Source organism: Shewanella aquimarina (genome assembly GCF_023349185.1).
GTDB classification, from domain to species: domain Bacteria; phylum Pseudomonadota; class Gammaproteobacteria; order Enterobacterales; family Shewanellaceae; genus Shewanella; species Shewanella aquimarina.
This window is the reverse complement of the sequence record NZ_JAKIKY010000003.1, coordinates 1-57,671: the sequence shown is the minus strand read 5'-3', so window position 1 is coordinate 57,671 and position 57,671 is coordinate 1. Positions and strand designations below refer to the sequence as shown.

The 57,671-nt window shown below is 52.7% G+C and carries 44 protein-coding genes (1 of these 44 running past the window's edge); 21 read left to right on the top strand and 23 right to left on the bottom strand.

The features are described 5' to 3' along the window. On the bottom strand, positions 1-249 hold the 5' end (the start) of the coding sequence (gene ushA, locus L2731_RS04485; protein WP_041511093.1) for a bifunctional UDP-sugar hydrolase/5'-nucleotidase UshA. It extends 1,458 nt beyond the left edge of the window; only the first 249 of its 1,707 coding nucleotides appear in the window; its start codon is at positions 247-249; its stop codon lies beyond the left edge, outside the window. A gap of 595 nt (positions 250-844) precedes the next feature. Beyond that, on the bottom strand, positions 845-1,519 hold the full coding sequence (locus tag L2731_RS04480) for an alpha/beta hydrolase (RefSeq protein WP_239850703.1): 675 nt from the start codon (positions 1,517-1,519) through the stop codon (positions 845-847). 249 nt (positions 1,520-1,768) lie between these two features. Here L2731_RS04480 and L2731_RS04475 point away from each other — a divergent pair, with 249 nt between their 5' ends. After that, positions 1,769-2,773: a glutathione S-transferase family protein gene (locus tag L2731_RS04475; protein ID WP_249252029.1), complete on the top strand. Its 1,005-nt coding sequence runs from the start codon at positions 1,769-1,771 to the stop codon at positions 2,771-2,773. 45 nt (positions 2,774-2,818) lie between these two features. Here the strand turns inward: L2731_RS04475 and L2731_RS04470 are convergent, their stop codons facing one another. The 4 genes from L2731_RS04470 to L2731_RS04455 all read right to left on the bottom strand — a co-directional run bounded on the left by L2731_RS04470 (position 2,819) and on the right by L2731_RS04455 (position 5,861). Next, the gene (locus tag L2731_RS04470) at positions 2,819-3,043 is read right to left on the bottom strand and encodes a DUF3389 family protein (protein WP_239850707.1); all 225 of its coding nucleotides are present in this window, start codon (positions 3,041-3,043) and stop codon (positions 2,819-2,821) included. 97 nt (positions 3,044-3,140) lie between these two features. Further along, positions 3,141-3,623, bottom strand: a complete 483-nt coding sequence (locus L2731_RS04465) for an FKBP-type peptidyl-prolyl cis-trans isomerase (RefSeq protein WP_041511089.1) — start codon at positions 3,621-3,623, stop codon at positions 3,141-3,143. 74 nt (positions 3,624-3,697) lie between these two features. Continuing rightward, positions 3,698-4,570 carry a WYL domain-containing protein gene (locus L2731_RS04460; protein WP_249252027.1) on the bottom strand — a complete coding sequence of 291 codons (873 nt, stop codon included), beginning with the start codon at positions 4,568-4,570 and terminating at the stop codon, positions 3,698-3,700. Between the two features lie 103 nt (positions 4,571-4,673). Continuing rightward, on the bottom strand, positions 4,674-5,861 hold the full coding sequence (locus L2731_RS04455; RefSeq protein WP_415837054.1) for a lytic murein transglycosylase: 1,188 nt from the start codon (positions 5,859-5,861) through the stop codon (positions 4,674-4,676). 254 nt (positions 5,862-6,115) lie between these two features. On the opposite strand from L2731_RS04455, the gene L2731_RS04450 reads away from it, so the two are divergent. Both L2731_RS04450 and L2731_RS04445 read left to right on the top strand, forming a co-directional pair. After that, a complete protein-coding gene (locus L2731_RS04450; RefSeq protein ID WP_415837055.1) occupies positions 6,116-6,490 on the top strand; it encodes a DUF2750 domain-containing protein in 375 nt (124 codons plus the stop codon). Positions 6,491-6,547: 57 nt separating this feature from the next. Further along, on the top strand, positions 6,548-7,201 hold the full coding sequence (locus tag L2731_RS04445; protein WP_239850711.1) for a hypothetical protein: 654 nt from the start codon (positions 6,548-6,550) through the stop codon (positions 7,199-7,201). Positions 7,202-7,404: 203 nt separating this feature from the next. On the opposite strand, the gene L2731_RS04440 is transcribed toward L2731_RS04445, so the two are convergent. The 3 genes from L2731_RS04440 to L2731_RS04430 form a co-directional block, all read right to left on the bottom strand. Further along, positions 7,405-8,358: a chemotaxis protein CheV gene (locus tag L2731_RS04440; protein ID WP_249252025.1), complete on the bottom strand. Its 954-nt coding sequence runs from the start codon at positions 8,356-8,358 to the stop codon at positions 7,405-7,407. Positions 8,359-8,468: 110 nt separating this feature from the next. Next, a complete protein-coding gene (locus tag L2731_RS04435; RefSeq protein WP_249252023.1) occupies positions 8,469-10,082 on the bottom strand; it encodes a mechanosensitive ion channel family protein in 1,614 nt (537 codons plus the stop codon). A gap of 1,252 nt (positions 10,083-11,334) precedes the next feature. Beyond that, positions 11,335-12,273, bottom strand: a complete 939-nt coding sequence (locus L2731_RS04430; RefSeq protein WP_249252022.1) for a 1-aminocyclopropane-1-carboxylate deaminase/D-cysteine desulfhydrase — start codon at positions 12,271-12,273, stop codon at positions 11,335-11,337. A 229-nt stretch (positions 12,274-12,502) separates the two neighbouring features. On the opposite strand from L2731_RS04430, the gene L2731_RS04425 reads away from it, so the two are divergent. After that, positions 12,503-12,910, top strand: coding sequence for a YccF domain-containing protein (locus tag L2731_RS04425; RefSeq protein WP_239850719.1), 408 nt, complete (start codon positions 12,503-12,505; stop codon positions 12,908-12,910). A 91-nt stretch (positions 12,911-13,001) separates the two neighbouring features. Here the strand turns inward: L2731_RS04425 and L2731_RS04420 are convergent, their stop codons facing one another. Then, positions 13,002-13,775 (bottom strand): substrate-binding periplasmic protein, encoded by a 774-nt coding sequence (locus tag L2731_RS04420; RefSeq protein ID WP_249252021.1) that lies wholly within the window; start codon positions 13,773-13,775, stop codon positions 13,002-13,004. Between the two features lie 140 nt (positions 13,776-13,915). Between L2731_RS04420 and L2731_RS04415 the strand changes: the two genes are divergently transcribed. After that, positions 13,916-14,143: a PGPGW domain-containing protein gene (locus tag L2731_RS04415; protein WP_249252020.1), complete on the top strand. Its 228-nt coding sequence runs from the start codon at positions 13,916-13,918 to the stop codon at positions 14,141-14,143. A gap of 21 nt (positions 14,144-14,164) precedes the next feature. Here L2731_RS04415 and L2731_RS04410 read toward each other — a convergent pair whose 3' ends face one another. Next, complete coding sequence (locus tag L2731_RS04410; RefSeq protein ID WP_249252019.1) at positions 14,165-14,545, bottom strand: DUF6508 domain-containing protein; 381 nt, start codon at positions 14,543-14,545, stop codon at positions 14,165-14,167. 253 nt (positions 14,546-14,798) lie between these two features. Here L2731_RS04410 and L2731_RS04405 point away from each other — a divergent pair, with 253 nt between their 5' ends. Continuing rightward, a complete protein-coding gene (locus tag L2731_RS04405; protein WP_249252018.1) occupies positions 14,799-15,158 on the top strand; it encodes a hypothetical protein in 360 nt (119 codons plus the stop codon). Between the two features lie 36 nt (positions 15,159-15,194). Here the strand turns inward: L2731_RS04405 and L2731_RS04400 are convergent, their stop codons facing one another. Continuing rightward, positions 15,195-16,100: a LysR family transcriptional regulator gene (locus L2731_RS04400; protein ID WP_249252017.1), complete on the bottom strand. Its 906-nt coding sequence runs from the start codon at positions 16,098-16,100 to the stop codon at positions 15,195-15,197. 154 nt (positions 16,101-16,254) lie between these two features. Here L2731_RS04400 and L2731_RS04395 point away from each other — a divergent pair, with 154 nt between their 5' ends. The 3 genes from L2731_RS04395 (at position 16,255) to L2731_RS04385 (ending at position 19,299) form a co-directional block, all read left to right on the top strand. Beyond that, the gene (locus L2731_RS04395; RefSeq protein ID WP_249252015.1) at positions 16,255-17,415 is read left to right on the top strand and encodes a homogentisate 1,2-dioxygenase; all 1,161 of its coding nucleotides are present in this window, start codon (positions 16,255-16,257) and stop codon (positions 17,413-17,415) included. Positions 17,416-17,506: 91 nt separating this feature from the next. Further along, complete coding sequence (gene hppD, locus L2731_RS04390) at positions 17,507-18,547, top strand: 4-hydroxyphenylpyruvate dioxygenase (protein ID WP_249252012.1); 1,041 nt, start codon at positions 17,507-17,509, stop codon at positions 18,545-18,547. Positions 18,548-18,681: 134 nt separating this feature from the next. Continuing rightward, positions 18,682-19,299, top strand: a complete 618-nt coding sequence (locus tag L2731_RS04385; RefSeq protein ID WP_249252011.1) for a LysE family translocator — start codon at positions 18,682-18,684, stop codon at positions 19,297-19,299. Between the two features lie 47 nt (positions 19,300-19,346). Here the strand turns inward: L2731_RS04385 and L2731_RS04380 are convergent, their stop codons facing one another. Beyond that, positions 19,347-20,651 carry a GNAT family N-acetyltransferase gene (locus tag L2731_RS04380; RefSeq protein ID WP_249252010.1) on the bottom strand — a complete coding sequence of 435 codons (1,305 nt, stop codon included), beginning with the start codon at positions 20,649-20,651 and terminating at the stop codon, positions 19,347-19,349. A 170-nt stretch (positions 20,652-20,821) separates the two neighbouring features. On the opposite strand from L2731_RS04380, the gene ggt reads away from it, so the two are divergent. Next, the gene (gene ggt / locus L2731_RS04375; protein ID WP_249252009.1) at positions 20,822-22,552 is read left to right on the top strand and encodes a gamma-glutamyltransferase; all 1,731 of its coding nucleotides are present in this window, start codon (positions 20,822-20,824) and stop codon (positions 22,550-22,552) included. A 259-nt stretch (positions 22,553-22,811) separates the two neighbouring features. On the opposite strand, the gene L2731_RS04370 is transcribed toward ggt, so the two are convergent. Both L2731_RS04370 and L2731_RS04365 read right to left on the bottom strand, forming a co-directional pair. Next, complete coding sequence (locus tag L2731_RS04370; protein WP_249252008.1) at positions 22,812-24,383, bottom strand: methyl-accepting chemotaxis protein; 1,572 nt, start codon at positions 24,381-24,383, stop codon at positions 22,812-22,814. Between the two features lie 346 nt (positions 24,384-24,729). Next, complete coding sequence (locus L2731_RS04365) at positions 24,730-26,421, bottom strand: dipeptidase (RefSeq protein WP_249252007.1); 1,692 nt, start codon at positions 26,419-26,421, stop codon at positions 24,730-24,732. A gap of 261 nt (positions 26,422-26,682) precedes the next feature. Between L2731_RS04365 and L2731_RS04360 the strand changes: the two genes are divergently transcribed. The 3 genes from L2731_RS04360 (at position 26,683) to L2731_RS04350 (ending at position 31,994) form a co-directional block, all read left to right on the top strand. Next, positions 26,683-28,863 (top strand): M3 family metallopeptidase, encoded by a 2,181-nt coding sequence (locus L2731_RS04360; protein ID WP_249252006.1) that lies wholly within the window; start codon positions 26,683-26,685, stop codon positions 28,861-28,863. A 333-nt stretch (positions 28,864-29,196) separates the two neighbouring features. Next, complete coding sequence (locus tag L2731_RS04355; RefSeq protein WP_249252005.1) at positions 29,197-31,275, top strand: bifunctional 2',3'-cyclic-nucleotide 2'-phosphodiesterase/3'-nucleotidase; 2,079 nt, start codon at positions 29,197-29,199, stop codon at positions 31,273-31,275. Positions 31,276-31,391: 116 nt separating this feature from the next. Beyond that, positions 31,392-31,994, top strand: coding sequence for a DUF938 domain-containing protein (locus L2731_RS04350; protein ID WP_249252004.1), 603 nt, complete (start codon positions 31,392-31,394; stop codon positions 31,992-31,994). Between the two features lie 152 nt (positions 31,995-32,146). On the opposite strand, the gene L2731_RS04345 is transcribed toward L2731_RS04350, so the two are convergent. Then, the gene (locus tag L2731_RS04345; RefSeq protein WP_249252003.1) at positions 32,147-33,937 is read right to left on the bottom strand and encodes an acyl-CoA dehydrogenase C-terminal domain-containing protein; all 1,791 of its coding nucleotides are present in this window, start codon (positions 33,935-33,937) and stop codon (positions 32,147-32,149) included. A 251-nt stretch (positions 33,938-34,188) separates the two neighbouring features. On the opposite strand from L2731_RS04345, the gene L2731_RS04340 reads away from it, so the two are divergent. The 4 genes from L2731_RS04340 (at position 34,189) to L2731_RS04325 (ending at position 39,951) form a co-directional block, all read left to right on the top strand. Continuing rightward, complete coding sequence (locus L2731_RS04340) at positions 34,189-35,049, top strand: D-hexose-6-phosphate mutarotase (RefSeq protein ID WP_249252001.1); 861 nt, start codon at positions 34,189-34,191, stop codon at positions 35,047-35,049. 249 nt (positions 35,050-35,298) lie between these two features. Further along, entirely contained in the window at positions 35,299-39,318 is a 4,020-nt protein-coding gene (locus tag L2731_RS04335) for an intermembrane phospholipid transport YdbH family protein (RefSeq protein WP_249252000.1), read from the top strand. A 147-nt stretch (positions 39,319-39,465) separates the two neighbouring features. Further along, on the top strand, positions 39,466-39,609 hold the full coding sequence (locus L2731_RS04330) for a YnbE family lipoprotein (protein WP_160290154.1): 144 nt from the start codon (positions 39,466-39,468) through the stop codon (positions 39,607-39,609). A 21-nt stretch (positions 39,610-39,630) separates the two neighbouring features. After that, positions 39,631-39,951: a YdbL family probable chaperone protein gene (locus tag L2731_RS04325; RefSeq protein ID WP_249251999.1), complete on the top strand. Its 321-nt coding sequence runs from the start codon at positions 39,631-39,633 to the stop codon at positions 39,949-39,951. 227 nt (positions 39,952-40,178) lie between these two features. Here the strand turns inward: L2731_RS04325 and L2731_RS04320 are convergent, their stop codons facing one another. From L2731_RS04320 to L2731_RS04310, 3 genes are all read right to left on the bottom strand, one after another. Then, positions 40,179-41,108 (bottom strand): universal stress protein, encoded by a 930-nt coding sequence (locus tag L2731_RS04320; RefSeq protein ID WP_249251998.1) that lies wholly within the window; start codon positions 41,106-41,108, stop codon positions 40,179-40,181. Between the two features lie 289 nt (positions 41,109-41,397). Beyond that, on the bottom strand, positions 41,398-44,235 hold the full coding sequence (locus L2731_RS04315) for an ExeM/NucH family extracellular endonuclease (RefSeq protein ID WP_249251997.1): 2,838 nt from the start codon (positions 44,233-44,235) through the stop codon (positions 41,398-41,400). Positions 44,236-44,600: 365 nt separating this feature from the next. Next, positions 44,601-45,596: an isoaspartyl peptidase/L-asparaginase family protein gene (locus L2731_RS04310; protein WP_249252272.1), complete on the bottom strand. Its 996-nt coding sequence runs from the start codon at positions 45,594-45,596 to the stop codon at positions 44,601-44,603. A 241-nt stretch (positions 45,597-45,837) separates the two neighbouring features. Between L2731_RS04310 and L2731_RS04305 the strand changes: the two genes are divergently transcribed. Both L2731_RS04305 and tamB read left to right on the top strand, forming a co-directional pair. Beyond that, on the top strand, positions 45,838-47,628 hold the full coding sequence (locus L2731_RS04305) for an autotransporter assembly complex protein TamA (protein ID WP_249252270.1): 1,791 nt from the start codon (positions 45,838-45,840) through the stop codon (positions 47,626-47,628). Beyond that, positions 47,625-51,590 (top strand): autotransporter assembly complex protein TamB, encoded by a 3,966-nt coding sequence (gene tamB / locus L2731_RS04300; protein WP_249251996.1) that lies wholly within the window; start codon positions 47,625-47,627, stop codon positions 51,588-51,590. The genes L2731_RS04305 and tamB overlap by 4 nt, the downstream gene beginning before the upstream one ends. A gap of 109 nt (positions 51,591-51,699) precedes the next feature. Here tamB and fadR read toward each other — a convergent pair whose 3' ends face one another. Beyond that, the gene (gene fadR, locus L2731_RS04295) at positions 51,700-52,461 is read right to left on the bottom strand and encodes a fatty acid metabolism transcriptional regulator FadR (protein ID WP_052813810.1); all 762 of its coding nucleotides are present in this window, start codon (positions 52,459-52,461) and stop codon (positions 51,700-51,702) included. A 298-nt stretch (positions 52,462-52,759) separates the two neighbouring features. On the opposite strand from fadR, the gene nhaB reads away from it, so the two are divergent. Next, a complete protein-coding gene (gene nhaB, locus L2731_RS04290) occupies positions 52,760-54,355 on the top strand; it encodes a sodium/proton antiporter NhaB (RefSeq protein ID WP_249251995.1) in 1,596 nt (531 codons plus the stop codon). A gap of 147 nt (positions 54,356-54,502) precedes the next feature. Beyond that, positions 54,503-55,018 carry a disulfide bond formation protein DsbB gene (dsbB, locus tag L2731_RS04285; protein WP_249251994.1) on the top strand — a complete coding sequence of 172 codons (516 nt, stop codon included), beginning with the start codon at positions 54,503-54,505 and terminating at the stop codon, positions 55,016-55,018. Positions 55,019-55,460: 442 nt separating this feature from the next. Here dsbB and L2731_RS04280 read toward each other — a convergent pair whose 3' ends face one another. From L2731_RS04280 to L2731_RS04270, 3 genes are all read right to left on the bottom strand, one after another. Continuing rightward, on the bottom strand, positions 55,461-55,706 hold the full coding sequence (locus tag L2731_RS04280; protein ID WP_249251993.1) for a hypothetical protein: 246 nt from the start codon (positions 55,704-55,706) through the stop codon (positions 55,461-55,463). 186 nt (positions 55,707-55,892) lie between these two features. Continuing rightward, on the bottom strand, positions 55,893-56,405 hold the full coding sequence (locus L2731_RS04275) for a CbrC family protein (protein ID WP_249251992.1): 513 nt from the start codon (positions 56,403-56,405) through the stop codon (positions 55,893-55,895). Between the two features lie 116 nt (positions 56,406-56,521). Continuing rightward, the gene (locus tag L2731_RS04270) at positions 56,522-57,550 is read right to left on the bottom strand and encodes a GTP pyrophosphokinase (RefSeq protein ID WP_249251990.1); all 1,029 of its coding nucleotides are present in this window, start codon (positions 57,548-57,550) and stop codon (positions 56,522-56,524) included. Positions 57,551-57,671: the final 121 nt, after the last annotated feature.

Here is a 57,671-nt window from a genome sequence, read left to right as displayed (position 1 = left end):
GGCTTCAACTTCGGCGCGGATCTGATCGATCAGCGTCTTACGAGCCGCCATGCCATACTCACCATACTTGTTTTCGAAGAAACGACCATGGTTATCGTTAGTATGAAGTACGGTAAATACAGTACATGCATCGCCAGCTTCGGCACATGTTGTTGGTACCTTAGTGGTATCGTCGTCACTGCCATTACAGCCAGCAAGTGCAGCCACAACAGCCGTAGCGACTAATCCTTTTAATAGCTTATTTGTCATTACATCAACCCCTGGATTATATTTTTTTATTAACCATCATAATTTTTGATAGCGAACGTCATAATCTCGCCGCGAAATATAATAGCAAACAATATCTAGAAAATGTGGCATTTTTATGAACAAACATAGGGCAAATGTTTATTTTAAAAGCGTTTTACGCCTTTTATTGTTCACCTTTCAGAACAAGCTAAATATAGATCGTTGAGAAATGTGATTAATTAAAACAAATACCAAAGGCCATTTTGTTTCAATTTTATTAACTTAACGAATCAATCTAAAAAATAGAGATACTCCCTTTAAACAAACAAGCCTTAGCGTACCTAGATCACAAAACCGGTAAAAATTTCACACTAGATCAACCTAAGCTAAAGCAGTAAAACTTAATACAGTCAAAATCGATGCTTTTTTAACCTCAAAGGTGGCTATTTACACCTATTTGTTAGTGACATGTTATCGAAAGACTAGCGTTAACCGCTCGCCAATTGTTTGACGTGATCTCGCCCACACTCTACAAGCCATAAAAAAAGGCGCCAACCGGCGCCCCCTCTGCTTTTATTTCTAACACTTGTTTATGTGCGTTCGAAGATAAGGCGCCCTACTCGCTCAAGCACGCCCTAAGCCATTGACCTATATGCTGAAGCTGATTTGGCAGTACGCTATGGCCCATGGGATAGGTATGCCACTCGCAGGCATAGCCCGCCGCTGAAATCAGCTCAAATGCCGCACGGCCTAACGCCAGCGGAACCACCTCATCTTGCTCACCGTGTTGTTGCAACAATGGCGTGTGGCGATTCGCCTCGCTGAGGTTATCCGGCATGGCATGACCCGTCGGCAGATAACAGGATAACGCCATGATGCCAGCCAGAGGCTTAGGGAAGCGCAAACCGGTGAACAGGCTCATCACACCACCTTGGCTAAAACCGGCCAGGACTATCTTGTCGCTCGGCACACCTGTGGCGATCTGCTCCTCAATAAGCGCTGCGATCGCCTGCTCCGAGGCCTGCACACCCGCGATGTCGGCGCGATTGTCCACATCCATCCCCTTGATGTCATACCAGGCCGGCATCACATAGCCCTGGTTGATGGTAACGGGTATGCTTGGCGCATGGGGGAAGATAAAACGTACGCCGAGCTCATCGGGCAAACCTAAAAGTGGCACCACAGGTGCAAATCCAGCACCCGAATCGCCCAGGCCATGCAGCCAGATCACACAGGCACGGCACTGGGTTTGAGGTTCTATGGTGATCCGCTCTAACGGCTGTCGAGACATAGGGTTTCCTTTATTGGTCAATTTTTTTTGCGTTCATTGGCGGGCGATCATATCAGCAAGCTTTGCCAAGCCCAAGAAACAGGCTCGATGAGAACAAAATTTATTCTCATAAGGTCAACAGACCCTAGCCAAGAAGCCCACAAAACATTCGATAAAGTCGAATGTAAAACGCCATTTTTAGCACTTTTTCATTGGATTGTTCGACTGTTACACTGAACTCAAGCATTAAAATCAGCGAGGCAGACACAGATGGGACTACTCCAGAATGGCCAATGGGTCGACAAATGGTATGACACAGACAAGAGCAAGGGGGCGTTTGTCAGGGAAGATGCCGCCTTTCGCCACTGGATAAAGGCGCCAACGCAGCAGAAACCTGAGCCAGAATTTAAAGCGCAGTCGGGCCGTTACCATCTCTACGTATCCCTCGCCTGTCCTTGGGCTCACAGGACGCTTATCTTTCGCGAGTTAAAGTCATTACAGGCCCATATCGGCGTCACCGTGGTCGAGCCACATATGCTCAGCAACGGCTGGGAATTTAGCGGTCCCAAGCAAAGCGAGCAGGCCCTGCATATCGAGGGCAGCGAAATCGACCGGCTCAATGGCAAAGATTACCTCTATCAGATCTACCAGTTGGCCGAGCCAGACTATAGCGGCCGCGTGACTGTGCCCGTACTCTGGGACAAAGAACGCCGCACCATAGTCAGCAACGAGTCGGCCGAAATCATCCGCATGTTCAACAGCGCCTTTAATGATCTCACCGACAATCGGCTCGACTTTTACCCCGTCCCGCTCAGAGAGGAGATCGATGAGATCAACCACTGGGTCTATCACAAGATCAACAACGGGGTGTACAAGGCGGGTTTTGCCACCACTCAGGCAGCCTATGAACAGGCCTTCGACGAATTGTTTGACGCCTTAGATACCCTAGAGAAGCGGCTTAGCCGACAGCGCTATCTGGTGGGTGACCAAATTACCGAAGCCGACTGGCGCCTGTTTACCACGCTAGTGCGTTTCGATGCCGTCTATGTGGGACACTTCAAGACCAATCGTAATCGCATCGCTGACATGCCGGCGATTCAGGCATACCTGAAGGAGTTATACCAATATCCGGGTGTCGCCAAGACGGTCAACTTGGAGCATATCAAACAGCACTACTACTTCAGCCACGGCCAGATAAACCCAACCCGCGTGGTGCCCAAAGGGCCCGAATTAGATCTCGACTCGCCACATGGCCGGGATGAACTTAAGCGGTAATAGGCCGCATCGCCAACTTATAGGCGAGTGACAAACCAAGCCAGCTTAACCGATATCGATACCGAGACACTCGGCGATATCGGCGAGCTGGGTCTCATCGTCTAAGGTGAGATGCCAGCGCACCGCGCCCGCATCGGCCACCATGATGTTGCCGGCGCTGATTAGACGCAGATCATCGACCATGGCATAGAGGCTAACGCCAGTAGCAAGTTTTACCAATACCTCTTGAGGCGAGACGATCACCCGCCCGCCTGAAAATTCGATTACCACAGCTTACTCCCCCGTTAGATATACAAAGACCCAGGATAACCCGGGCCTCTATGGTTTTCGCCATCTATATAGCTACGCTTATTCGCGCCGGCTCACCTTAGTGGTGATGACCGCCTACCCCGTGGGCATGTCCGTGGGCGATCTCTTCGGCACTCGCTTCGCGAGCGTCGACAATCTCGAGATCGAAGGTCAGTTCGCGGCCCGCCAACGGATGGTTGATATCCACGGTCGCCATGAACTTACCCACCTTAAGCACGGTCACCTGGCGCTGACCCTGATCGGTACTGATAATGGCGCGCATACCTGGCTTCCAGACTTTCGCGCCTTGCAGATGCTTGATCGACACGCGCTGCTCGCCATTCTCGTTACGTACGCCATAGGTTTCTTCCGGTGGCAAAGTGACAGAAAACTTCTCGCCAATGGCCTTGCCTTCAATTGCCTTCTCGACGCCTGGCATCATGTTGTCATGCCCGTGTAGGTAGGCAATAGGATCTAATCCTTCGTTGGTTTCGAGCACTTCACCTGCTTCATCGCGTAAGGTGTAGTTAAACTGCACGACCATATCGTCTTTAATGCTCATCAAGCGTCCTTAGTTAGTCTCTTTTCATCAAGTGGGCGAAGCTTAGCAAAACTTCCCTTGAGGCGCTACGCCTGTTATGCCTTACCCCCCGGCACTATGGCCAGATGCTCTATCTCGCTTAAGATGGCATGGTTCTTTAGCGCCAGCTGACACACGCCGCTGCGGATCTGATGCTGCGGCGAGCAGTCCACGCTCCATTGGCGCAGCAGATAACCGGCTAAGGCGGCGCGGCAACTGAGCACCAATTCCCCCTCGCTCATCTGATAGTCCAGCGCAATCGCCTCGGGATGCTTCAGGCTGGGATGGGGGATCAACACCAGAGAGACCAACTTCTGCCAGTAGCTATCTTTGTCTTGCAGCTCATGGTCGAAAGGCTCGATGGCACTCTGGCTTACCGCCTTAAAACGGGTCACCACAAAGTCGGTAAACACCTGGTGGGTGCGATCGAAACAGCGTACATGCCAGCGCTGTCCGTTATTCACCAGGGTGTGCGGCACCAGCTCTCTTTGAGTTTCCCCCGATGACACGGACACATAGATCACGGCTATCGCCTGCTTATGGGCTATAGCCCGCATCACGGCGGCAATAATATTGGTATCGGGATGAATAAGCTGCACCGCATCCAGACAGACGCTACTTGGTGTCACCGGATGGGATAGCCCGTCGCCGAAACCATTGGCCAATCCGTGGAGGATCGCCTCGGGATCATGGTCAAACAGGGGGGTAAACTCGGCGCGTCTGTGATAGCGCTTGGTCTGATGCACAAGCTCCATGTTGTGGGGCGCCAACTCGCGGTAGCTGGAGAAATCCCTTGTCGCCGCCGCTAGGCCTGTGGCAAACTTGGCGATCAAGTCCTGGCGCGATACCTGGCCAAAATACTGCAAACTAAAGTCGATAAACGCCAGACGTTGCCGCTGGGCAAATGACAAACTCTCCACCGCATCCATATTGCTACCTTATGTGGGGTATTACAATTTGGCCGAGCAAATTGCCCGGCCAAAATCTTAAGCTAATGTAATTCTTAGCGAGATGCAATCATAATGGTTAGCACTATTTTATACCCAGCGCCGCAAAGGTCTCATCGCTTGGGAAACCGTCGGCCACCAGGCCGGCGCTACGCTGAAAGGCCTGCAGGCCGGTACGGGAGTTCACCCCTAGCACGCCATCAGGCTTACCCACGTCATAACCCTTCTCGTTGAGTTTGGCCTGTAGCAACTTGAGCTTCGCGCGGCTGATGTTATCATGTTTCGGCGGCGCCACATGCAGGCGCGCACCACCATTGATGCGATCGGCCAGATGCCCTACCGCGATGGCGTAGAATTCTGAGCGGTTCCAGCGCATGATCACATCGAAGTTGCCATAGCCTAAGAAGGCCGGACCTGTATGCCCCGCCGGCAAGTAGAGTGCCGCCCGCATGTCGGGGGTTGACAGGGCGCGGCCGTTGGCCTGAGTGATCCCTAAACCAGCCCAGGTGGTTAAACTTTGTTTATCGTTACGCCCAAGGTGACGATAATCATAATCCTTAGGCAAGCTTACCTCGCGGCCCCAGCGCTCGTTGCGCATCCAACCGAGATTATTCAAGAAGTTAGCCGCCGAGGATAAAGCGTCCTCAGTGCTGTTAAACAGATCGGCCTTGCCGTCACCATCAGCATCTACCGCATATTTGGCGTAGGCAGAAGGCATGAATTGAGTGTGGCCCATGGCACCGGCCCAAGAGCCCTGCATCTGATTATTATCAAATTGGTAGGCCTCTTTGAGCTTCAACGCCTGAATCAATTCACCGGTGAAATAGGTGCTACGTCTGGGATCGCAAGCCAGGGTTGTCAGCGAGTCGATCACCGGCATCTTGCCTTTATAGGAGCCGAAATTGGTCTCAAGCCCCCAGAAGGCCACCAGATACTGGGGCGGAATGCCATATTCTTGCTGCAGCTTATGCAGCAACGGGCCATGCTGCTTAAGCAGACGCCTGCCCTCCTGAACCCGCCAATCGGTAACCCGCTTGGAGAAATAGTTGTCGAAGGTCTGACTAAATTCCGGCTGCTTCTTGTCGAGCTCTATCACCCTGGCCACATATTTCACCTGACCCAGCCCCTCTTCTACCGTCTTGCTCGACACCCCGGCGGCGAGCGCCTTCTGTTTGAGTGCACTGACGCAGGTATCGAAATCTTGGGCGAGCACACTAAGGCTTGGCAAGCAGGTTGCCAGGATCAGGGATGCAAAGGTGAGCAATTTTTTCAAAATAGAGACTCCAAGAGAAAACGGCTAAAAAATAAGAAACTTAATGATCTGCAGCCGGCAAGAAACCAGACCTTCCCCAGACATGATAACGACTCGAGGCACTTATACTAAATGATTTATGATTAATTATTCGAACTAAGACCAGTTTGCCCCGTGAGCGGATAAATAGTGGACTGATCGGGTCACCTAGCGCTTGGCTCGTTAGCCACATCGCGTATAATGGGCTCGATTTTACCCACTCTAAGAGAACTCACATGACAGACACTAAGATGACAGACAACAGTCCCGTTTTAGCAAGCTTTATCGACAACGTAAAAGAGCAGCAAGCCGTTTGGGGCCTGCAAGATGAAACTGGCGAAGGTTGGGTCGTGTGTGACTCGTCAGAATATGAAGAGACGGATGTTATGCCGCTGTGGTCTAGCGAAGCACAGGCCAAGGTACACTGCACTGAAGAATGGCAGGATTATCAGCCGGCTCCCATTCCACTGGAAGAGCTGCTGGAATACTGGATTCAAGATCTGCACGATGACGGCGTATTAGTGGGTATCGACTGGGTCGCCGAGCAGGAATGCCTGGAGCTCGACCCTATCACTCTGGCTAAGAGCCTGGTCGACATAGAGCAAGAGTAAGCCCAAAGCTTGCACTTTAATATGCGCTTATACCAAGTAGCAGACAGGGGATAGCCCTTGTCTGCAGACCTACCCTTAGTCGACATCCCCTTCGACAGGCGTCACACCTGCTGGTTTTGCGCCGAGCCCTGTGCTCATCAGTTTGACTATCACGCCTTGGGCCATTGCCCTCACCCCTCGTTAGCGGTTCCCGCCTGCAAAGAGTGTCTGCAGATCGCCGAAAAGGCGCCGCTCAGCTCCATCTGGGACTGTCACAGCGCAGTTAAAGATGAGTTAATGCGCCGCTATGCCAAACATCTGGCCATAGGCGAAAACTGGACGCAGGAGGAGCTCGAAGAGGCGGACTTTAGCTGTAAGGTGTTCGAAGGCTTTAAGAAGAGTGCCTGGTTCATGTATCAGGTGGCAAAAGCCAGGGTAAGCGTTGCCCCCTGGCCACTTAGCCTCAAGGGGATCCCGCTTGAAACCGCAGGCTACGGCAGCGGTTTCGAGTTTGATGGAATGCAATTTTCCTCTGTGGCCAAGGCGGTAGAGCATTACGCCAAGATGCTGGGGCTAGATAAGGCCTTCTTGCATCAACTGATCGCCGCCGTCGGCCGCGACCGTTTCGGCTACGCCGTGCGTATCGCCAGGATCAATATCGTCTCTACCGCAGCGGTAAAACGCCAGGTGCTAAGGGATATCCTTGCCGAGCAGTTGCTCGATGACGCATAGCTTTTAATCAAGTGCTTTTAATCAAGTGCTTTGATAGAGATCTTTTGACGTATTGCTTGTCGCATATCGTTGTTGAGCCATAGCTTTTAACCTAATGCCTTTTTAACAGTCAGCACCTGTCGATAGCGATAGCCCATCAAAACGGCAGCAAAGATAATTAAAAGCCAGGCCAAGGGCTTTAGGCTTATAAAGGATAATTGGGGTTAAGTTTCCCGCTCGGGTAATTGGGTGCGCAGACGCTCTTGTACCACATCTACCAGCAGATCCGGCTGAAACTTAGAGATAAACCTGTCACATCCTACCTTCTCCACCATGGCATTGTTGAAACTGCCACTCAGTGAGGTGTTGAGAGTAATGAAGAGGTTGGCCATCCGCTTGTCTTTGCGTACCTCATAGGTGAGTCGATAACCGTCCATCTCCGGCATCTCGGCGTCGGTGATCAGCATGAGTATCTCTTGATTGATATCACGTCCCTCGTCACACCAACGCTTCAATAAGTTAAGCGCCTGCAGGCCATCCGAGGTCTCTATCACCTCGATACCCAGCGGGGCGAGCGTGTCTTTCACCTGACGGCGGGCCGTGGCAGAGTCATCGGCAATCAAGATCTTGCGCCCCATCATCTTGTCAACCAGCGCATGGTCTAAGACACCCTCAGAGATAGCGATATCATAGTGGACTATCTCTGCCAGCACCTTCTCGACATCGATAATGGAGACCAGACGGGTCGCGCCATCCACCTCCACCTTAGTGATGGCGGTGAGGTAGTTATGGCTGCCGGTACTCTTGGGAGGCGGCATGATGTCGCTCCAGGTCATATTGATGATATGGTCGACCTTGCCCACCATGAAGCCCTGCACGCTGCGGTTATATTCGGTGATGATAAGGTTCGCTTCCTGATCGCTGTTCATGGGCTGAAAACCGATGGCGGCGCGAAGATCGATGACGGGGATCGAGGTGCCACGAATGTTGGCGACCCCCTTGATGCTAGGATGGCTACCAGGTAAGGCGCTCAGCTTTGGCAGCTTAACCACCTCTTTGACCTTAAACACATTGATCGCAAAAAGCTGCGTCGCATTGATACGAAACAGCAGAAGCTCGAGACGGTTTTCGCCAACCAACTGAGTACGCTGATCGACACTCTCTAGCACTTTAGCCATACAATTCTCACTACGTCCTGATGTGATTGACGCGATTCGCCATTAATTATAGCCATGATCCCCGGATTTCTAGCCAACATCAAGACCCAGAGATCACAGCTTTAACAAGTTTATCCATTATTCAATGCAACCGGTGCCACCGGCACGATGCGAGAGCCATTTTTCACCACTATATCCATGATTTTTAAATGTAACTCCTCCGATGCCAACTGAAAGGTGGGAAAACTCTTGGTGCCGATATAGGCCAGCACATTGACCTGAAGACCATGGAGACCGAAGCCCTTAAAGGTGACCCTGAGGGGCTCTTTGAGCACCAGTTCATGCTCTTCGAGCATGGCTTTAATCTCGGCGACAATCGCCTTGAGCTGCTCTGAGGTAGTCACCGCATAATCGAGACGAATATCCGCCTTGAAACGGATCTTCTCACGCTGGGAGATGTTCTCGATCTCCATCTCCACCAACTTAGCGTTAGGCACATGGATAAGCGTCCTGTCCAGGGTGCGGATCTGAGTGCAGCGCAGGCCTATCTCCTCGACCGTGCCGCTGATGCTACCAAACTTACACAGGTTGCCCACCTTAATCGGCGCCGCCGAATAGAGGGTGATGGTGCCGATAAAGTTTTCTATCGATTGCTTGGAGGCGAGCGCGATGGCGATGCCCCCTATGCCCATACCGGCGATGATGGCGCTGGCGTTAAAGCCCAGGTGTTCCAGCCATAACAGCACCGCCATGATCACAAAGATCACCCGCAGGAAATTGGTCAAAGGCCTGAGCAAGGATGCCGCCTGATCTTTGCCCTGCTCTTTCCAGCGTTTCTTTAGGCCTTGATGGAAGATCCCCATGGCACTCCAGCCGAACCAGATGATAGCCGACACCAGCAAAAAACCTGTATCTATCATCTCGATAGCGGCGGGTGAGATGCTGCTATGGGACACCCAGGCTCTGACCAGTAACACGGCCGCCAAAAACCTTAGCGGCCCGGCCACTATGTAGGCCAGCTCTTCTTTAAGCTCATGCTTAGTCAGCAGGATCACCCGCTTAACTATCCAGGTCACAGGCACCATCACCATAAAGGCGGTGATAAGGTAAGCCAAAACCAGGCTCCACTCCCACAGGTTGACGTTAAACCAGCGCCCCTCGGGGACATGATTAACAAACCATTCTGCCACAGGACCATAGCCCAGGTTTTCATAGAGTTTAGGCACCTTAGCCACTGTAGCGTTAGAGACCTTCCAGATGGTGCCTCCTTCACTGGGCACACGTTGCAGATAGAGGGCTATCTGATCGCTTTGCAACGCCACCCGGCCAAAGAGATCCCGGTAGGCAGGCAGCTGATCGTTATCCTGACCCAGTGGCGTATCGTTAAGCTGGCCTAAGTCGAGCCAGAGATTTCGCTCTATGATCAGCTGCAGCTGCTTGGCATATTCGGCACCACGTTTGGCCGACATCCCCTCGGGCAGGTAACGCAGATCCAGATACTCTGCCGCCTTTTCATAATCTTGCTCATAAACGGCCGCCATAAAGCCTTCGACTGTGCCCCTTGGCGTGTCACGTTGCAGGCTATCCTTATATTCATAATGTTCAACCGAGCGAACAAATTGACTCCGACCTGTGTCGGCAGCAGCATCGGTTAACGCACCCACCAGACTATTTGGCGCCGCGCACCAGGCACTACCGACAAACAAGCTCACCCCCCAGATTAACGACCAAACAACAAAGCGCATCCCAGCCCCCTCAATTGTTAACAAGCGCCTAGAAATATTAGCATTATTCCTAGGGCCTGTTGATCTTTGCCGTTTGTTTTTGCAGCAGTTTGAAAGTAATTTATACAAGGTAGAGCCTGTGTCGTGTAGTATCCTACACAAACTGGTGATAACGCCGTAGAAATGGCCTACGAACACTGCCCAACGTGTTCACCTAAACGCGCGCTGCACTTTATGAAAGGCTTCCTGCCTTTCACCGCAGGCGGTCAGCGACGCTGTGAGAAATCGTTCCAGACGATTTCTTTGTTGCTCGCCATTCACATAGAGTAACTATGCTTCATGACTCTCGCCTCGCGCAAAACGCGTTTAGATTGAACAAAAATTAAACTTTAAAGTTCAACAGGCCCTAATGACTGTTTATCTTTTCTGTTTGTTTTTGAAATAGTTTACAGATGGTTTCTTTTAATCCTGTATCGTCCTGCCAGACTGAGCTGACTGGCGATAACCTAGTAGAAATAAGCTAGGTAGGTTGCAAGAAACAAAAGCAGCGCAAACAAGTCTAAATGCCCAAAGGTCGGAATTGATTAAATATTGACAAGTACGCGGCCAGGATTATAATGCTCGACTTCTGCAGTACCCTGGTTTTAGTTTTCTGCCTTTAGTTTTGCATCGCTAGACTCTAAGTCATTGCATCGTCATCGCATCCAACAACTCGCAGCTATTTCGTCACACTATTGTCATTTATTGATGATTTACTGTGTCCAATCCGGTGATAAGCCCCCATTTCGGGCGCAAACAACGGCTTTAGCGAGGCAGATCACTTGATTATTTACATAAGGCTGGGTAGTCTCAGAAAGGTTTTAATTCATCTTTCGCAACAGCTAAGGATCTATTATTTGTAAATTTTTACTGCCAAGAGGCAGTCACAGCAATAAGGAGTATGGCCTATGTCGTACAAAATTAACGGTCATGAGATCACGGTAAATTTTCCGGTGGACTCAATTTCAGTCAACAAATCCTCTATCGCTTTCACCGATAGTCTAGGAAAAAATAAACAAACTTTTGCTAAGCGCACCGACGCCCTGCAATTTATGAAATGGTTGCTCTCAAGCAACAAGTAAACCCCACGCTATTCGATACACCTCCTCTCACACGTATCGAAGGTTGCTAAGGCAACAAGTAGGATTGACCCCATTCGTCAACGACTCAGCAGGTAACATTTGGCTCAGGTTGTACCCCTTTCACAGGTACCGACCTGGCCAAATGACATTAATCATTCCCCTAACTCACCAAATATCTCACCATATTTACGCTGGTATCTTGGCAGCATAGATTGATTACCCAACAGCCCCCCTTGGTGCAGATAGAGCACTGGCTTACTTAACCCCTGTTGCCAGCAGCTTTTCAGACACAACCAGCCCAGGGGATCATAAAGTAACTCAAACTCTATCCCCGTCGACTTGAGTTCATGCCACATCTGGTAAAACTCAGGGTACAAATTGCCAAAGTGGTAGCGCTTGGCGGCCGGAACAATCTGAGGATGCAGCGCTTCATCTTCTTCAAGCTCAAAAAATTGCTTACGAAGATAATCATCCCCGCCCACCACGGCGCAGGTCAGTACGCTGATGCTGGGATCTAGGTTTAGAAACTGTTTCTGCAGATAGAGCGCCGTGGTGCCGGTGCCCGAAGGCAGAAACACCACCAGCTCGTTAAGTGGCTGTACGTTTTTCCAGCTGACTATCTCGCGGGCAAGCTGGGCCACGCCCGGCTCGGCAAAGGCGCAGCGCCCGCCTTCCGGCACAAACAGCTGTTCATCGCCGCCCGTCAACACCCTTTGCCTGATATAGGCTTCGCTATCCAATCCATCTCGATCCGACTTTCTTGAGAGATCTATGATGTTGGCGCCATTATTTAACGCGGCGAGGTAATTGCCGCAGGGGTGCTCTGTCAGATAATTGGGTAAATGGTCCACATAGAAATCCAGCTGCCACCCCTTTAGTTTTGCCAGCGCCGACAAGGAATAGAGCGAATTGGCCTGCGGAGAACCGTAACCAATCAGCTGCTTAACCAAGGGGAAGTCGTTATCGAGGAAGTAGGCGAACTTGCGCGCCTTGTTGCCGGAAAATTCTGGATGGAGCAGATCGTCACGCTTCACGTAGATCTTGTGCTGCCCGAGGTAAACCGTATCTACCTGAGTGTGGCTAAGCTTCATGATGAGGAGTCAGAGTTAAACTAAGGGCCAGAGTTTACACCTTTTAACGTCAAATGCGTAATTTGACCGACTTTTGGCATAATATGTCATTAACCTAAAAAACCCCACCATCAAATACATATAAAAACATACACTTAATATATGGCACGGATTTCGCTTAGGACTAGATAAATCTAAACAAAGGCGAACGCCTTTGCGGCTCTATAAGCTCAGAAACAAGGAGTATTCGATGGCACTACTGCGCTTAATCTTTAATATTGCATGGTTTATTTTAGGCGGCTTCGTAATGGGGCTGGCCTGGTGGCTGGCGGGGCTACTCTGCTTTATCAGCATCATAGGCATCCCCTTCGGCCGCGCCTGTTTCGTCATCGGTGAGATGGCCTTCTGGCCCTTCGGTCAACAAAATATCAGCCGCCGTGCGCTGCAAGGGGTAGATGACATTGGCACAGGTCCCCTGGGCATGGTCGGCAATATCGTCTGGTTCCTGCTGTTTGGGATCTGGCTGGCCATCGGCCATATCACTCACGCGCTGGCCTGTTTCGTCACCATCATAGGGATCCCATTTGGTATCCAGCACCTCAAATTGGCCCTGCTGAGTCTGACGCCAATAGGACAGACAATAACCGCTAAGGCGTAATTATCATCGTTAGCCTAAGGCGCCGAGACCTACCTGGGGTTGAGGCGCCTGCTGGGCTTTGAACCAAAGGCTGTCAACTAAAGACTTTCTTCTACAGGCTTTGCAAATAGACTTCTAAGATCTGCTCGACTTGGATTCGTGCAAGGCCGGCGTTATAGATCTCCCGCCACCGTCTCCCCTCGGGGGTATTTCTAAAGGCAATATAGAGACGTTTCGATTCCAGCAATTGCTTGTTGAATTGCAGCCTCGTCTTAAGCTCGCTCAGATGAGGCTGCTCTACCAGGTATAGATAGACATAGAGATCCATCACCGCCCCCTGAACTCGCCCCGTAGCCACCTTTCTGATGTTGTGTTCATCCGAGCTCACCAATTCTACCGGCTGAGTCCCTAAGGCGATCATCTCATCCAGGGCCTGGGTATTTACATAGTCCCTGACCACCCCCAAGGTATAGGCATTGAGATCCTGCAGCCGCGACCAGGTAATGGGATGTCTACTCTGCTCTAAGATCCCCAGGGGGCTCTCGCCCATAGAATCGGAAAAGACAAACTTATCCGTGGGATGATGGTATTCGGGGAAATAGCCCTGATAGCCTGAGTCATCTCGGCTCACCACCCTTACGGTTCGGCTCCATGGAAAGTAATCCACCTGAAGCTCATGGCCCATGGCATTAAGCGCCGCACGAGCGACCACGACACAGGCACCACCGTCCTTAAGGGTCGGTCCCGAATAGGGTGGCCAGTTTAACGAAGAGAGCTTTAGGGTATCGGCCCGCAACGGAAAGAATACCAAGGTACAACTGATCAACAGCAGGACAAACAGCCCATTTCGACCCCAACTTAGGTTAAGAAGTGTCTCTCTCACCATCCCTCTTCCCCCTTAAAACTGCCGCCTGATGGCATTCCTTGCCCAGTGAGAAATCCTTTTGTTACACATTTTCACTGGCATAGCTGCGCAACATCATGCAAAACAAGTATAGGAGAGAAGGTAGGATATTTGAGGTGTCTATGCTGAGAAAAACCTTGATCACCGTCATTGGCGGTACACTTTGTCTGGTTGGATTGCTGCTTTTGGTGTTACCCGGGCCGGCCTGGCTACTGCTACCAATCGGCCTGGCCGTGTTGAGCTTAGAATATCCCTGGGCGAGATCCTGGCTAAAGAAGAGCCAAAAACAGATGAGGCGCAGCGCAGCCTGGCTCGATGGCAAGGTGCGCGACTGGCGTTATAGCCGATAGACAGCTTATGACTTGTCGCCGCTAGGCGGTGGCATTGCCAAACCCCAGGTTGCCCTCAGGGTGACTGAGCACATTGAGCCGCTCAAGAATCGCGAGCAACACCCCTTGCCTGCGCATATTTTCCAGTACACCTCGACTGAAACGCTCCAGGCGGCTCATGGCGGTTAGCAGCAGACGGCACTGATAAAGGCTCGCCTCACGGATATAGTCAGGCTTATCGACTAGGTGGGCATTTTGATACCACTCCTGCCAATTGAGGGTGTCGAGTAACACACCTTGCTTGGCAAGTTGCTCGACAAAAGCTTGCATCGTCATCTGATTGCTAGCGCGCTCACCACATGCGAACTGCGCAGCGTACTGAGCATAGAGATTGGCTATCTGCAAAGATATTGCGCTTTTCATATCCTACTCCTTAACCCTCAGGCCAGCTTTGGCCTTATAGATCCTGTGCTCCGGCGCTTAACGAACGATTAGCATGCTCCATTGTTAAGATTTGCGAGCCGGTATAGTTAAGATTTACGAGCCGGTATAGCTTCACCCTAGCCAAGCCGTGCTGAATATAAGCTGAACACCTGGAAGGTTCTGACTGGCTAGACATTATGAGGGGGAATCCCTATGCTACGAGCAAACGCATTGATTGCGCAGGAGAGACTAGATGAAGAAATACACCACTGGCCTTGGCCTGGTTTTACTTGGCCTATCTATCGGCTTTTCGCCGCTGACCCTGGCCAAGAACGACAAGCATGATCATGGCGCTAAGGGCCATGTCAATAAGAGCCATGGCGAGAAGAGCCTACCACCTGGGCTACAGAAGAAAGTCGCCCGCGGTGAGCCACTGCCTCCGGGCTGGCAGAAGAAGCTGCACAAGGGCGATTACCTGTCCGATGACTATTATGATCGCGGTAAGATCCATGTGCCTATCGATCGTGACGGCAACATCACCATAGATGTCGATGGCACCTTCATTAAGCTACACGACAAGACTCGTCGTATCCTAGATATTATTAACGACTAGACAATATCTACGACTAGACAGTATCAAGGGATAAGCTTACCCTTTAGCAGCCTCCTGGTAGAGGTTAAACTCCTCCAGGATCAGGCTGGTAAAGAGGCGACCGGCGCGCCCCAGAGGGCGCTCCATGGTCGATACCAACTGAGGCGTAAAGCTGTAACGACTGCCCCCGAGAAAATCCAGCTCCTGTAACTCACCACTGGCCAGCTCCTCTTTAATAAGAAAATCAGGCATCCAGCCGAATCCCAGCCCCATCAACAGGGCATTCTTCTTCATGATAAAGCCTGATAGGTAAAACACCTTATCACCACCAAATTGCAGCTCGTCGCTGTGGATCTTGCCGGGGGAGGAATCTTCTATGGTGAGCTCCACATGTTGCAGCAACTCAAACAGGCTCAGCTCCTTGGCACTCGCCAGGGGATGATCCCGACTCACCACTAAGATGCTGTTGATGTCCGGCAGCGGCTGCGGCCGATAGTTGGGCCCGGTACGATAGTCTTTCACCAACATGAGATCGGCATTATCCCGCTCGAACCTGTGTTGTACCCCGCCGAGAAACTCCATGTTGAGCTGGATCTTGGTAGGGATCTTATGCTCAGACACCCGCTTCAGTGCCCGCATGATAGGCTCCATGGGTAGGGAGCCATCTACCACCAGCTCGAGCTTAGGTTCCCAGCCTTCGCTGAAACGGCTGGCCAAATGTTCAATATTGCCAAGGTATTGCAGCAATCTTTTACCCTCGGCAAGGATCACCTTGCCCTCAGGCGTTAATTCGGCGCGATACTGATCCCGACAAAAAAGCTTTACACCCAGATGTTGTTCCAGCTTCTTGACCTGGTAGCTCACCGCCGACTGGGCCTTGTGCAATCGCTCTGCCGCCTTGGAAAAGCTGCCCTCTTCCACCAGAATCGACAATACCCTGAAGGCTTCCACATCGATCTTCATCTCACATCCTCGGCGTAAACAAAAGACAACCATCTAAAAATTAGATTGAGTTAAGCTATTTATTATTCTTTTTTTTGTTCATGCCAGCAACTAAATTGTTACTTAGATCACATAAACATAAGTGTGCCCGCTAAAGCACCCAAGGAAAGAAGCCATGCCATTTTATGTAAGACAGGGGGAGATCCCCCATAAACGCCACATCACCTTCAAGAAAGACAATGGTGAACTCTACCGGGAAGAACTCTTCTCCACCCATGGCTTCTCCAATATCTACTCCAACAAGTATCACCACAACATGCCAACCAAGGCATTAGAGGTGAGCCCGTTCGAGGTCAATCACGGCCATACCTGGCAAGACACCTTGATCCAGAACTACAAGTTGGACGCTAAGCTGGCCGACCGCGAGGGTAACTTCTACTCGGCGCGCAACAAGATCTTCTTTAATAACGACGTAGCCATGTACAGTGCCAAGGTCACCGAGGCTACCGAAGAGTTTTACCGCAACGCCTACGCCGACGAGGTTATCTTCGTCCATGAAGGCCAGGGCAAGCTCTACAGCGAATATGGTGTGCTCGAGGTGAAAAAATGGGACTACCTGGTTATCCCGCGCGGCACCACCTATCAGCTTAAGTTTGACGATTACAGCCAGGTTCGCCTGTTTGTTATCGAAGCCTTCTCCATGGTGGAGGTGCCTAAGCACTTCAGAAACGAGTACGGACAGCTTTTGGAGTCCGCTCCCTATTGTGAGCGCGACATCCGCGTGCCCACTCTGCAGGACGCAGTGGTCGAGAAAGGCGCCTTCCCCTTAGTGTGCAAGTTTGGCGACAAGTATCAGCTGACACAACTCGAGTGGCATCCCTTCGATCTCGTGGGCTGGGACGGCTGTGTCTACCCCTGGGCCTTCAACATTCAGGATTACGCCCCTAAGGTGGGTCAGATTCACCTGCCGCCGTCGGATCACCTGGTATTTACCGCCCACAACTTCGTTATCTGTAACTTTGTGCCGCGCCCGTACGACTTCCATCCCCAGTCGATCCCGGCGCCTTACTACCACAACAATATCGACAGCGACGAAGTGCTCTACTATGTCGACGGCGACTTCATGAGCCGTACGGGTATTGAGGCCGGTTACATGACGCTACATCAGAAAGGCGTTCCACACGGACCACAACCTGGCCGTACCGAGGCCTCTGTCGGTAAGAAAGAAACCTATGAATACGCAGTGATGGTCGACACCTTCGCCCCACTGCAGCTAACCCAACATGTACAAGGTTGCATGAGTAAGGACTACAACCGCTCCTGGTTAGAAGACTAATACCGTTCGGCACACGCCGAATCACAACGAATAACCTAACAAGTCACCCCAGAGTGACTGTGGTTGTAACAAATTGAACGAGGATACTCACATGGCAAGCGAACAAAATCCACTGGGATTACTGGGCATCGAATTTACCGAGTTTTGCACCCCAGATCTCGACTTTATGCACAAGGTCTTCATCGACTTTGGCTTCTCTAAACTGAAGAAGCATAAGCAAAAAGATATCGTCTACTACAAGCAAAACGATATCAACTTCCTGCTGAACAATGAAAAAAGCGGCTTCTCTGCCGAATTTGCCAAGAAGCACGGACCAGCCATCAGCTCAATGGGCTGGCGCGTAGAAGATGCTAAGTTCGCCTTCGAAGGTGCGGTCGCCCGTGGCGCCAAGCCAGCCGGCGATGAGGTAAAAGATCTGCCCTATCCGGCCATCTACGGCATCGGCGACAGCCTGATCTACTTTATCGATACTTTCGGCGCGGACAACAACATCTACGCCACTGACTTTGTCGACCTGGAAAACCCAGAGATAGTGCAGGAGAAAGGCTTTATCGAAGTCGATCACCTGACCAACAACGTCTACAAGGGCACCATGGAGCATTGGTCGAACTTCTATAAAGATATCTTCGGCTTTACCGAGGTGCGCTACTTCGACATCAAGGGTTCGCAGACGGCGCTTATTTCCTATGCCCTGCGCTCTCCCGATGGCAGCTTCTGTATCCCAATTAACGAAGGTAAAGGCGATGACAGAAACCAGATCGACGAGTACCTAAGAGAATACGACGGCCCAGGCGTACAGCATCTGGCGTTCCGCAGCCGCGACATCGTAGCCTCACTGGATGCGATGGAAGGCAGCTCGATTCAGACCCTGGACATCATCCCAGAATACTACGACACCATCTTCGACAAGCTACCACAGGTGACCGAAGACAGAGAGCGTATCAAGCATCACCAGATCTTGGTGGACGGTGACGAGGACGGCTATCTGCTGCAGATCTTCACCAAGAACCTGTTTGGTCCTATCTTCATCGAGATCATCCAGCGCAAGAACAACCTGGGCTTCGGCGAGGGTAACTTCAAGGCGCTATTCGAATCAATTGAGCGTGACCAGGTGCGTCGCGGCGTACTCTAAACCCACGCCGATTTGACATAGCGCGACATAAAGAAAACCAGCCATCTAGGCTGGTTTTTTTCTTTGCAGCGAAGCGATAAATCACTACACTAGCCTGCCGAGTCATTTACCAAAGTCGCGACTTTCACAATCAGATGTCAGAACATATTCTCATTGCCGTTTTTCTGCCAACCTTCTTCTTTGTCTCCATTACCCCAGGCATGTGCATGACCCTGGCGATGACACTAGGCATGAGCATAGGGGTGCGCCGCACCCTGTGGATGATGATAGGTGAACTGGCCGGGGTTGCCCTGGTGGCCGTTGCGGCCGTGATGGGCGTTGCCGCCATGATGCTCAACTACCCACAGATCTTCGAGATCCTCAAATGGGTAGGCGGTGCGTATCTTGGCTATATCGGCATTCAGATGTGGCGCGCCAAGGGCAAGATGGCGAGTCTCGATGATCAAAACACACAGATCAGCAACCAGGCGTTGATCTCACAGGGTTTTGTTACCGCCATCGCCAATCCCAAGGGCTGGGCCTTTATGATCTCCCTGCTGCCTCCCTTTATCGATGTCGAGCGCGCCGTGGCACCGCAGCTGAGCCTGTTATTAGCGATCATCATGATGACCGAATTTGTCAGCATGCTGGCCTACGCCAGCGGCGGCAAGTCGCTCAAGCTGTTTCTGGCCAAGGGTGACAACATCAAATGGCTTAATCGCATCGCGGGCTCCTTGATGATAGGAGTTGGTTTCTGGCTGGCCCTGGGCTAATTGGTAATTGCGCTCACTAGCAAACACCATCTTTTTTCTCTTTTCCGTTAGCGGCGCTTAAAAGGCAGTATGGTCTCGAGCTCACTCATATAGGTGGTTACTGCCTGTCGTTCCTGCAGGACAAAATCGGCGATGGCGCGGCGAAAGTCACTATGTAAGATCTCATGCACCGAATAGGTGGTCACCGGCTCAAACCCTCTGAGCACCTTATGCTCGCCCTGGGCACCGGCATCAAATTTGTTAAACCCCTTGGCGATGGCATACTCTATCCCCTGATAGTAGCAGGCCTCGAAATGCAGCCCGGCTATCTCCTCCAGGGTGCCCCAGTAACGGCCATAGAGGCACTCTTGGCCGACAAGATAGAGCGCCGCCGCAACCTTAACGACTGCCCCCTCCAATTGGCTATCGGCCTGTTGGCAGTTATCCTGATGCTGTCCATCAAGAGATTTATTATGAGCCACACGCTCCACCATCAAGAGGCGTACACATCCCGGCATCTGTTCAACCAGGGCCTTAAAGAAGGCGGCATTTAGATAGCCCTGATGACCGGATCGCTTGTAATAGGTACACTGGTAGCAATGCACAAAATGATTAAGCTCTGCCGCTGTGATATCAGGCCCTTCGATGAAACGAAACCTAAGCCCAGCGTTTGCAAGGATCCGGCGCTCCTTGAGGATCGACTTGCGCCTGCGACTGGTCAGCCGCGAGAGAAAATCATCGAAGCTTTGATAGCCTTTATTAAACCAATGAAACTGAGTACCGAGGCGCTCAAGATGCCCCTGCTTGGTTAGGGTGATTCGCTCGTTTTCGGCTAAAAACAGGCTGTGCCAGCCCGATGCCGAGCAGGTTTTAGCGAGCTGGCCTAGATACTCACCCAGTGCGCCGATCAATCTGGCCTTTAGCGCATCGGATAGGCCTTCTCTCAGGCCGATGCGCGGCCCCGTCACTGGGGTAAAGGGGATGGCGTTGACCAGCTTAGGGTAGTAGTCGAGCCCGTGGCGCTCATAGGCCTGGGCCCAGGCCCAATCGAACACATACTCGCCATAGGAGTGCCCCTTGAGATAGAGCGGCATCACGGCGAGCACCTTACCGGGATCAAGTTGACACTCATCGCCCTGATTATTATCCCCTATTTGCCCGGCCTCACTGACCACAAGATGCATGGGTCGCCAACCCGTCTGTTCTCCCACACATCCGCTTAGCTCGAGAGCATGTAGATACTCATAACGACAAAAGGGGTTAGCCGATCCGTTCTGCTCCTGCATGTTCGCGCTCGCCATCAGAGCATTCCACAGAGGCGCCCCCAGGGTGGCGATTTGACTAACACACTGAATCGAATATGATGCCGCCAAGACCTACTCCTTAAAAAGATGGCTTGATTTCAGCAGTAATAATCGGCACATTGAAACCAAGAGAACTGACTCAGTAGCTTAACACGCTTAATATTCTTATCACTCTTCTTACTCTATAACGCGCGTATTCATTGCAATACTCTTATTACTTTAATCATTAAGGAACCCGTGTGCGTCCAATAAAAACCTTACTCTTTGCCATCAGCCTCAGCCTGCCGCTCGTCGCAGGTCAGTTTGCCCAGGCCACAGAATCCTCCATCTATAGCCACAGCGCCACAGTTCAACCTGTTTGGGCCAAGCACGGCATGGTGGCCAGCCAGGAGGCCGTAGCCACTCAAGTCGGGGTCGATATTCTCAAGCAAGGCGGTAACGCAGTCGATGCGGCGGTCGGCGTCGGGTTTGCCCTGGCGGTCACCCTGCCAAGGGCCGGCAACATAGGCGGTGGCGGCTTCATGCTGGTGCATCTGGCCGAGGGGAATAAGACGGTCGCCATAGATTATCGTGAGGTTGCCCCCAAACGCGCCCACAAGGATATCTTCCTTAACGAGCAAGGTGATGCGGTCGCCAAGCTCAGCCGCGAACATGGCCTGGCTGTAGGCGTACCCGGCACCGTCATGGGAATGGAGTTAGCCCTTAAGAAATATGGCACCATGACCATGGCCCAGGTGATCGAGCCCGCCATTAAACTTGCCGAACAAGGCATCAGCGTCACCGCAGATCTGGCCACCTCGCTTGCCGGACTGAAACGCCGAATCTCCCAGTGGCCGAGCTCGAAGGCGATATTCTACCGCCCCGATGGCAGCAACTTCGACATAGGCGACACCCTGACGCAGAAGGAGCTGGCCCACTCACTCAAGCTGATCAAACAACAGGGTAGCAAGGGCTTCTACGAGGGGGAAACCGCCGAGAAGATAGTTGCCAGCGTCACCCAGGCAGGCGGCATCATGACGATGGACGATCTCAAACAGTATCGCGTCATCGAGCGTCAGCCCGTCCAGGGCGAATACCGCGGCTACCAGGTGATCTCCATGCCGCCGCCCTCCTCCGGTGGTATACACATTATCGAGATGCTCAACATGCTCGAGCCTTACCCCATCGCCAAGCTCGGCCATAACACCGCCGATACCCTGCATCTGATGGCCGAGGTAATGAAACGCGCCTACGCCGATCGCAGCGAATACTTAGGCGACCCCGACTTTGTCGAGGTACCGGTTAACACGCTGATCAGTAAAGATTATGCCAAATCACGCGCCAAGGGGATCGCTATCAACCGCGTCACCCCAAGCAGCGAGATCGCCCCTGGCAAGCTAAGCGGCTACGAGAGCCCGCAAACCACCCACTACTCAGTGGTTGACAAGTGGGGCAACGCCGTCGCCAACACCTATACCCTGAATTTCAGCTATGGCTCCGGCTTAGTGGCACAAGGCACGGGGATTTTGCTTAACAACGAGATGGATGACTTCTCGGCCAAACCCGGCGTGCCTAACGGCTACGGCCTGATCGGCGGCGATGCCAATGCGGTAGAAGGCGGCAAACGTCCGCTCAGCTCCATGAGCCCCACCATAGTGATGAAAGATGGCAAGCCCTTTATCGTCACCGGCAGTCCGGGTGGCGCACGCATCATCAACACTACCATGCAGATCATCATGAATGTGATCGATCATGGACTCAACATCGCCGAGGCCAGCTACGCCAGCCGCGTACATCACCAATGGCTACCGGACGAACTGCGAGTGGAGAAGAGCCTCAATCGTGACACCATCTCGCTGCTAGAGGCGAGAGGCCATAAGGTGAGTGTGAAAGATGCCATGGGCTCGACCCAGTCCATCATGATCACCGACGAGGGGCTGTTTGGCGCCTCAGATCCCCGCCGCGCAGGCAGTGCTGCCGCAGGCTATTAATATCAATCGTAATAAATAATTGATCATTCTAGCTTGTTAAAACGCTCGATAACTGTATTAGTATTTTTAATTGTAGAATAACTACTTATCTAAAAATCCTGCTTTGTTCTCAAGCGTTTTTCCTACGCTATTTCTGATCACATGTTTACTGTGATTGGTATAACGCGATAAACGATTAATGCTAAACAACAAAAAAGGGAAGCTTAGCTTCCCTTTTTCATCTTCATTTCTTAACACTCATTTCTTAAAGCTCATTTTTTCATTTCATTCGCAGACTCTGACGCCAGAACTGCTGAGACAGATGATGGGTCTTAGCCGACAGGCGCGCTATCTGCTCTCCCCGCTCCTCGGCATCCTGTGTTTGACGCAGACTGGCCAGGGCCAGCTCGTTGATCAACTGAATCGACTGGCTGATCTCGCTGGCCACCGCCGTCTGCTGGCTCATGGCCGCGGCGTTGGCATCACTCATCTGATTGAGCCTGTCGATAGAGGCGCGCAGCTCCTCGAAGGAGGCATCGACCTGTTGAGCCAGGCCAACCGAGTGCTGCGCCTGACGCTGACCCGCCTGCATGGTCTGGCTGGCCTTGAGGGTACTGTCTCTAAACTTACTGACAATCGCCTCGATATGGCTGGTTGACTCACTGGTACGGCTCGACAACTGGCGCACCTCATCGGCCACCACGGCGAAGCCTCTGCCCGACTCGCCGGCGCGGGCCGCCTCGATGGCAGCATTTAACGCCAACAGGTTAGTCTGCTCGGCGATGCCGCGGATCACCTCCAGCACCTCATTGATTTCCTGACTGTCCTGTTCGATTGAGGCCACCACGGCAGAGAAGTTACTCACCTCCTGATGGAGCCCCTTGATAGCGTTAATCACCTCGACCAGCAGATCATGGCCTTTCTCTGCTGCCTCATGGCTCATGGACATCTCTTCGGCCGCCAGTTGAATATTCTGACTCACCTCGTTGAAACTGGCGCTCATCTCCTCCACCGCCGTCGCCGCCTGGCTGGTCTGCTGACTCTGACCGTCGGCGCGCTCTCGGGTATGGCTGATGGTCTCATTCAGGCTAACACTCAGCGACTGAATCGACTCGGCCGAGTCCGCCATGCGTCCTACGGCGCCGCCGGTTTCCGTCAGCAGGTATTGCAGGGCAAAACCGAGTTTACCCAGCTCATCCTGACGACCACTGTAGACGGCGGTCGCCAGGGGATCCTCTATGATGTCGCTTGCCTGTTTAACCAAGGCGTTAAATGGCTTGAGCGTCAGATAGAGACCCGTCAGGCCAACCCCCACGGCCACCAGCAGCGCCAGCAGTGGCGAGTAGCCGGCCAGGCCGACCGCCAGGCCGAGACTGAGCAGCAAGACCAGACCCAAGCGCTTGGCAAATCCGAGACGCGCCGCCTTAAGGGCACTGGGCTGTTTGCCGGCATTCAATGCACCATAGATCGCCTGGGCGTTATCAATCTGCGCCTGGGTCGCCTTTCTGCGTACCGACTGATACTCATGCACCTCGCCACCTTCCAGCACGGGCGCCACATAGGCATTGACCCAGTAGTGATCGCCTGACTTGGCGCGATTCTTTACTATGCCAATCCAGGGCTTACCCTGCTTGAGCCGCGACCACATAGACTCGAATGCCGCCGACGGCATGTCAGGGTGGCGCACGATATTATGGGGCTGACGGTAGAGTTCATCCTGGGTAAACTCGGACACCTGAGTGAAGCCAGCATTAGCGTACTTAATCTTGCCCTTAAGGTCTGTGGTCGACAATAAGATAGTGTCGGGCGCGAACACCTTCTCTTTCTGTGTGACAGGTTGATTGTTTTTCATATTATTGTTCTTCTGGGTACAAAGACATTAGGGTCTGTTTATCTTTCAGGTTTACTTTTTGTTCTATTTAAACGTGTATTGCTCAAGGCGCATTTAGATGAACCCTTCGGGCAGCTTTTGTAGGCCATTTCTACTGTGTTATCGCCCGTTTCTGTAACTCTGGTTTATAAAAAACACTACACTACACGGACTCTGCCTTGTATAAATCGCCTACAAAATGCTGCAAAAAACAAACAGGAAAGGTCAACAGCCCCTAGCTAAGCTTATCTAACGCAATTAAAAAGTCATTGATAATTATCAACAAAGACTAAATCACCTTAAAAACTGTCAGGTCATTTTGCAAGCCTTAATCGCTGGTGCGCTGCGCCCCAGTCTTAGTCTCTTGCTTAGCATGCTCGGATAGCTGTTCGGTTGAGGCGGCCAGCTCGACGAAAGCGGCAGTATACATCTGCAAATTGAGCATAAACTGCGCCTCGGTGATAAATTCGTGCTCGCTATGACCTGTATATTCCACCCCTGGCATGGCCGGGCCAAAACTTAAAGCATTAGGAAACAGCTTGCTGTTGGTCGACCCGCCGATGGCCACAGGCTTAGGCGATGGCGTATCGGTAAAGTGACCAAATACCGACAGCAGGGTCTGCAGATGCGGCGCCTTATCCATCAGCTTGGGCTCTCCCCAGTAGGTCTCCACACCCGTTAGCGCCACCTGGTGCTGCGCCTGCCAGCCCTCAAGCGCCTTGTGGGTCTCGAGATCCAGCTGGCTAGGCGTCTTGCCAACGGGGCGCCTTAGATTAAGCACTATCTCTGTCCCCTGCTCGTTGGGCTTAACCAGGGTGGCGGCCAGCGTCATCGGGCCCATGAAATCGTCCTGATAGGCGATATCACCAAACTGCTCGCCATAGAGTCCTAACCCCACCATCTGCTGGATAAACTCAGCCGTGAGCGACGCTTCGCTGCGCGCAAAACGAATGCCCCTTAGCAGCTCGGCCAGATGGGTCACGGCATTGATCCCAGCCTCTGGGGTCGAGGAGTGGGTCGATTTGCCAAGGGCCGTGATGGAAATAGCCTCTCCCTCCTGGGTAAATTGATACTTCATCCCCTGCTGGTTGCTGGCCTTCTCCTTCAGAGCGGCGATTGTCTTGTTATCTAGCCCAGAGATCTTGGCCACCGCCTGCTGGGGCACCTGACTGTCGAAGGCGCCGCCAGAAAACCTATCTAAGCTGGCCGACGCGCCAGAGGCTGCTTTACCATCCTTAGGCATCTTGGGCGTCTTGGGCATCTTAGGAATAGTCAGGCGAATTTCACTCCAGCCCTTCTCGGCGGTCACCACCGGGTACTCGGCGTCTATGGTGATATTGATATCGGCGGGAGTAAATTCGGTCAAAAAGGCCTTAAGCGGTGCCCAATCTGACTCTTCGGCCAGATAGACCAGGAGTTCGATACGCCGGTTAAGCGCCACTCCCTTGTCTTTAATCGCCTTCATGGCGTACATAGCCGTGACAATCGGCCCCTTGTCATCTTCGGTGCCACGGCCAATCAGGTAACCAGGCTGAGACTCACGATCCAGCACAAAGGGGTCCTGCTGCCAGAAGCTGGCGTCGGCGGGCTGCACGTCACCATGGGTGATCACCCCAAGCTTATCTTCTGCCTCACCCAAGCCGATGAGCACCACATAGCCTCTGTCGCTGTAATCTAGCCCTAGGCTCTCGCTTAGCGTCTTTAATTGTGCCTTGAAACCGATAAACTCGGGGTGGGTCAGCGGCGTCATCCCCTCAGTCTCTATCGTCTTATAGGGGAGCAGGGTCGACAGTGCCGCTATGGTCTGCTCGCCATAGGTGCTAAGGGCATAGTCGGCGATCTCCTCGGCCAGCGGCGAGACGCCGGGCGCCTGGATAGCTCTTGAGCCCACTGCAGGGGCGACTTCTGAGCCCACTTTTAAGCTTGTCAGTGAAGTGACTTGGGGAGCGGCCAAAGAAAGCGTGCTGGTCAATAGCAGGCACATGGCGCCGACAGGGTTTAAGTGGAATTTAAGGGTCATCTCTTATTATCATTATTAACGTCAGGTTGACGCATTTTGCCACACATGCATCCATTTAGGATGCAAAAACAGGCAATTCAAAACATTTGTTACAAACAAAACACAAAATCGATAGATTTAGCCGTCAGAACCATGATAATGAGCGTTTTAATATCCAAACTCAGGCAAGTTAAGTTTGGATATCCGCAGCCTTTTCGGCAACAAAACTCAGTTACGACACCAGATCGTAGCCTATACAAATTAATCATCGGGGATTTGAATATGAAGGGATTGACCCTCAAGCCAATCGTATCCGCCATGGCACTTGCCATCGCATTAGGCGGCTGTAGCGCCCAAAGTGGCAGCAGCCAGGAAGCGGAAGTCGCACCCAATGTGGTTGCGCAGCGCATCATAGACAACAACGCCGGCAACCCCTTCTTTAAGCCCTACGACACTTTTTTGGGCATGCCAGATTTTGACAAGATCAAGCCAGAGCATTATCTGCCAGCCTTCAAGGCGGGTATCGCTCAGCATAAGGCCGAGATCCAGGCCATTATCGACACCCCAGCCGCCCCAACCTTCGCCAACACCATCGAAGCCATGGAATTTTCTGGCGATCTCACCACCAAGGTGGCTAGCGTCTTCTACAACCTGACCAGTGCCGACACCAACGAGCAGCTACAGGCGATCTCGAAAGAGGTTTCACCTATGCTGTCTGCCGCCGGGGACGATATCCTGCTCAACGACAAGCTATTCAAGCGCGTTAAGGCCGTCTACGACCAGCGTGACAGCCTGGCGCTTAACACGGCCCAGCAGAAGTTGCTGGAAGATACCTACAAGTCTTTCACCCGTGGCGGCGCGAACCTAAGCGATGCCGACAAGGTTAAACTGAGAGCCTTAAACGAGAAGATCGGCAAGCTGAGCCTGGAGTTTGGCGACAACCTGCTGGCCGAGACCAACGCCTTCGAGCTGGTGATCGACAATCCAGCCGATCTCAAAGGTCTGCCCCAGGATGTGATCAACACCGCCGCGCAAACTGCCGAGAAGAAAGGTCACCCGGGCAAATGGGTATTCACCACTCAACGTCCATCTATTACCCCTTTCCTCACCTATGCCGACAACCGCGAGCTGCGTGAGAAGATCTACAAGGGTTACATCGAGCGTGGCAACAATAATAACGCCCACGATAACAAGAAAATTCTGGCCCAGATGGCGGCCCTTCGTGCCGAGCGTGCGCAGCTGATGGGTTACAAGAGCCATGCCCACTTCGTCCTCGAAGAGCGCACCGCCAAGACACCCGAAAACGTCTACGGCCTGCTAGACAAGGTATGGCCTGCCGCACTTGGCCAGGCCAAGGCTGAGGTTGCCGTGATGCAGAAGCTGATCGACGAAGAAGGCGGAAACTTCAAGCTAGCCGCATGGGACTGGTGGTACTATGCCGACAAGATCCGTGTGGCCAAATACAGCTTCAACGAGCAGGAAACCCGTCCTTATTTCTCACTGGAAAACACTTTGAAAGGTGTCTTCTACACCGCCAATCGCCTCTACGGCATCACGGTCAAGGAGCGCACCGATCTGCCTAAGTACAACGACGAAGTGCGTACCTGGGAAGTGTATGACAAAGACGGTTCTCTGATGGCAATCTTCTTAGGCGACTACTATGTGCGTGACAGCAAGCGTGGCGGGGCCTGGGCAAACTCTTACCGCCAGCAATATAGAATGCACGGCGTCGAGTCTAAGCCGATTATCGTCAACGTGCTTAACTACCCTCGTCCCGTGGGCGATGAGCCTGCGCTGCTGACCTTCGATGAAGCCAGCACCCTGTTCCACGAATTTGGCCATGCCCTGCACGCCATGCTGTCAGACGTTGAGTATCGCTCACAGGCTGGCACCTCGGTACCACGTGACTATGTAGAGTTCCCGTCACAGGTGATGGAAAACTGGATGACGCAACCCGAAGTACTGGCGCAATTTGCCAAGCACTACAAGACGGGCGAAGTGATCCCTCAGTCTCTGGTTGAAAAGATTCAGGCGGCCAGCAAGTTCAACCAGGGCTTTGCCACGGTAGAATATATGGCGGCGACCAAGCTGGATCTCGACTGGCACACCCTAAGTGACTTCGAACCTAAGGATGCCGCCAAGTTTGAAGCCGACTCACTGAGCAAGATGGGACTGATTGAGGAGATCGCGCCGCGCTATCGCAGCACCTACTTCTCACACATCTTCTCGGGTGGTTACTCAGCCGGTTACTACAGCTACCTCTGGTCTGATATTCTGGGCGCCGATGCCTTCGAGGCGTTCAAAGAGAACGGTATCTTCGACAAGGCAACCGCCGACGCCTTTAGAAACAACGTATTGTCTCAAGGCGGCAGCGACGATCCTATGCAGCTCTACAAGCAGTTCCGCGGTAAAGAAGCGGGTATCGAACCACTGCTTCGTAGCCGTGGCCTGCTAGCCAAGTAATCGGCCCCGTAAGTCGCAGATAAGTCTGTCGACACGTTAACAAAAAGCACGCTCAGGCGTGCTTTTTTTATGTCGTCAAACCGGCAGGTTGTGCAATTAGGCAACAACTTGCTCAAGGCGTCAGCAAAACACAGCAAGCCGATACAAACTGTCACATAAACAGTGGCTTATTGTCACAGTTTTTACATTTCATCTCTCTATAATTCGCCAGGCGGCACTCGGGTTAGCCAGGCCCAACGGCCTGCTCAGCCACAGCTTAGCCGCACTGATGAGGCCCAACTGCTATCTGCAGGGGCTTCGGGGTCAAACAATAGTTAATAGAGATTGATGGATATGTTTAATAAAAAACTATTAGCCGTGGTTATCGCATCGAGTATCGGACTCACCGCCTGTAGCTGGAACGACGACGATGAAGACACGATCACCTCGGCGAACGTGGAGCTCAGGGTGCTGGAAACGACCGACCTGCATACCAACATCATGGATTTCGACTATTACCAGTCTAAGGTCGATCCCACCATAGGCCTGGCGCGCACTGCCAGCCTGATCCACGCCGCCCGTAAAGAGGTGAGCAACTTCGTTTTGGTCGATAACGGCGACCTGCTGCAGGGCAGCCCAATGGGCGACTACATGGCTAAGATAGGCCTCAAGGAAGGCGATGTTCATCCCGCCTACAAGGCGATGAATACCTTAGACTATGAGGTGGCCAACATAGGTAACCATGAGTTTAACTATGGCCTGGATTTTCTCGAAAAGGCCCTGAGCGGCGCCGACTTTCCTTATATCAACGCCAACGTCTACTGCGCGGCCGATGACTGCTGGAATGACATCAAGAAAGGCGACAACCTGTTTACCCCTTACCTGATCAAGGAAAAAGTGGTCGTCGATACCCAGGGCCGTGAACACACCATCAAGATAGGCTACATAGGCTTCGTACCGCCACAGATCATGTTGTGGGACAAGCAGCATCTTACCGGCAAGGTGGAAGCCAAAGATATCATAGAGACAGCCAAGCTATTTGTGCCTAAGATGAAGGCCGAGGGCGCCGATGTGATCATCGCCATTCCGCACTCGGGTATCGGCTCGACGGAAAACCCAGGGGACGCCATGGCAGAAAATGCCACCTTCGCCCTGACCAATGTCGAAGGCATAGATGCCATCATGTTTGGCCATAGCCACTCTATCTTCCCCCACGCCAACTATGCCGATCTGCCTAATACCGATGTCGAGAAGGGCCTGCTGAACGGCGTGGCCGCCGTTATGCCCGGTCGTTGGGGCGACAACTTAGGGGTGGTGGATCTTAAGCTGACCCTCAAAGATGGCGCCTGGTCGGTTACCGATGCCCAAACCCAGGCGCGTCCCATCTATGATGGTGCCAACAAGGTCGCCCTAGTGGATGCCGATAAGGATATTCACGATGCGGTCGAACTTGAGCATCAAGGCACCCTCGCCTTCGTGGATCAACCCATAGGTGTCGCCGCCGCGGACATGTATAGCTTCCTGACCCTGGTACAGGATGACCCAACGGTACAGATAGTCTCTGACGCGCAGATTGCGCAGGTCAGCGCCAAACTGCCAGAGTCTCTACAGGGGATCCCTGTGCTATCAGCGGCGGCGCCATTCAAGGCAGGTGGGCGTCACGCTACCGAGGCAGATGCCTCGCAGTTTGTTCAGGTCGATGCCGGCAACCTCACCTTTAAGAACGCCGCCGATCTCTACCTCTACCCTAACACTATGGTGGCGGTGAAGATCACAGGCGTCGAGCTCAAAGACTGGCTCGAGTGTAGTGCCAACCAGTTTAACCAGATCGACCCTAACTCCAGCGAACCTCAGTCACTGATCAACTGGAACGGCCATCCGACCTATAACTTCGATGTGATCGACGGCGTGACCTACAAGATAGATGTCACCCAGCCGAGTAAGTTTGACCGCGATTGCGCCCTCGTTCCCGGCAACGAGAACGCCCAGCGTATCGTCGATCTTGCCTACACCACACCAGAAGGCGAAGTGATCACCGGCGAGGCCCTAAGCGCACAGGAGTTTATCGTAGCCTCTAACAACTACCGCGCCTTTGGCGGCAAGTTTGCCGGTACGGGCTCAGAGTATGTGGTGATGGAGCTACCAGACACCAACCGTGAGGCCCTGGCCGCCTATATCACGGCGCAATCTAAGCCAAACGATCAGGGTGGTTATGATGGCATGGTCGACCCAAGAGCCGACTACAACTGGGACTTCAAGACCATCAACACTCAGGTGGCGCTAGACATCCGCTTTGAAACTCAGAACAGCGAAAAGGCCGACAAGTTCATCAAGGATAACCAGCTGCGTAAGATAGAGAAGTTAGCCGAGCCTGATGCATTGGGCTTTGCGGTCTACCGCATCGATCTCACCAGCGAACCTGTCGCCAAGTAATAGGGTAAAAAAACACCCTAAATAGAAAGCGCCTTCGGGCGCTTTTTGCTTGCACGCGCCATTTAAACTCGCGTAAATTGTGTCATCACAGTCACTCACATAACTTGCGCCGCCTTATGTCATTAAGCCAACTCCCCTTTTCTCAATCTTGCGAAAACAACAAAGCGCCGATTTTGGCGGTGCTGAAACAGAGCTTTAAGACGACGCGCCGGGTATTGGAGATCGGCAGCGGCACGGGTCAGCACGCGGTATTCTTTGCCTCCCACCTGCCCCATCTCACCTGGTGCCCTAGCGATCAGCCGCAGTTTATCGAGCCGCTCGAGATGCGAATCGCCCTACAGGGCGGCGATAATATCGCGCCGCCCGTTACCCTGGATGTCACCGCCCCCTGGCCGCTCACGCCGGGAGAGGTCGACGGCATCTTCAGTGCCAACACCCTGCATATCATGAGTGAGGCCATGGTGGTCGACTTCTTTAAGGGCGTTGAGCGCCACCTCAGCAATACTGGCAGCCTCTGTGTCTATGGCCCCTTCAACTATCACAATCAATACACTAGCGAGAGCAATCGCCAGTTCGATATCTGGCTCAAGCATCGCAACATCCACAGCGGCATCCGCGACATAGAATGGATAACTGAACTCGCCGAAGCAGCAGGCCTCAATCTGCAGGCCGACTATGAGATGCCGGCCAACAATCGTTTGCTGCATTTCATGCGCTAACGCCATCATCCTGTCGCTTACCCTTTTAAATCGCCAAGTGAAAGGACATTAAAAAAGGGCCTTACGGCCCTTCTTGCTAGATCGAATCTGACTCAATTCTAACTTGCCCATTCGAATCTGGCCGAGTCGAATCTGGCCGAGTCGAATCTGGCTTAGTCGAAATCGCTGTCTTGTAACTGAGTCAGCAGCTCACAGCTGCGCTCCATCTGGTAGCGAATACTCCTGGTCTGAGGCGCCCAGTAACTCATGTAGAATTTCGCCGTCACCAGCTTGTTGGCGTAGAAGGCCTCCTCTTCGCCCGCCGCCATGACCTGATGAGCCTTAACCGCCATGCGCGCCCACATCCAGCCCAGGGCCACTATTCCCAGGATCTGCAGATACCCCATAGAGGCGGCGCCTATGATGTCTGGATTCTTAACCCCGTTGGCGACGATATACTGGGTCGCCTTCTCGAGGTCGGTCGTGGCCTCCAACAGCGGCATCAGATAAGGTTTGAGCGTCTCATCCTCGAGGTGCTCAGTCAGGAAGGGCTTAACCATCTCAGACCAGAGCCCTAGGGCCTCACCCTTATCGGCGAGCAGTTTACGCCCAACGAGATCCAGCGCCTGCACACCATTGGTGCCCTCGTAGATCATGGCGATACGGCTATCGCGCACAAACTGCTCCATGCCCCACTCGTGGATATAGCCATGGCCACCATAGACCTGCTGGGCATCGACACAGGCCTTAAAGCCTTGATCTGTCACGAAACCTTTCACCACAGGGGTAAAGAGCGCCGCTAACTTGGCCGCCGTAGCCGCCTTGGCCTTATCCTGATGACGATGGGACTCGTCGAGCCAAAGCGCCTGCTGGCCCATCAGAGCCCTGGCGCCCTGGTTAAAGGCTTTCTGAGCCATCAACATGCGTCTGACATCGCCATGAACCAGAATAGGATCGGCGGGCTGCTCGCTCGCCTTCACGCCGCTCAGAGCACGCCCCTGTAGGCGCTCTCTGGCATAGCTCAGGGCATTTTGATAGGCGATCTCAGACACCCCAAGCCCCTGCACACCCACACCGAGTCTCGCCTCGTTCATCATGGTGAACATGGCTCTAAGCCCCTGATGGGGTTCGCCCACCAGCTCGCCGATGGCACCATCGAACACCATGACACAGGTAGAGTTACCATGAATGCCCATCTTATGTTCTAGGGCGCTGGCCTCGACGCCGTTTTGACAGCCTAAACTACCATCCTCTTTCACCAGATATTTAGGCACGGCGAACAGGGAGATCCCCTTCACCCCAGCTGGCGCATCGGGCAGGCGCGCCAGCACAAGATGCACTATGTTGTCGGCCAGGTCGTGATCGCCAGACGAGATAAAGATCTTCTCACCGCTGATGGCATAGGTGTCCTCGCCCGCGGGCTTGGCCTTGGTACGCAGCAGCGCCAGATCCGTGCCCGCATGGGCCTCGGTCAGATTCATGGTGCCTGTCCATTCGCCCGACACCAGCTTTTCGAGATACTTGGCCTTAAGCGCGTCGCTGCCGTGGGCATGAATGGCGGCGTAGGCGCCGTGGGTTAGCCCTGGGTACATGGCGAAGGCCATGTTGGTCGCGGTCTTCATCTCGGTGGCAAACACGCCGATGCACTCGGGAAGCCCCTGACCACCATATTCGGGATCGCTGGTCAGCGTCGCCCAGCCATTATCGACATATTGGCGATAGGCTTCTTTAAACCCCTGGGGGGCACGCACCTGCCCCTCGACCAGCTGGCACCCCTCAACATCACCTTTGCTGTTGAGCGGCAGCATGATCTCTGTGGTAAAGTCGGCAACCCCTTGAAGGATAGCGTCACTCAATTCGGCGTCGATCTCATCGAATCCCTGAAGGTCGTCTCGCTCATAGATATTGAGTAACTCGGAGAGAATAAACTGATAGTCGCGCAGTGGAGCTTGATAGATTGGCATTCCTTATTCCTTCTATTGTCGAATTCCAAAACGAACAGGCGCAGGTAGGCTTATTAGCGCTCGCTCAACTATAGTGCTCCGACCACTTTACCCAAATCTGCTCAAAAATACAGCCCTTAAACCAGGCTGAATTCCCCTCGACCTTGAAAAGCACAAAAACAATCAATGTCATACTACAGCTTAGGGATAAAACTCTGTAAGCTAGGTCAACAAATGATTTACCCGCCCGGCCTAACTCGTGAGGAGCATTTATGGGTTCTGTAACCGTCAAGAAACATCCCCAAGGACTCGAATATGTCGAGGTCGATACCGATCTCTGTCAGGCACGCATATTCATGCAAGGTGCGCAGATAGACAGGTTTCAACCTAAGGGACAAGCCCCGCTGCTTTGGGTATCGAGCGCCGACGATTACCAGCCCGGCAGCGGCATTCGTGGCGGCATTCCTATCTGCTGGCCTTGGTTTGGCATGCATGAAAACCCGCAGTGGCCGCAGCACGGCTTCGCCCGTACCCGTCTGTGGAACTTAGATGCTGTGCAGATGCGCGATCAGGTGGTCGAACTCAAGTTTAGCCTGACCATAAGCGATGACGATAAGCAGTACTGGGCCCATCCGAGCCGAGTCGAGCTTATCTTCACCCTGAGCGATAGCCTCAGTGTCAGCCTGGTTAACACCAACCTGGGAGATACGCCCATCAACCTGACCCAGGCGCTGCACACCTACTTCCCTATCGAGGATATTCACAAGCTAAAGGCCAGCGGCTTTAACGGTGCCCGCTATATCGAATTTGGTGAAGGGCCCTACCCTCAAGCCGGCGATGAGGTGCTGTTTGATCGGGAAACCGATCGTGTCTACACCCAGCTAGGCGACTGCCAGTTGCTGCACACCCCACAGGGGATCATCGAGGTGCGCCGCGACAACAGTCACTCGGCGGTGCTCTGGAATCCCTGGATAGAAAAATCCAAGCGTCTGTCACGCTTTAACCCTCAAGACTATCTCACCATGGTCTGCCTCGAGGCCGCCAACGTGTTAGAAGATAGGGTCGAACTGGCACCAGGCGAGTCCCATACCCTTAGCACACATATTCGCTGGCTGCCTAAGGCGGAGTCTTAACAGGATTTGGCTGAGTCTGAGTGAACCTGACCCGGCTCGAGCCGATATTTAGCCCGATATTTGGCCCGATATAGAGAAATGGGCGCCGCATCTATAGGGCGCCCTCTGATTAACTTCAGGCCTTGGGGCAAGCGAGCTAAAATAGAACTGTTAGCGCCGATAAATGGCTAAGCCAGACGACGTAAGCTAAACAACGAAAGCCGAAAAAGCTAAAGCTAACTAAGGCAAAACAACCAGAGACAGGGACAGATGTCGCGACGTTTTTTCACCTCCCGCATCACTAAATTACTCACCGGCGCCGTGCTGCTGTCCCTGCTGCTCTTGCTGCTAGTGGCGAGTCAACTGGAAAACCTGGTTAAACGTCTCGCCAATTCCTATCTAACGGATGCCGGTATCAGCATAGAAACGCTGCGGCTCAGTCCTGCCGACCTCATGGATCTCAAGCTGCCCATGGTACTGCTTAAGGTCGACAATAATCTGGTGAGGCTCGAGGATATCGGGCTAACGCTCGCCAAAGACTGGCTATCTGCGCCAATCGGGCTGGCACAGATAGAATCTCTCGCCGTGCGCCGCGCACAGGTATCCCTCAGCCAAGACTACTTTGACAGCTTAGGTCGCCAGCAAGACTCAGGTACCAGCAGCGCCCTTAACTTAGGCGCTCTGCCCCAAATTGCCCTGGGTGAGATAAGCTTTAACCTGCTAGGCAAACAGTCACAAGGCCTGGGCGCCAGGTCGCAACCACTGGGACTCAAACTCGATTATCTTAACCTGGACAATCGAGGCCAGCTCACCGGTGCCCTTAGCTTCTATCAGGCGCCACTGTTGACCCTGGCGGCGACACTCGACAAGACACGCTGGCAACTCTCTAGCCGACTCGAATTCGAGCCCCTCGGGCGCCTTATCGGCGAGCTCAGCTCGCTGACATCCAATGCCCCAAAAATAGGCTCAAGATCAGCATCGTCAACAGGGCAACAGACGCCAGCCCTCGTTGAGGCGCCCCTTATGGTGGCTGCATTACATGATGTCAACGCGCGTTTAACCCAGGCGTTTTCCCTAAGCGGCAGTCTCAGCTCCCAAGGCGAATTAGACCTTATCAAAGGCGAACTTCACTCCCGCCATGATTTTAGCGATCTGAACATCACCCTGAAACGGCTCGCTGACCAGCCTCTCTCGCCGGCGATCGCCATAGCCGTGAACAGCCATGATCAAAGCGGTCATGCTCACTCGGCTAAGAGCATGGCAGTTGACCTTAGTGGCCCCCTAAACGATCTGCACCTCACCCTGTCCCCCTTTTTGCTCACCAGCAGCACGACACTCGAGCAGCTCAGAGAACTGGCCGGAGAATCCGCATCGTTCGGCGCGCTGCTAACGGCACTCGAAGCCCAGTCACCGAATGAGCAGACGGTGGAAGTCGCCCTCGAACTCGGCGCGCCAACCAATGTTAACCAGATGACTGAGGTGCGAGAGACACAAACAAAAGACGCGCAGCTAAGCGCCGAGGCGCTGAACCTTGCCATCAAAGATCAAACACTAACGCTTGGTGCGTTCACCGCCAAAGTTGCCACTCAGGGCGCTGCGCTAATTGCCAGGCTCGAGCAGGCCAGATTAGCTAAGATAAAACCGCAAGAAGCCAAGCAAGAAGTCAGGCAAGAAGTCAGGCAAGAAGTCAGGCAAGAAGTCCGGCAAGAAGTCCAGCAAGAAGTCCGGCAAGAAGTCCGGCAAGAAGTCCGGCAAACAACCGAGCCTGCAGAGACTCAACAGTCAAGCTCCCTATCTGTCTGGCAACTCATCGGCGACTGGCAGATTGAATCTCTGCTAAAGCAGCCACTGTGCCTCATGCTGCCGCCATACCCACAGCCAAAAACGGTACAAGATCTGCAGACAAGCAAAGGCTGTGAAACCATTGCCGAAAGCGAAACGACCAAAGGAAATAGACCAAACGTAGCGAAGAAGCCAAGCATAGAGAATCGCCTGAAACTTGCCGCCGCAAACCTGAAAATCCAAGGCAGGCTCGATGCACGGCAAGCTGAATCGACGACAGCAAGTGCTAATGACACGAGAGCCCCGGAATCGAGCGCTCTCGAGTTGACGCTCACAGGCCAGCTCGCACTGACCCAACCTGAATTTAATCATCAGTATCTTAAGGTCGGCGCAAGTATGATAGCCACAGAAATACCTGAGCCTGTGCATCTCACCCTAAAAGCAGGGCCAGAGCCGGCACTAAGACTTGACTGGCAAGGGCTAAATGTCGCTATCGACGGGCATCATCTCAGTTGGCCTGCAAGTTACAATAAGCAAGGCGCGGCGGGCAGTGAGGCTAGCAAGTTAACTAATGAGCTACTCGCTAGGCTTACCAGCGAGCAGACTCGCACCTCTCTGGGCGCCGGCCATTTATCTCTTGCACAAGGCAACCCCATATTCGCCGAGCTGAGTCACTTTAAGAGCGTGACCCACTCCCCTCATCTTGTTATGCCAACTCCCTTAACGGCTGACACTCCAAATACGTCGCCGCTGCATGAGCTTGCCCCTAATCTGCGTGAGCTATTTGCAAACGAACTTGTGCTTGAAGCTGTGAAACCCGTGCGCCTGGATGAGCAAACGCTGCTTATCCCGCCCATTGAGGCTAAGGTAATTTCGCTCGCCGCAAGCGAGCAGAAAGCCGTTAAGGGTCAGGCTCAGGCCCAAGCTAAAACGCAACAGCAGGCACAGACTCATGCTCAGACCCAAACTATGCGGCTCAACCTGGACGAACTGAGCCTGACGACACAGACCATTAGGCTAACGCCTCAATCGGCCAAGGGCGACTCAGACACAAAAGCCGATTCAAAGGCTAACTCTGACGAGCCTGCAGCTGCCTTCTCATTTTCGCCAGATGCCCTGTTAGCATCGCCCTGGCAGAGTAGCATAGACTACCGGCTCAGCAATCTTAAGCTGACTCAGGAGAGGTTTCGCCTCAATAAATTGCGCCGCAAGGCGCTCATTAAGCTGCCTAGCGCCAACCTTAATCAATCGCTGCATTGGCATGGCATACGGCCACCAGCTGGCGTAGGCAAAGTAGCTACACCTTCGGCGGCAATAAGCCAGATGCCATCAAAAAATTTGATCCAAACACCAGATGATTTGATTAAAGCACAGCAACATTTGAGCAAAGGCGATTCATCTAAAAGCAATGCCATCGAGCACTATGGGCTGACCACCCTTGAGCAGTGGGATATCAACGGTCTGCCGTTTGCGAGCGAGCATCACTTATCGCTTTCAAGCAGTTTGACACCTCAAGTGCTTAAGGGGGCTCTCACCCTGACAAGTGACGCCAACGAGCTGATCAAACGCCTGACGCGCTTGGCAGGCGACCTCCTTGAAGACTCATTGATCGGCGATATCAATCTTACCAGCCAGCATAGCCTCAACTGGCGGGGGGATAACATGGATTTTGCCTTTGCCTTGACCCCAGAGGTTAAGCTTAGCGAGGGTAGCCTTAACGCCCTGCCGTTCGAGCAGGCCGAGTTTACTGGTCAATGCCAGCTAGCAGGCGTAAAAGGTGCTCAGGCGTTATGGGCTAAGTTTAGCTGTGACCCCCTGTCGCTGGATGTCGCCGCCTTCAACCCGGGGGTGTTGCTGACCGACATTAACGCTCATGCCAAACTCAAGTTGGATCTGACCCAGGGAGCGAATGATGCGTCGCTCGATAAAAAGGCTGAGGATGGCATGGTGCTGAGTGGCGCCGACGTGAAACTCGATGCCAGGGCCAACACCCTGGGGGGAGAGATCTTACTCCCTATCTTTAACCTTAATCTCGGTGCTCCCTCCTCTGCCTATCTGGTGCTGCAGGGGCTGGATCTCGAGCAGCTATTGGCCGCCCAGCCCCAAACTGGCATCTATGCCGACGGCATCTTCGATGGCGTACTGCCGGTCCAGCTAGAAGATGGCCAGGTGAGCATCACCAAGGGTCAGTTGGCGGCACGCGCACCGGGCGGGCTCATCAAGGTAGATGACAATCCGGCCGTGCTGCAGATGCGCCTGTCACAACCCTATCTCGATTTTGCCTTCTCGGCACTGGAAGAGCTGCACTACACCCAGCTGTCCAGCAGCTTCGACATGGCCCCCAACGGCGATGCCTTACTGAAGGTCCAGGTGAAAGGACGGGCCAAAGATATTGAACGCCCTATCCATTTGAATTACGCTCAGGAAGAGAATATGTTGCAGTTACTCAAGAGTTTACAAATCGGTGATAGACTGCAAAGCGAAATCGAGCGCGCCATGGCTAACTAGTTCGGCGCCAAACGTTCAGCCTATGGTCATCTTAGGGAACTACACTAAGACCATAGCCAATGAAATTTTCAACCAGATTAAGGAAGCACTGTGAAGAAATTGCTAACCTTGCCGACGATACCCCTGAGCCTGGCCGCCGTGCTGCTCATGGGCGGCTGCACGCCAACGGTCAAGATAGAGCCACCTGAGAAGCCTATCGTTATCAACCTTAACGTTAAGATTGAACATGAGATCAAGATTAAGGTGGATAAAGAGCTCGATGAGCTGATCAACAACGATGAACTCTTCTAATCAAGGTATAAGGTGATCCCAATGAAAAGCAAAATACTCGTCCTCATGGCCGGACTTCTTCTCAGCCTCAATGCCTTCGCCATCTCGTTGCAAGACGCCAAGGCGCAAGGGTTAGTGGGCGAACAGGTCAACGGCTATCTCGGTGTGGTGGTCAACAACAGTGAAGCCAGCGCCCTGGCCAAGTCGGTCAACGCCAAGCGCAAGGCCCACTATGAAAAAATCGCCCGTAAAAACCAGATAAGCGTCGATGACGTGGCCAAGCTGGCCGCCGAAAAGGCGATAGCGGCCGCCGCCAAGGGCCATTACATTCAGACCGCCCAGGGTAAGTGGGTCAAGAAATAGCGGATTTACCCTCTAGCTGCAAAACGAATAAGCGACGCCTATGCGTCGCTTATTTATATTCCCACTTCTTTCCTTTTAACTCTACCTTAAACTCTCCTTTTTACTCGCCTCTCCTTTGTACTTTCCTCTCCATTTTAGTTTCCTTGTCGCCTAAACGGTTATTGCCTAAGCACCATATCAGGGCTCATGCCTGTACTTAGACCGGCATTTACGCTGATTTTGGGTGCTCACATGGCGTGTGCGCTCTGCGGCTTAACCACGAGAAGATCGCATTGGATCCTGTCGATCACCTGCTCCCCCACATGGCCACACATGTTGGAGAACATGTTACCATTGCCGGTATCGCCCACTATCACCAACTCCGAGTCCACCTCCTTGGCCAAGGATTCGATGGCATCCTCAGGTAAAGACTTGGCCAGATGAAGATGATGATTACTCATCCCACTCCCCTCGGGCTGTAGATGATAGCGATTCGAATAACGGGACATCTGCTGCAGGTGGTAATGCTCATCGTTGGCTGGGGTCAACACCTGATGAAACGACATGCTGGGGGTGTCGCCATAATAGCAATCGATCAGGTGACAATCTCCCGCCAACAGCTGGGAGAAATGCTCCGAGGTCTGCAGCACGGCGTCGTTAAGCTCCTTGTGGGTAACATCATCGGCGCAAGGCTCCACCAAAGAGAGAATATGCCCGCCGGGCTGCCACAGATGATCTTTAACCACCACCACTGGGCGGGAGGATTCGCGGATCAGGCGCACATCCAAAGGTTTAATCGTCAGCCAGTTCCATAGCGTATGGCGTGAGGCGGCCAAGATCACCGCATCCACCTTAAAATCATCGCAAAACTGCAATATATCGTCGCTGCAGTGACAGGTGATAGACGCCTTAGAAATCGTGAGGCCCGACTGGGCGGCCTGGCTGATGAAGGCATTTAAACAACTCAGTTTACCCTCCTTGGTTAAGGGTTGTGCCTGCCCCTTGCTGGCGTCTGCCTCGAAGGTATCCACCAAACGGTTAACGAAATGGCTGTGCTCTAACATCATCACTATGATTGCCGCGTGGGTTTTACTGGCCAAATACACGGCGCGGGAAACGGCCTTTAAGCTGAAATCGTGTTCATCCACAACCACTAAAAGTCTCTGATAGCTATCCATAACTTTGCTCTCACCTAGGATTCGCACCTAATTGTAGCTCAAGCAACGGCCCCTAAAATGGCGCCAGCCCTTTATTGGCGTGGGTTTGCGGCAACCACATGATAATAGAAATGATTATTGTTAAGAACATTTTTAGCTAACCCAGTCCCAGAGGAAACCTTTAGCTATTAGCCGGTAAGAAATTTGGTTTTTGCCAATTAAATACAGAGGCTTGCTAAAATTTATCGCTAAATTAAGCATAAAAAAGGCCACCCTGAGGCGGCCTTTTCAAATCATGAGAAACTCAGCACTAGAAATTCAGCTTAGCCTTACCCTTGAGGCCATCGTTATCCTCAACGGTGAGTTTCACCTTGTTGGCGCGATGTCCAAAGCTGAAGCCCACAGGGCCTCTCTGCTTGCTGCCGTTGTTAAATTTCCAGGACTGCGACACTATCTCACCGTCTGTGTCATAGCTGAGCGAGACAAAGATATCCATAAACCAGAGATCCAGATGCTCGATAACGGCAACAGGCTTTTGCAGCTTCACCTGCACCTTAACCATCTGGGTCACACTATGACTCAGACCATCGTTATCGGTTACCGTCAGGGTCACTGGGTATTCACCGGCCTTGGCGTAACGATAGCTTAGCTGCTCGCCGCCAGCGGTCTCGCCATTGCCCAGATCCCACTGGTAATCGACAATCTCACCGTCTTCGTCCATAGCGCTGCTCACTAGGCTCAGGGTGCGGCCCTGTAGCGCATAGCTAAAGCCAGCCACTGGCGCTATGGTCTCACGCTCGAGTAGCAAAGCGATCACTACAGGGTCGTGATCCGAAGAGCGATAGGCATGGCTGCTATAGAGCGAGGCAATCTGATCCGCCGACTTAAACTCTTCGTTGTAATCCAGCAGCCTCGGCTCGTCGGTGTTAATATGCCACTCGGTCACATCCACTACCTTGTCGGCCAATTGAGTATTGGCCAGTGCATGATCCAGTTGCCCCGTTTCACCGGAGAAGACATAGGAGTATGCACCTGTCTTACCCAGATGGTCGAACAGCTCGAGATAGCCGGCGCCACGTAACGCATCTATAGGATCTTCCTTGGCATAGGCGTTCATGTCCCCTATGACAAGGGTTGGCAGCTCGCCATACTCGCTGGCTAGCCAGCGACCCAGGGCGGTAGCCGCGCGGGTACGGGTCAGGTTACAGTTGCCCTGACCATCGCCCAGATCAGGATCCCCTAAGCTGACACAATCGCTCCCCTTAGACTTGAGGTGATTCACCGCCACCACGATCTGCTGATCTTCACCCAAGACCTCGAAGGCCTGTGTCAGACTAGGACGGTTCTTGCCATCGTTAAACAGCACCTCACCTTGTTCATCCAGTGGCGAGTTTGCGCTGGACAGTACCTTGGCCGCCCCAACAGGTGTGACGCGATCGCTGCGATAGAGCATACCCACTGTGATGGCGTCTGTGCCTATGGTTGGTGTTGGCGCCGAGATATATTGGTATCTTGTCTCGCCCACCGCCTGGTTTAAACCACTCACCAGGTCATTGATGGCAGACTCACTACCAAAGCCGTCGTTTTCTATCTCCATCAAGCCAAAGATATCGGCATCGATGCTGACCATGGCACTGATGATCTTGGCGCGCTGACGGGCAAACTCGCTCGGGGTATCGGCGCCCCGTGCCGTTGGGAAGCCACCGCCCTGACCGTCGCCATTGAAGTAGTTAAGCACGTTGAAACTGGCCACCTTAAGGTTAGCGCCCTCGGCTAGGGCTGGCTCACTGCTTCTTGGGTTGGTGGCTACAAAGTTCACCGTATCGATTGGCATCAACCGATACTTGCCAAAGCCATAGTGCATCACGGCGTTAAGCTGGGTAATAGAGTCACCCACACGCACAGTATTGTCGGCGCTCAGGCCTGGTGCTGGGTAACGCACAGGATCTGGGTTTTGCGAGGTTAATCCATCGTCCAGCAGCACTGAGTCTAAGGCGTTAGCCTGGCTGACCGCCAGCGCCTCACTGCCAGGCTCGGCCACCTGAGTCCCGATGAAATGACGCTTACTGCCGAGCAAAATCTCACCATAGCGTCCTAAGTTATAAACCTCGTTCACCACCAGGTTCTGAGTAAAGTGAACACGCATGCCTTCAACCGCTTCCAGGTCGCTGCTCTTTGTCAGGGGCAGGCTCACCTCGGCGGCGGTCGGCATAGCCTGCGCCGAACCGCACAAGGCGTGGTCGCTCACATTGGTCAGTTCGGTCAGGCCGTTATACTCCTTAACCGTGGCGCTCAGACGAATACGATCCCCCGCCTGATAACCCAGCGAACCACCTGTATAGACAAACACACCTTCGGAGGTGTTGATGTCACCGTCGACCTCGGCATCGGCCATCTGCAGGAACAGACCCTTAAGGCCTGCCTCCTGATTGCTGGTCACGATAGCCTCGACCGTCACACTCTGACCATTGAGCGGGCTGGTATCGCCGCTGCCCTGCAGTGCTGAGATCTTGGTGGCGGGATCATGACAGACCAGGCCAACCGGCGGCTCAGTCGGATCCGTCGGGTCGGTTGGGTCTGTCGGCCCCTGACCGGCAAACTGGCCAAGATCGCTAAAATCATCCTGTGCATGACCTGTCCAGGTGGCCAGGGTCACGGCATCATCGAGCTGGGTATCGGCGATCAGCTGGTTAGGATCTCGGCGCAGGGTGTTGTTCTGGGTCGACAGATCGCCGCTGCCCCACTCAGAGCCCGGATCTGTACCCAACTGGCCTAGGCTGTCGATCACCACGCCCTGCTTGCGCAGCACTAAGGTGTCATCACCATTGAAGAAACTGGCTGTGCTGAGCTGGTCGGCGACGGCCAAGATCTCACCTGCGGCATCGTTGTCGGCCAGCACAAAAGTCTTGCCAGCGGCCAGACTACCGCTAAGGGCGATAGTAGAACCGGCACTAGTGTTGCCGTTAAAGTAGAACTCGAGTCGATACTGACTTAAATCGATTTCGGCGCCGGTGGGATTGTAGAATTCGACGGCCTTGTTGTTGCTGCTGCCTTCTACATACTCTGAGATGATCAGATCGTCTGCGGCCTGGGCAAAGGTGGAGACACCACCAATCGCCAAGGCAAGCGCGCTTGCTTTGGTAAACATATTAACCCCTAAATTTATCCATTAACCTAGTGTTTAACTAGTTTTCTTAAGCAGTATTCGAGTCTTAACGCTCAAATTACTGCGGTGCTGATCCTGCGACCAGCGCACACTATAAATCAGCTTAGTGACAAAGAGGTTACAAATTTTACATAAAGTTAATACGCCGGGTGTGAAGCACAATTGACAGCTTAGGAGGCCTTTTGCAGCACAATCCACTTATCTTAAGTAAGTGAAGCGGGCCTTTAAGGAAGTGTCTGGCGGGTTAATCGAGGAGTTCGCAAAGAGTGCAAACGGCAGATGAAAACGAGGCCGCAACACAGGCTGCGAGCCTCACTTAAATTAAATTTTTAGCCAGATAACGCAGATCAGTTATCCTGCCAAATCATCACCTTAGCCTGCTCTCCGCCCTTACGGGTCGCGCGGTACATGCCTTCGGTGTTAAATGGGGTGGCGATATTGCCGCGCTGGTCGATGGCGATCACCCCGCCGGTGCCGCCCGCGGTGATAAGCCGCTGATTGATCACCTCATCCGCCGCCTGCAGAATTGATTTCTGCTGATACTTCACCTTGGCGCAGATATCCCCCGCCACATGGTAACGAATAAAGTACTCACCATGGCCTGTGGCCGACACGGCGCACACCTGGTTTTCCGCGTAGGTGCCCGCTCCGATGACCGGCGAATCGCCGATGCGCCCGAAGCGCTTAACCGTCATGCCACCGGTTGAGGTGCCGGCGGCCAGGTTGCCCTGCTTATCCAGAGCCACGGCGCCCACGGTGCCAAATTTATAATCCAGATCCAGGTAATCTACCGATGCCTGGTAATCTGGCTTGCCACCCGACTCACTCTCGGCCTGTTTCAGCTTGGCCTTGGCATCGATGAGCTGCTGGTAGCGGCTGTCGGTATCAAAATAGGTCACGGGTACCAGGCTGAAATCTTGGCTTAGGGCAAACTCTTCGGCGCCTTGGCCCGACAGCATCACATGAGGCGACTTGTCCATCACGGCGCGCGCCAGATCGATGGGATTCTTGATATGTTTAACGCCGGCCACCGCGCCGGCATTGAGGGTGCGACCATCCATGATGGAGGCGTCCATCTCGTGGGTGCCGTCATAGGTATAGACGGCGCCTTTACCAGCGTTAAACAGCGGGCTGTCTTCGAGAATATTGATGGCAGTGGTCACCGCCGTCAGGCTATCGCCCCCCTTTTCCAGCACCTTGTAACCGGCATCCACCGCCTGCTTGAGTTTGTCACGGTAGGCTTGCTGCTGCGCCTCGGTCAGCTTGGCCTTAGAGATGGTGCCGGCACCGCCATGGATGGCGATAGAAAATGGCTGGTTCTCGGCCGCAGCAGAGGTGCTCATCAACAGGCTCAACAGTCCGGCTAACAGGGTGGGGGTAATAGTGCTTCTCACGGTAGGCTTCCTCGTTATTGTTTGCCTTCTTTGTACCGATTTTCATCATTAATTACAATCATCATCTTGCTTGGCCTCCATAATCTGCGACAATAAACAGCAACAAACTTTTCAACTAGATAGAGCCTTTTTCTTGCGGATCTTTGCGACCTTATCCCGGCTATCGACACTCGCCCTACTCTGCCTGTGCATGGGGATATCGTCTGTCTGGGCGAACGACTGGTTAACGGTCGAGATAGACGGCGCCGACAAGGCTCTTAAACGCAACATCACGGCTCACCTTGGCGCCCTGCCAAGCTCTGAGGTGCAACGCCGAGCCTTTATCTTCAACGCCGATGAAAACATCGAGGCTGCGCTGCACTCCCTCGGCTACTACAAGGGCAAGATAGACCAGCAACTGGAGAGCCCAGAAACCGGCCCCTGGACCCTACGCCTATCTATCACGCCAGGTGCGCCGACGGTGATCCAGTGGATCGACATTCAACTGACAGGCGAGATCCTCGATGACAAGGCGGTCAACGACTGGCTAGAGCAGATCAGCCTAAAGCCTGGCGATGTGCTCAATCATGGTGAATATGAGGCGATCAAGTCTCAGCTGCTCACCTATGCGTTGGCCAGGGGCTATTTCGAAGGCAAGTACCTCACCAACCAGATAGTGGTCAACCGGGATCTCGACAGCGCACAGATCAGCCTGCATTACGACTCAGGCCCGCGCTATCGCATCGGCGAGGTGAGCTTCAACGGCCACGACTTGGTGCCTGGTTTTCTCGACAAGTTGATCCCTTTTGAGCCAGATTCCCACTACAGCACGGGTAAATTAGGTGCACTCAACCGGGAGCTGGTCGATACTGGCTACTTCACCAACATCAAGGTGCTGCCTCAGCTCGATAAGATGCAGGACGACAGGGTTCCCATTCGGGTAGAGGTCACCCCAAGGCCCAGTCACTCTATCGAGCTGGGTTTGGGCGCCGACGTCGGTAACTCCATCGACAATAATATCGAGCCCAGAGTCAGGGTCACCTGGCGAACGCCGCAGATCAATCGTTACGGCCACTCCCAGGAGAGCAGCGTAGAATGGTCGCCGGACAGGCCCAAATTTCTCACCACCTACACCATCCCCATGAGCCATCCGCTGGACGATCAGCTCAAGATACGTGTCGGCCTGCTCAGGGATAAGTATGGGGTCACTCAAGTCTATGACGCCGATAAACGCGACTTTCGTAACACAGGCGAGCTGGAATCGGTCAAGAAACTCGTCGGGGTCGTCAGGCAGAAGCGGTTAAAGAATCAATGGCTGTTTACCTATTCGTTAGATGCCATCAACGAAGAATATGCTCAGTCGGATATCGATTATGATCCCGACGTTTTACTGCTGGGCACCAGCCTGTCGAAAACCACTCGTGGCGACAAGAGTCTGGATCCTAAGTCGGGCTTCTTTCAATATTACAGCCTGGAACATGCCGACCCGACACTGGGCTCAGATCTGCGCCTGACTCGGCTACAGGCCAAGTTTAAGTGGATAGACACCTTATTCGACAAACACAGGTTTGTCTCCCGGCTGGATCTGGGCGCCAACCTGGTCAAAGATGACGAACTGCCCTTGGTACCGCCGTCGCTACGCTACTTCGCCGGGGGCGATCAAAGCATCCGCGGCTATAGCTATCACGAACTCGGCCCCCATATCGACTATACCAATAACGAGGGTCAGCTGGCCCGCGTGGTGGTCGGTGGCCGCTATCTGCTTGTCGGCAGCCTGGAATATCAATACTATCTTACCCCGACATGGCGAGTCGCCAGCTTTATGGATGCCGGTAGCGCCTTCGACAGTCAGCAGTTCGAGCCCATAGTCTCGGTTGGCGGCGGCATCCACTGGATCTCCCCCATAGGGCCGATCAAGCTGGATCTCGGCGTCGGTCTGAAAGAGACAGACACAGTGGATCGCAGCTGGCGCATCCATATCACCATGGGGGCAGAGCTATGATAGAAACGCCCGGTGATTTAACCCCGTCTCAGGAGCAGGCCCAGGGGCTTAAAGGCGAAACGCCCTCAAATGGAAAGGCGCAAAGGCCAAGATCTTTGCCGTACCGCCTGGCCTATTGGCTGCGTAACCTGGTTCGCGTGCTGCTCTATCTGCCGCTGGCCTTGCTTATCCCCCTGGCCATACTGATAGGTACCCCCTTTGGCAGTCATGTGGCGGTGAATCTCGCCGATCTCTTAGTGCCAGACTTAAACCTGAGCTATGGCGGCGGCACACTCAATGGTCAGCTAAAGCTGCAACATGCCAAGTGGCAGATGGCGGGCATTGAGGTCGAAACAGAGGGGCTTAGCCTCAAATGGCGTCCCCTGTGCCTGCTGCAGCGTCAGCTCTGTGTCGATTCCCTTGGCGCCGACGCGGTGCGGGTAGAGATAGATACCGACAAGCTGGCATCGACACCAGAAATAAAACCGCCCGTTGAGCAAATCGAGGACGATGGCCCGCTCACCCTGCCCTTCGGCATCATCCTCACACAGAGCGACCTCAATCAGATCCGGGTGCGGGTGAATCAGATGCAGTTTAATGCCGAGCAACTCGCGGCCAAGGCCAGCTGGCTCGAGACGGGCCTGCGGGTCAATCGGCTCGACAGCAAAGGGCTGATGGTGTCTATCCCCCTAGGACAAGACGAGGGCTCGGCTCAGGCTTACACTCAGCCTAACTCTCATACTAACAATGAGACAAACACTCAGACTCAAGTGCCTACGCCAGCGCCAGCCCAGGCACAGGCAACAGCAAACCGGCAAGATGAGACAGACTGGCCCCTAAGCCATCTGCCAGAGGTCGAGATCCCCATGCCTATCTTTGTCGACGGCGCGCAGCTGGTTGACAGCCAGCTCAGGCTCGGCGAGCGTGTCGATAAGTTTGCCGCCATCGACCTCGCGGGCAGCTACCTCGGCTATAAGATCACCGTCGATAGCCTGGCTCTTGACCATGACTATGGTAAGGCGCAGCTCGATGGTGAGATCAGTCTGACGCAAGATTATCCCATGGCGATTCACCTTCAGGCCGATCTCAACGCCAACGGCGTCAGCGAGCTGCCCGAGCTCAAGCGTCAACGCCTTAACGCCGAGATAAAAGGTGGTTTCGCAGACCTTGCCGTCAAGCTTAAGGGCGAGGGGCATCTGCTGCTTGACTTAGATGCCAAGGCCAACCTGAGCACAGCTGCGCTGCCCTACGAGTTGCACCTGTCAAGCCCGCACCTGATGTGGCCACTGGCGCAGGCCCAATATGAGGCCAAGGCATTAACCCTTGAGTCGAGCGGTAGCCTAAAGGCTCAACGGCTCAAGCTTAACGGCGAGCTAAGGACCCCCTACCATCCCTGGCTAACCCTGGATACCGAGTTGTCACACCAGGATCAGCAGCTTGAGGTCGCCACACTCAGGGTCGACAGCGAGATGGGCAAGCTGGATCTCAGCGGCGCACTCGGTTACGGCCAGAACATTAGCTGGCAGCTTGCGGCCAGCACTCAGGGCTTAGATCTTGCCCAGCTTAACGTCACGCCCGAGCAGCACCTGCCCGCAACCCTGGTCAATGGCAGCCTGCACAGCAAAGGGGAATTTAGTGATAAGGCCTGGTCGATAGGCATCAGCCAGGCAGATCTTGAGGGGCATGTGGACCAATATCCACTTAAGGTTCAGGGGGATATCGCCCTGAATGACAAGTTCCAACTTAACGCAGAGCATCTGCAGATCGACGCCCTCGAGTCCCAGTTGACCCTCTCCGGGCGGGTGGATGATGTCTGGGCGCTGGATGGTCAACTGAGCGTGCCTGCCCTGAGCCTGTGGGATCCGAGCGCCAGCGGCGCCATCAAGGCGGTCATCAATGTATCCGGCGACGATGAGCACCCCGAAGTCGCCATCAATGCCGATACCATAGAGCTCAAGTACGCCGATATCACTGTCGATAAGGCCAAGCTTATCGCCTTCTACCGTCCCCAGGACGCGCACCAGTTTGCATTGTCGCTGAAATCCACGGACATCAAGGGGCAAGGCATGGCGCTGAGTAACCTCACCCTAGGCGTCAAGGGAGATATCACCAGGCAGAAACTGGGGTTGCAGACCTATGGCGACCTACAGCTCAACACCTCAATCGCCTCAACCTATGATGACAAGGCGCAGCGATTCGATGCCAAGATAAAGCGTATCAGCCTCAATTCACGCCTGGGCCCCATGGCGCTGGACGAACCTATCGACCTCTATTGGGACAATCAGCAGGCTAAGGGCCAGCTCTCCCCCTTCTGTTGGCGCCATAACGCCGCCAGTCTCTGTCTGACCGATCCCGCCGAGTTCGGTGACAAGGGCGATACCCGTCTGCAATTGGTAGGCGATCTCGGCGCCCTGCTAGCCCCCGTGCTGCCGGAAAACCTAAAATGGCAAGGCCCGACCCAGCTCGATGGCGAGTTTCGATGGGCTAAGGGTGCCAAGCCAACCGGCATGCTGACACTGGCCATGGCGCCGGGGCAGTTCGATCTCACTACCACCAAGCGACAGATCCAGGCACAGTATCGCTACCTCAACCTCAAGGCCCGCCTGGATAAGCAGCAACTCGGCATCGACGCGCAGCTCGAATCCAAGCGCTTTGCCAAGATAGACAGTCAGCTCACTATAAGTAGCGATCCCGAACACAGGCTAAGCGGTAAGATAGATCTGAAGGATATCGATCTCCATGCCCTGTCCGACTTTACGCCTCAGCTCGAGGTCCTCAGCGGCCAGGTATCCAGCGCCATCATACTGGGCGGCACGCTAAATCAGCCGGACCTCAGCGGCACGGTCGACCTCGTCGACGGCCAACTGGCGGCGGCCGCCAACCCGACGCTATTGGATAACATCAGCCTCAAGCTCACCCTGCAGGGACAGACGGGACGGGTCGCGGGTCAGTGGACCATGGGCGATGGCAAGGCCGGCATTGAAGGCGATATCGACTGGACAGAGGGGCTAAATGGCAAACTCAACTTCAGCGGCGACAAGCTGGCCATCATTCAGCCGCCACTGGCGATACTGGACGTGTCACCGGATATTGACATCAGCTTCAGCAATAAACACCTGGATATTCGCGGCAAGCTGGACGTCCCCTCGGGCCATATCACCATAGCTCAGCTCCCCGAGGGCGGCGTGGCCGAGTCCAGCGACGTGGTCTTCAACGACAGCCTCGCCAGTCAGGTCCAGGTTAAAGACCCCATAGCGGTTACCAGCCAGATAGCTATCCAGGTCGGCGACAAGCTCATCGTCGATGGCATGGGCCTGAGGGGCCTGCTCGTCGGTACCCTGGAGCTGCGCCAGGCCGCCTTTAAGCCGCCGCTGCTCTACGGCGATATCAAGGTGGTGAACGGCAATTACAAATTTATGGGGCAAACCCTATCGATCAAGGCCGGTGAGGTGCAGTTTGTCGGCCCCATGGCGGTGCCTAACCTGAATATCGAGGCGATACGAGAGATTAAAGATGAAGATGTAGTCGCCGGGGTACGCATTACCGGTACGCCGCAGAAACCCATAGTGACTCTCTTCTCTACCCCGTCCAAGGAGCAGGCCGAGATCCTCTCCTACATCATCAAGGGAACCGGATTTAACAGTAACGATTCGGATCAAAACAGCGCCCTGATGATGGGCGCCGCGCTGACCCTGGGCAACCAGCTGGGCAAGAACGCCTTCGGTAACCTCGGCAGCTCGGCTTCCAACATCATAGAGAAGCTAGGGATCTCTAACGTACAGTTTGACGCCAATGATGACGGTAAGGTCGCCATCAGCGGCTTTATCGGGGATGACCTGATGGTCAAGTATGGTGTGGGGGTGTTCAACCCCGGCTATGAGATGACGGTGCGTTACTACCTGATGTCTCAGCTCTATCTTGAGAGTGTCTCGGGGACCATCTCCAAGACCCTGGACATCTACTACAGTTTCGACATCGACTAGCGTCCTAACCTGCGCTAACCAGCAAGCCAGGACAGACACTAATAAAAAAGCCGCTCTCTATGAGCGGCCTTTCTTTATTTCGACAGGGTCTTTATTTTAGACAGAGCTTTTAGCCCTGGTTAGCCTCGGCCGACTGCATCAGGTTCGCCTTATAACGCTGCCACACCTTACCGCTGTTGATGCCGTAGCTGCGCATCAATACCGGCACGTCGTTGTGGTTGTGATCTTTGGCTAATGCTTCGAGCGCCTGGTAGAAGTCCAGCGCCAGCTCGCGCGCCTTCTCGATGGCAAAATATTCTTCACCCACGCGGCTATAGAGGCCCTTGAAGCCGTTAAGGATCAACACATAAAGCGGGTTGCCAGAATGGTAAGCCAGGGTGTGATGCAGATGGTAATCGAATTCGATAAAGGCCTTGGCATCATCCTTTAGGGTCGCCAGCGGCGCTAACGCCTCTAATACCTTGTCTGGGTTGTAACGCACCGCGCCCTTAAAGTAGATGGCGCTGATGTTGGTACGGGCCGACAGCAGTTGCTCCAGCAGCACAGGCTCACCGGCCGGATTGAGCTCGGCGATGGTCTCAAGCACGTTAAGTCCAGAGGTTTCCCAGATATCATTAACCTTAGTCGGCTTACCGTGTTGAATGGTCAACCAGCCATCGCGGGCGAGACGCTGCAGCACTTCGCGCAGTGTAGTACGTGTCACGCCGATCAGTTCAGACAATTCGCGTTCGGCAGGCAGAATGGAACCGGGTGGAAACTTTCCCTCCCAAATCGAACGAACAATATACTTTTCGGCAAAGCTCGCAGGACCCTTCGCTTCAATAATATCTTTGTCTTTAGGCGTTACAGGTACTTGGGGGACAGTTGTCATCAGGCCACTATTCCAATTTATTCAAAGTTATCTTGGGCACTGATCATACCAGAGCGGCAAAAAATGGAAACCTAATCCGTAACATTACTGGATAAGATCAAGGACTCAGATCGCAATAATGAGCAAAATAGAGACCACATCAACAAGCTTGTGATATAGATTGCAGTTAATGTCTGTTTTTAGGCAATCTGAGCTAAAAAGGTATTAAATTCTACATATCATTAGGATACACTGAATTGAACAGCGGACTGTTCGTTAACTTTCTGTCAAAAAAAAATTATATAGATGAGAGGATGCCATGCCTGTGACCATGAGTCAGGCGTTTATTGACAATTTCTTAGGAAATTCTCCTAAGTGGTTCAAAATCGCAATTTTATCATTCTTAGTGATCAACCCGATCGTCTTCTACCTCAATCCATTTGTTGCCGGATGGTTACTGGTAGTCGAGTTCATCTTCACGCTGGCCATGGCGCTGAAATGTTATCCCCTACAACCCGGCGGTCTGCTTGCCATCGAGGCGGTATTCATCGGCATGACCTCCCCCACACAGGTACTGCACGAGATCGAAGCCAACCTCGAAGTGCTGCTGCTATTGATCTTCATGGTCGCCGGCATCTACTTCATGAAGCAGTTGCTGCTGTTCGTGTTCACCAAGATGATCACCAAGATCCGCTCTAAGGTAGTGGTTTCATTGATGTTCTGTGTGGCATCGGCCTTCCTGTCGGCCTTCCTCGATGCGCTGACCGTGATTGCGGTTATCATCGCAGTGGCCGTGGGTTTCTACTCTATCTACCACAAGGTGGCATCTGGCAAGAACTTTGCCGACGATCACGACCACACCTCTGACAGCCACGGCGAGGGGCATCCCCTGTGTGAAGACGAGCTAGAGGCATTTCGTGGCTTCCTGCGTAACCTGCTGATGCACGCCGGTGTCGGTACCGCATTAGGTGGTGTCTGCACCATGGTGGGTGAGCCGCAAAACCTGATCATCGCCGCCCAGGCCAACTGGCAGTTTGGCGAATTTGCCCTGCGCATGGGCCCGGTGACCATTCCTGTGTTTATCGCGGGTATCGCGACCTGCTTTCTGGTAGAGAAATTCAAGTGGTTTGGCTATGGCCAACAGCTGCCCGAGGCGGTACATAAGATTTTGTCTGACTATGCCTCTTATGAAGATGCGCGCCGCACCAACCATGACAAGATCAAGCTGGTCATCCAGGCCTTTGTCGGCATCTGGCTCATCGTGGGTCTGGCCTTCCACCTGGCGTCTGTGGGTCTTATCGGTCTGTCGGTGATCATCCTAACCACCGCCTTTAACGGCGTCACCAACGAGCATGCCCTGGGTAAGGCGTTTGAAGAGGCGCTGCCCTTCACCGCACTGCTGGCGGTCTTCTTCGCCATCGTGGGCGTGATCATCGACCAACAGCTGTTTGCGCCTGTGATCCAGTGGGCACTGAGCTACGAAGGCAACACCCAGCTGGTGATCTTCTATATCGCCAACGGCCTGCTCTCTATGGTGAGTGATAACGTGTTCGTGGGTACCGTCTATATCAACGAGGTGAAGGCCGCGCTATTGGATGGGCAGATCACCCGCGATCAGTTCGACCTGCTGGCGGTTGCCATCAACACGGGTACCAACCTACCATCTGTGGCGACGCCTAACGGACAGGCTGCCTTCCTCTTCCTGCTGACCTCGGCCATCGCTCCGCTGATCAGGCTCTCTTATGGTCGCATGGTGTGGATGGCGCTGCCCTACACTATCGTATTGTCGATCGTGGGTATTGTGGCCATCGAGACAGGCTTCCTCAGCGACATGACCCAATACTTCTACGATTCACACATGCTGATCCACCACTCCGTGGCGGAAGCGGCAAAAGGCGCCGTCACCGGCCATTGATGAGCCATAGGTCAATTAACCGGCCCTTAGGGGCCGATATTAGTCGTCACCAGACACTAATTTGTTGATTGACTGAACTTATCTAGTTTCGTAAAGTCTTAAAAACGCCTCTAGCAGTTAGAGGCGTTTTTTTATAGGAGAATATCGTTGAGTGCCCTGACCCGATTCGCACAGTCTCGCTTAGCCTGGACCATACTGCTACTGACCGCCCTAGGCCTGGAAGCTTGTGCCCTCTTCTTTCAACACGTGATGAAACTCGACCCCTGCGTCATGTGTATCTATCAGCGCCTCGCTGTACTCGGCGTATTAACCGCCGGCCTCATCGGCGTCATCGGCCATGGCTATCGACTGATACGTTTTCTCGGGGTACTCCTGTGGGGAGTTAGCGCGGCCTGGGGCCTCAAGCTGGCACTGGAACTGGTCGAGATGCAGACCAACCCGTCGCCTTTCTCCACCTGCTCCTTCCTGCCGGAATTCCCAGAATGGATGCCACTACACGAATGGTTCCCGTCAGTCTTCCTGCCCACCGGCATGTGCACCGACATTCCCTGGGAGATGTTTGGCATCACAATGTCACAGTGGATGGTGGTGGCCTTCAGCACCTACCTGATTGCCCTGGTGGTGTTTATTGTTCCGGCGTTAATGCCGAGTAAGAAAGCCTAATTGCGTTTAGGTTACCGCTTATAAGAAACGCCCTTAATGGGCGTTTTTTTGTGGCTAGCTATCGACTAGCCACGCATGTCGCTTGATGGCATACCAAGCTTGAGTTCGCTTAAAGTTCGCTTAAGTAGCACCAAGCTTCATAGCTACTTACCAAAAATGTCTTAAGTCGTACCTTCACTGCAACCTAACGCCTGCCCGGCGGGGGCTGTGCAGATACACCTGTGAGACGCCGTAAATAAATCCCTTTAGGCTCTGCCGAAACATCCCTGTTTCGGAAGCTCACCGGCGTATCTACACCCGGTATCTAACGTCTCTTCGATTTGGCGGCATTGGTAATGAAAAGAAGATAAGACAGAGATTAGAGGTACAAGCTCCTGCTTAAGAATAAGGAGCTACGTTGTGTGAAAACTAAGATAAATAGGCTAAACGCCACATTCACTTGTTATATATTTTTACGATACTTTCGCTCTGAGGAGTACCAAAGCCAATTGGTCCAAATTAAACCGCCAACTGGAAAAACGATAATAGCGACAAGTGGTCTAACCCAAATAGGTTCTTGTGGCTGAAACAGCTGCATCAAAGTTGACCATAGCACTGCAGTAGAAACGCCCCAAAACAGAAAGCCATTTATCCAGATAAACCTAGCTTTACCCTTGGCACGTACTTGCTTCCATTTCTCTATCTTCATCGACTTCTCCATAACTCGATTTTCACATAACGCCACATTCAGTGTGAGCAACGCTACCACCCAGCCGGCCCCATCGCACAATGAACACAAAACCCAACAGATTCATCTGTAAATCAACTCTCTAAGAAAGTTTGCTCTGGCCCCTTCTATTCTTGACTGTCAAATTGCCTGCGCTTGTTATGGGTTTTAGTTGGCACCCCAAACCCAATATTTTTGATTTTCTAAGCTAAATAGATATACAGAGACATCACCGCCTTCTTTGTAGCTATTAAGTTTTTTATCGGGCAGGGAATCCCATAACCACTCAACATCTTTTTTCGATTGGCTGTCTTCAACAAAGCAGCCCAAAAATTCTTGTTTATTAGTGAAATCTTGCTTAGAGGCAATACATTCAAATACTGGGTGCTTCCCATCAATAGTAGGCCATACTGTGTCTTGCCATGTCGGAAGCGAAGGGGTTTTGTATGTTATTGTTTTAGCAGCTTCTGAACCATCATCAAGAATCATATTAGGCTCAATATCTAAATCAATTAACTTCCCAGCCTTAAGACAACTTGCACAAATGCATTCAATGTCATTCATGCCGGGATACCCTCCAGCGTCAAAACAAATTTTAATATCAAGGCATACAGAGCAAGGCATTGGACCATCAGTTAAGAATGCAAATTTCTCAGGGTATTTGAAGTACTCGAATTCCATGTTGTCCTCACTCATAACGCCCTGTTAACAGGCTAAAAACAGTTGGTTAAAATTAGCGACCAAGGAGCAAAAACCAACTATTTTTTGTCCTTATTTAACAACTTGTTAAGTTCACTTTATTGCGGATTTTCTTCAGACCACTCATTAAACTTTTTTCTTTGAGAATCATATAATGCTCTCTCATATTTAGTTCGATCTGACTGATATAAAACATGTCTTAGTTCCGTGTAAGGATTAAAAGCATGTTTTCTTGTAGGTGTTTCATCGATTGATTTTTTATATTTTTCAATATATGAGAAGTTATTATCAATAATTGACTTGAATTCACTTGGAGTAACATCCCCATAGCTTAATATCTCAGAAACAAAACCATCTGCTTTATACGAGTGAAAATCATATCCATTAAATAATTCATCAACAATAGCTAAAAATGAAAATACATTAAGAGCTTCATTTTCAGAAGGAGTGGCTGTTTTTGCTTTTTCCTTTTCATCTTCCGCTGCCTTTATGGTTTTCTCTCGAATACTATAAAATTCTCTATCTGCAAGTTCAAAAAGAGCCGCTAATGTATTTATCCTCCTTTTAAGAGGCAAGGGAATTGATTTTTTATATTTTATTTTGTGATCTAAAACGCTCCAAGCATCCTGAATTATTGTCCTAATTTGTACTTCGAAACGAAATTCTGCATACCTTGAGTATTCGCGCATCGTATTTCTAGGATTTTTGAGTTTTAGATCTACATGCAACCCCTTGTAACCAAAAGAGGATTCTTTACTTTCAATATCTTTGATCTTATCGGTTATTTCGATTACCTCGAACTCTTCTGCTAGTACATCTTTTATTTTTTGCACATCAGATTCATAAAGAGATATAACCCTAAGACCAATAAGATCTGTAATGTGATCTTTTATTTCATACTCTTCTTGAGCTTCTTCAAGCGTTGATTGGTATTTAAGTGCAAATTTTTTAATCGATTCATCGCGATCTTTTACTCGTCCTGTAACCGCAGAAATCGGATATTCATCTGCAAGGATCGAATTAATGATCGCTATAAATGCACCTTTAGCAGCTTCTAGTGTTTCATGTTTTTCATTATAGAATTCGCGAAAATTATTCTTTTCATCTTCAAAGTTCAATGATGACATCCATACTCCTTGTAGTGGCATAGTGAATTTGGCCACCTGAATAGACGAAGTGATAGACTCACTTCTGGAAAAAAGGTGGTAGAAATGAAGAACACAAGACCGACATTCAGTGCAGAGTTCA

What these genes read in the sequence shown, in the direction of transcription:
- L2731_RS04415 (WP_249252020.1), top strand. Translation starts at nt 13,916, where the DNA reads ATGCTGAGAAAAACCTTGATCACCGTCATTGGCGGTACACTTTGTCTG.
- L2731_RS04275 (WP_249251992.1), bottom strand. Translation starts at nt 56,405, where the DNA reads ATGGAATTCGAGTACTTCAAATACCCTGAGAAATTTGCATTCTTAACT.
- L2731_RS04325 (WP_249251999.1), top strand. Translation starts at nt 39,631, where the DNA reads ATGAAAAGCAAAATACTCGTCCTCATGGCCGGACTTCTTCTCAGCCTC.
- L2731_RS04310 (WP_249252272.1), bottom strand. Translation starts at nt 45,596, where the DNA reads ATGAGCACCTCTGCTGCGGCCGAGAACCAGCCATTTTCTATCGCCATC.
- L2731_RS04320 (WP_249251998.1), bottom strand. Translation starts at nt 41,108, where the DNA reads ATGGATAGCTATCAGAGACTTTTAGTGGTTGTGGATGAACACGATTTC.
- L2731_RS04480 (WP_239850703.1), bottom strand. Translation starts at nt 1,519, where the DNA reads ATGTCTCGACAGCCGTTAGAGCGGATCACCATAGAACCTCAAACCCAG.
- tamB (WP_249251996.1), top strand. Translation starts at nt 47,625, where the DNA reads ATGATAGAAACGCCCGGTGATTTAACCCCGTCTCAGGAGCAGGCCCAG.
- L2731_RS04465 (WP_041511089.1), bottom strand. Translation starts at nt 3,623, where the DNA reads ATGAGCATTAAAGACGATATGGTCGTGCAGTTTAACTACACCTTACGC.
- L2731_RS04350 (WP_249252004.1), top strand. Translation starts at nt 31,392, where the DNA reads ATGTCATTAAGCCAACTCCCCTTTTCTCAATCTTGCGAAAACAACAAA.
- L2731_RS04330 (WP_160290154.1), top strand. Translation starts at nt 39,466, where the DNA reads ATGGGCGGCTGCACGCCAACGGTCAAGATAGAGCCACCTGAGAAGCCT.
- L2731_RS04410 (WP_249252019.1), bottom strand. Translation starts at nt 14,545, where the DNA reads ATGAAAAGCGCAATATCTTTGCAGATAGCCAATCTCTATGCTCAGTAC.
- L2731_RS04440 (WP_249252025.1), bottom strand. Translation starts at nt 8,358, where the DNA reads ATGGCTAAAGTGCTAGAGAGTGTCGATCAGCGTACTCAGTTGGTTGGC.
- L2731_RS04420 (WP_249252021.1), bottom strand. Translation starts at nt 13,775, where the DNA reads ATGGTGAGAGAGACACTTCTTAACCTAAGTTGGGGTCGAAATGGGCTG.
- L2731_RS04270 (WP_249251990.1), bottom strand. Translation starts at nt 57,550, where the DNA reads ATGTCATCATTGAACTTTGAAGATGAAAAGAATAATTTTCGCGAATTC.
- L2731_RS04430 (WP_249252022.1), bottom strand. Translation starts at nt 12,273, where the DNA reads ATGAAGCTTAGCCACACTCAGGTAGATACGGTTTACCTCGGGCAGCAC.
- L2731_RS04370 (WP_249252008.1), bottom strand. Translation starts at nt 24,383, where the DNA reads ATGAAAAACAATCAACCTGTCACACAGAAAGAGAAGGTGTTCGCGCCC.
- L2731_RS04395 (WP_249252015.1), top strand. Translation starts at nt 16,255, where the DNA reads ATGCCATTTTATGTAAGACAGGGGGAGATCCCCCATAAACGCCACATC.
- L2731_RS04460 (WP_249252027.1), bottom strand. Translation starts at nt 4,570, where the DNA reads ATGGATGCGGTGGAGAGTTTGTCATTTGCCCAGCGGCAACGTCTGGCG.
- L2731_RS04345 (WP_249252003.1), bottom strand. Translation starts at nt 33,937, where the DNA reads ATGCCAATCTATCAAGCTCCACTGCGCGACTATCAGTTTATTCTCTCC.
- L2731_RS04405 (WP_249252018.1), top strand. Translation starts at nt 14,799, where the DNA reads ATGAAGAAATACACCACTGGCCTTGGCCTGGTTTTACTTGGCCTATCT.
- L2731_RS04475 (WP_249252029.1), top strand. Translation starts at nt 1,769, where the DNA reads ATGGGACTACTCCAGAATGGCCAATGGGTCGACAAATGGTATGACACA.
- L2731_RS04360 (WP_249252006.1), top strand. Translation starts at nt 26,683, where the DNA reads ATGAAGGGATTGACCCTCAAGCCAATCGTATCCGCCATGGCACTTGCC.
- L2731_RS04425 (WP_239850719.1), top strand. Translation starts at nt 12,503, where the DNA reads ATGGCACTACTGCGCTTAATCTTTAATATTGCATGGTTTATTTTAGGC.
- L2731_RS04280 (WP_249251993.1), bottom strand. Translation starts at nt 55,706, where the DNA reads ATGAAGATAGAGAAATGGAAGCAAGTACGTGCCAAGGGTAAAGCTAGG.
- L2731_RS04305 (WP_249252270.1), top strand. Translation starts at nt 45,838, where the DNA reads ATGGGGATATCGTCTGTCTGGGCGAACGACTGGTTAACGGTCGAGATA.
- L2731_RS04450 (WP_415837055.1), top strand. Translation starts at nt 6,116, where the DNA reads ATGACAGACACTAAGATGACAGACAACAGTCCCGTTTTAGCAAGCTTT.
- L2731_RS04355 (WP_249252005.1), top strand. Translation starts at nt 29,197, where the DNA reads ATGTTTAATAAAAAACTATTAGCCGTGGTTATCGCATCGAGTATCGGA.
- L2731_RS04335 (WP_249252000.1), top strand. Translation starts at nt 35,299, where the DNA reads ATGTCGCGACGTTTTTTCACCTCCCGCATCACTAAATTACTCACCGGC.
- L2731_RS04385 (WP_249252011.1), top strand. Translation starts at nt 18,682, where the DNA reads ATGTCAGAACATATTCTCATTGCCGTTTTTCTGCCAACCTTCTTCTTT.
- L2731_RS04435 (WP_249252023.1), bottom strand. Translation starts at nt 10,082, where the DNA reads ATGCGCTTTGTTGTTTGGTCGTTAATCTGGGGGGTGAGCTTGTTTGTC.
- L2731_RS04365 (WP_249252007.1), bottom strand. Translation starts at nt 26,421, where the DNA reads ATGACCCTTAAATTCCACTTAAACCCTGTCGGCGCCATGTGCCTGCTA.
- nhaB (WP_249251995.1), top strand. Translation starts at nt 52,760, where the DNA reads ATGCCTGTGACCATGAGTCAGGCGTTTATTGACAATTTCTTAGGAAAT.
- fadR (WP_052813810.1), bottom strand. Translation starts at nt 52,461, where the DNA reads ATGACAACTGTCCCCCAAGTACCTGTAACGCCTAAAGACAAAGATATT.
- L2731_RS04400 (WP_249252017.1), bottom strand. Translation starts at nt 16,100, where the DNA reads ATGAAGATCGATGTGGAAGCCTTCAGGGTATTGTCGATTCTGGTGGAA.
- L2731_RS04340 (WP_249252001.1), top strand. Translation starts at nt 34,189, where the DNA reads ATGGGTTCTGTAACCGTCAAGAAACATCCCCAAGGACTCGAATATGTC.
- L2731_RS04315 (WP_249251997.1), bottom strand. Translation starts at nt 44,235, where the DNA reads ATGTTTACCAAAGCAAGCGCGCTTGCCTTGGCGATTGGTGGTGTCTCC.
- hppD (WP_249252012.1), top strand. Translation starts at nt 17,507, where the DNA reads ATGGCAAGCGAACAAAATCCACTGGGATTACTGGGCATCGAATTTACC.